Origin of the sequence: Paraburkholderia sp. 31.1, from assembly GCF_014397645.1 — a bacterium.
Taxonomy (GTDB): Bacteria; Pseudomonadota; Gammaproteobacteria; order Burkholderiales; family Burkholderiaceae; genus Paraburkholderia; species Paraburkholderia tuberum.
The window spans coordinates 1-43,258 of sequence record NZ_VZQN01000053.1 but is presented as its reverse complement, the minus strand read 5'-3'; the positions used below and the strand labels follow the sequence as shown (position 1 = coordinate 43,258).

Annotated in this window: 44 protein-coding genes, 1 tRNA gene and 4 pseudogenes; 23 read left to right on the top strand and 26 right to left on the bottom strand. The window is 62.7% G+C overall.

All coding sequences use genetic code 11. From position 1 onward, the window contains the following. Positions 1 to 105: 105 nt before the first annotated feature. A pseudogene (locus F6X37_RS30870) lies at positions 106 to 531 on the bottom strand (ATP-binding protein); the annotation flags it as partial. After that, on the bottom strand, positions 528 to 1,544 hold the full coding sequence (gene istA / locus F6X37_RS30865) for an IS21 family transposase (protein WP_187613928.1): 1,017 nt from the start codon (positions 1,542 to 1,544) through the stop codon (positions 528 to 530). The pseudogene F6X37_RS30870 and the gene istA, both read right to left, overlap by 4 nt. 29 nt (positions 1,545 to 1,573) lie before the next feature. Between istA and tnpB the strand changes: the two genes are divergently transcribed. Genes tnpB through F6X37_RS30850 form a run of 3 tightly spaced genes read left to right on the top strand, consistent with a single transcriptional unit; the run spans position 1,574 to position 4,133 of the window. Beyond that, on the top strand, positions 1,574 to 1,954 hold the full coding sequence (tnpB, locus tag F6X37_RS30860; protein ID WP_410451442.1) for an IS66 family insertion sequence element accessory protein TnpB: 381 nt from the start codon (positions 1,574 to 1,576) through the stop codon (positions 1,952 to 1,954). A 41-nt stretch (positions 1,955 to 1,995) separates the two neighbouring features. Next, complete coding sequence (gene tnpC, locus F6X37_RS30855) at positions 1,996 to 3,537, top strand: IS66 family transposase (RefSeq protein ID WP_187613927.1); 1,542 nt, start codon at positions 1,996 to 1,998, stop codon at positions 3,535 to 3,537. 2 nt (positions 3,538 to 3,539) lie between these two features. Next, complete coding sequence (locus tag F6X37_RS30850) at positions 3,540 to 4,133, top strand: plasmid pRiA4b ORF-3 family protein (RefSeq protein WP_187613930.1); 594 nt, start codon at positions 3,540 to 3,542, stop codon at positions 4,131 to 4,133. A 115-nt stretch (positions 4,134 to 4,248) separates the two neighbouring features. Here F6X37_RS30850 and F6X37_RS30845 read toward each other — a convergent pair. The 3 genes and pseudogenes from F6X37_RS30845 to F6X37_RS30835 form a co-directional block, all read right to left on the bottom strand. Next, positions 4,249 to 4,407 (bottom strand): annotated as a pseudogene (locus F6X37_RS30845) (IS3 family transposase); the annotation flags it as partial. 75 nt (positions 4,408 to 4,482) lie between these two features. Continuing rightward, positions 4,483 to 4,836: pseudogene (locus F6X37_RS30840) on the bottom strand (transposase); the annotation flags it as partial. An 18-nt stretch (positions 4,837 to 4,854) separates the two neighbouring features. Beyond that, positions 4,855 to 5,157, bottom strand: a complete 303-nt coding sequence (locus F6X37_RS30835) for a hypothetical protein (protein ID WP_410451441.1) — start codon at positions 5,155 to 5,157, stop codon at positions 4,855 to 4,857. Between the two features lie 340 nt (positions 5,158 to 5,497). Between F6X37_RS30835 and F6X37_RS30830 the strand changes: the two genes are divergently transcribed. Together F6X37_RS30830 and F6X37_RS30825 are read left to right on the top strand one after the other, a co-directional pair. Beyond that, entirely contained in the window at positions 5,498 to 6,769 is a 1,272-nt protein-coding gene (locus tag F6X37_RS30830; protein WP_187613926.1) for an IS110 family transposase, read from the top strand. 39 nt (positions 6,770 to 6,808) lie between these two features. After that, positions 6,809 to 7,000: pseudogene (locus F6X37_RS30825) on the top strand (transposase domain-containing protein); the annotation flags it as partial. 59 nt (positions 7,001 to 7,059) lie between these two features. Here F6X37_RS30825 and F6X37_RS30820 read toward each other — a convergent pair. Both F6X37_RS30820 and F6X37_RS30815 read right to left on the bottom strand, forming a co-directional pair. Continuing rightward, positions 7,060 to 7,983 carry a dTDP-4-dehydrorhamnose reductase family protein gene (locus F6X37_RS30820; protein ID WP_187613925.1) on the bottom strand — a complete coding sequence of 308 codons (924 nt, stop codon included), beginning with the start codon at positions 7,981 to 7,983 and terminating at the stop codon, positions 7,060 to 7,062. Between the two features lie 11 nt (positions 7,984 to 7,994). After that, entirely contained in the window at positions 7,995 to 8,198 is a 204-nt protein-coding gene (locus F6X37_RS30815) for a heavy-metal-associated domain-containing protein (protein WP_090803824.1), read from the bottom strand. Between the two features lie 134 nt (positions 8,199 to 8,332). On the opposite strand from F6X37_RS30815, the gene cueR reads away from it, so the two are divergent. The 4 genes from cueR to F6X37_RS30795 all read left to right on the top strand — a co-directional run bounded on the left by cueR (position 8,333) and on the right by F6X37_RS30795 (position 11,059). Continuing rightward, positions 8,333 to 8,755 carry a Cu(I)-responsive transcriptional regulator gene (cueR, locus tag F6X37_RS30810; protein WP_187613929.1) on the top strand — a complete coding sequence of 141 codons (423 nt, stop codon included), beginning with the start codon at positions 8,333 to 8,335 and terminating at the stop codon, positions 8,753 to 8,755. Positions 8,756 to 9,050: 295 nt separating this feature from the next. Continuing rightward, positions 9,051 to 9,197, top strand: coding sequence for a DUF3563 family protein (locus F6X37_RS30805; RefSeq protein WP_018418650.1), 147 nt, complete (start codon positions 9,051 to 9,053; stop codon positions 9,195 to 9,197). Positions 9,198 to 9,484: 287 nt separating this feature from the next. Then, positions 9,485 to 9,793, top strand: coding sequence for a hypothetical protein (locus tag F6X37_RS30800; protein WP_184062161.1), 309 nt, complete (start codon positions 9,485 to 9,487; stop codon positions 9,791 to 9,793). Between the two features lie 225 nt (positions 9,794 to 10,018). Next, positions 10,019 to 11,059 (top strand): ABC transporter substrate-binding protein, encoded by a 1,041-nt coding sequence (locus F6X37_RS30795; protein WP_187613924.1) that lies wholly within the window; start codon positions 10,019 to 10,021, stop codon positions 11,057 to 11,059. Between the two features lie 77 nt (positions 11,060 to 11,136). Here F6X37_RS30795 and F6X37_RS30790 read toward each other — a convergent pair whose 3' ends face one another. Further along, a complete protein-coding gene (locus tag F6X37_RS30790) occupies positions 11,137 to 11,982 on the bottom strand; it encodes a 23S rRNA (adenine(2030)-N(6))-methyltransferase RlmJ (protein ID WP_184032566.1) in 846 nt (281 codons plus the stop codon). Between the two features lie 119 nt (positions 11,983 to 12,101). Continuing rightward, positions 12,102 to 13,073: a potassium channel beta subunit family protein gene (locus tag F6X37_RS30785; protein ID WP_184062158.1), complete on the bottom strand. Its 972-nt coding sequence runs from the start codon at positions 13,071 to 13,073 to the stop codon at positions 12,102 to 12,104. 235 nt (positions 13,074 to 13,308) lie between these two features. Between F6X37_RS30785 and F6X37_RS30780 the strand changes: the two genes are divergently transcribed. After that, complete coding sequence (locus F6X37_RS30780; RefSeq protein ID WP_187613923.1) at positions 13,309 to 14,106, top strand: 3-hydroxybutyrate dehydrogenase; 798 nt, start codon at positions 13,309 to 13,311, stop codon at positions 14,104 to 14,106. Positions 14,107 to 14,116: 10 nt separating this feature from the next. After that, positions 14,117 to 15,349: a DUF3734 domain-containing protein gene (locus F6X37_RS30775; RefSeq protein ID WP_187613922.1), complete on the top strand. Its 1,233-nt coding sequence runs from the start codon at positions 14,117 to 14,119 to the stop codon at positions 15,347 to 15,349. 155 nt (positions 15,350 to 15,504) lie between these two features. Here the strand turns inward: F6X37_RS30775 and F6X37_RS30770 are convergent, their stop codons facing one another. Continuing rightward, on the bottom strand, positions 15,505 to 16,704 hold the full coding sequence (locus tag F6X37_RS30770) for an amino acid aminotransferase (protein ID WP_187613921.1): 1,200 nt from the start codon (positions 16,702 to 16,704) through the stop codon (positions 15,505 to 15,507). Between the two features lie 510 nt (positions 16,705 to 17,214). Here F6X37_RS30770 and uvrB point away from each other — a divergent pair. The 5 genes from uvrB (at position 17,215) to F6X37_RS30745 (ending at position 23,005) form a co-directional block, all read left to right on the top strand. Further along, positions 17,215 to 19,308: an excinuclease ABC subunit UvrB gene (gene uvrB, locus F6X37_RS30765; protein ID WP_187613920.1), complete on the top strand. Its 2,094-nt coding sequence runs from the start codon at positions 17,215 to 17,217 to the stop codon at positions 19,306 to 19,308. A gap of 343 nt (positions 19,309 to 19,651) precedes the next feature. After that, positions 19,652 to 20,200, top strand: a complete 549-nt coding sequence (locus F6X37_RS30760) for an iron transporter (RefSeq protein ID WP_090803840.1) — start codon at positions 19,652 to 19,654, stop codon at positions 20,198 to 20,200. 112 nt (positions 20,201 to 20,312) lie between these two features. Then, a complete protein-coding gene (locus tag F6X37_RS30755) occupies positions 20,313 to 20,645 on the top strand; it encodes a cupredoxin domain-containing protein (protein WP_018418640.1) in 333 nt (110 codons plus the stop codon). Positions 20,646 to 20,753: 108 nt separating this feature from the next. After that, positions 20,754 to 21,599 (top strand): FTR1 family protein, encoded by an 846-nt coding sequence (locus F6X37_RS30750; RefSeq protein ID WP_187613919.1) that lies wholly within the window; start codon positions 20,754 to 20,756, stop codon positions 21,597 to 21,599. Continuing rightward, a complete protein-coding gene (locus F6X37_RS30745) occupies positions 21,596 to 23,005 on the top strand; it encodes a 4Fe-4S binding protein (protein ID WP_187613918.1) in 1,410 nt (469 codons plus the stop codon). The genes F6X37_RS30750 and F6X37_RS30745 overlap by 4 nt, the downstream gene beginning before the upstream one ends. A gap of 278 nt (positions 23,006 to 23,283) precedes the next feature. On the opposite strand, the gene hemP is transcribed toward F6X37_RS30745, so the two are convergent. The 4 genes from hemP to F6X37_RS30725 form a co-directional block, all read right to left on the bottom strand. Then, positions 23,284 to 23,544: a hemin uptake protein HemP gene (gene hemP / locus F6X37_RS30740; protein ID WP_090803846.1), complete on the bottom strand. Its 261-nt coding sequence runs from the start codon at positions 23,542 to 23,544 to the stop codon at positions 23,284 to 23,286. A gap of 184 nt (positions 23,545 to 23,728) precedes the next feature. Further along, positions 23,729 to 24,211, bottom strand: coding sequence for an SRPBCC family protein (locus tag F6X37_RS30735; RefSeq protein WP_090803848.1), 483 nt, complete (start codon positions 24,209 to 24,211; stop codon positions 23,729 to 23,731). A gap of 85 nt (positions 24,212 to 24,296) precedes the next feature. Continuing rightward, on the bottom strand, positions 24,297 to 24,695 hold the full coding sequence (locus F6X37_RS30730) for an OsmC family protein (RefSeq protein ID WP_187613917.1): 399 nt from the start codon (positions 24,693 to 24,695) through the stop codon (positions 24,297 to 24,299). Positions 24,696 to 24,901: 206 nt separating this feature from the next. Beyond that, positions 24,902 to 25,780, bottom strand: coding sequence for a pirin family protein (locus tag F6X37_RS30725; protein WP_187613916.1), 879 nt, complete (start codon positions 25,778 to 25,780; stop codon positions 24,902 to 24,904). A 122-nt stretch (positions 25,781 to 25,902) separates the two neighbouring features. Between F6X37_RS30725 and F6X37_RS30720 the strand changes: the two genes are divergently transcribed. Further along, a complete protein-coding gene (locus tag F6X37_RS30720; protein ID WP_187613915.1) occupies positions 25,903 to 26,913 on the top strand; it encodes a LysR family transcriptional regulator in 1,011 nt (336 codons plus the stop codon). Between the two features lie 435 nt (positions 26,914 to 27,348). On the opposite strand, the gene F6X37_RS30715 is transcribed toward F6X37_RS30720, so the two are convergent. From F6X37_RS30715 to F6X37_RS30675, 9 genes are all read right to left on the bottom strand, one after another. Next, positions 27,349 to 27,768 carry an ExbD/TolR family protein gene (locus F6X37_RS30715; protein WP_187613914.1) on the bottom strand — a complete coding sequence of 140 codons (420 nt, stop codon included), beginning with the start codon at positions 27,766 to 27,768 and terminating at the stop codon, positions 27,349 to 27,351. A gap of 16 nt (positions 27,769 to 27,784) precedes the next feature. Next, positions 27,785 to 28,516, bottom strand: coding sequence for a MotA/TolQ/ExbB proton channel family protein (locus F6X37_RS30710; RefSeq protein WP_018418631.1), 732 nt, complete (start codon positions 28,514 to 28,516; stop codon positions 27,785 to 27,787). A 28-nt stretch (positions 28,517 to 28,544) separates the two neighbouring features. Next, complete coding sequence (locus F6X37_RS30705) at positions 28,545 to 29,282, bottom strand: energy transducer TonB (protein ID WP_187613913.1); 738 nt, start codon at positions 29,280 to 29,282, stop codon at positions 28,545 to 28,547. Positions 29,283 to 29,612: 330 nt separating this feature from the next. Beyond that, a complete protein-coding gene (locus F6X37_RS30700; protein ID WP_090803857.1) occupies positions 29,613 to 29,867 on the bottom strand; it encodes a bacterioferritin-associated ferredoxin in 255 nt (84 codons plus the stop codon). A gap of 148 nt (positions 29,868 to 30,015) precedes the next feature. Beyond that, positions 30,016 to 30,903, bottom strand: coding sequence for a glutamate racemase (gene murI / locus F6X37_RS30695; protein WP_187613912.1), 888 nt, complete (start codon positions 30,901 to 30,903; stop codon positions 30,016 to 30,018). Positions 30,904 to 31,067: 164 nt separating this feature from the next. Further along, entirely contained in the window at positions 31,068 to 31,547 is a 480-nt protein-coding gene (gene bfr / locus F6X37_RS30690) for a bacterioferritin (protein ID WP_018418627.1), read from the bottom strand. A gap of 202 nt (positions 31,548 to 31,749) precedes the next feature. Further along, positions 31,750 to 33,273, bottom strand: a complete 1,524-nt coding sequence (locus F6X37_RS30685) for a fumarate hydratase (protein ID WP_013089003.1) — start codon at positions 33,271 to 33,273, stop codon at positions 31,750 to 31,752. Positions 33,274 to 33,324: 51 nt separating this feature from the next. Then, a complete protein-coding gene (locus tag F6X37_RS30680) occupies positions 33,325 to 33,675 on the bottom strand; it encodes a YqhA family protein (protein WP_187613911.1) in 351 nt (116 codons plus the stop codon). A gap of 206 nt (positions 33,676 to 33,881) precedes the next feature. Further along, positions 33,882 to 34,784, bottom strand: a complete 903-nt coding sequence (locus F6X37_RS30675; protein ID WP_187613910.1) for a DMT family transporter — start codon at positions 34,782 to 34,784, stop codon at positions 33,882 to 33,884. Between the two features lie 471 nt (positions 34,785 to 35,255). On the opposite strand from F6X37_RS30675, the gene acs reads away from it, so the two are divergent. The 4 genes from acs to F6X37_RS30655 all read left to right on the top strand — a co-directional run bounded on the left by acs (position 35,256) and on the right by F6X37_RS30655 (position 40,008). Next, positions 35,256 to 37,238 carry an acetate--CoA ligase gene (gene acs, locus F6X37_RS30670; RefSeq protein ID WP_187613909.1) on the top strand — a complete coding sequence of 661 codons (1,983 nt, stop codon included), beginning with the start codon at positions 35,256 to 35,258 and terminating at the stop codon, positions 37,236 to 37,238. Between the two features lie 157 nt (positions 37,239 to 37,395). Then, positions 37,396 to 37,824 (top strand): DUF4212 domain-containing protein, encoded by a 429-nt coding sequence (locus tag F6X37_RS30665; RefSeq protein WP_187613908.1) that lies wholly within the window; start codon positions 37,396 to 37,398, stop codon positions 37,822 to 37,824. Positions 37,825 to 37,828: 4 nt separating this feature from the next. After that, the gene (locus F6X37_RS30660; protein ID WP_187613907.1) at positions 37,829 to 39,847 is read left to right on the top strand and encodes a sodium:solute symporter family protein; all 2,019 of its coding nucleotides are present in this window, start codon (positions 37,829 to 37,831) and stop codon (positions 39,845 to 39,847) included. 70 nt (positions 39,848 to 39,917) lie between these two features. Beyond that, positions 39,918 to 40,008, top strand: a tRNA-Ser gene (locus tag F6X37_RS30655). Positions 40,009 to 40,482: 474 nt separating this feature from the next. Here F6X37_RS30655 and F6X37_RS30650 read toward each other — a convergent pair. Further along, entirely contained in the window at positions 40,483 to 40,779 is a 297-nt protein-coding gene (locus F6X37_RS30650; RefSeq protein WP_187613906.1) for a hypothetical protein, read from the bottom strand. Here F6X37_RS30650 and F6X37_RS30645 point away from each other — a divergent pair. Both F6X37_RS30645 and F6X37_RS30640 read left to right on the top strand, forming a co-directional pair. Next, on the top strand, positions 40,736 to 41,215 hold the full coding sequence (locus F6X37_RS30645) for a multiprotein-bridging factor 1 family protein (RefSeq protein WP_262420090.1): 480 nt from the start codon (positions 40,736 to 40,738) through the stop codon (positions 41,213 to 41,215). The genes F6X37_RS30650 and F6X37_RS30645 overlap by 44 nt on opposite strands. Further along, positions 41,212 to 41,526: a hypothetical protein gene (locus F6X37_RS30640; protein WP_187613904.1), complete on the top strand. Its 315-nt coding sequence runs from the start codon at positions 41,212 to 41,214 to the stop codon at positions 41,524 to 41,526. Before F6X37_RS30645 ends, F6X37_RS30640 begins: the two co-directional genes overlap by 4 nt. An 88-nt stretch (positions 41,527 to 41,614) precedes the next feature. Here F6X37_RS30640 and F6X37_RS30635 read toward each other — a convergent pair whose 3' ends face one another. Together F6X37_RS30635 and F6X37_RS30630 are read right to left on the bottom strand one after the other, a co-directional pair. Further along, complete coding sequence (locus F6X37_RS30635) at positions 41,615 to 42,667, bottom strand: tyrosine-type recombinase/integrase (protein ID WP_187613903.1); 1,053 nt, start codon at positions 42,665 to 42,667, stop codon at positions 41,615 to 41,617. After that, positions 42,667 to 42,888 (bottom strand): DUF4224 domain-containing protein, encoded by a 222-nt coding sequence (locus tag F6X37_RS30630; RefSeq protein ID WP_187613902.1) that lies wholly within the window; start codon positions 42,886 to 42,888, stop codon positions 42,667 to 42,669. The genes F6X37_RS30635 and F6X37_RS30630 overlap by 1 nt, the downstream gene beginning before the upstream one ends. Positions 42,889 to 43,258: the final 370 nt, after the last annotated feature.

Genomic DNA, 43,258 nt, shown 5'->3' with positions numbered 1-43,258 from the left:
TCCGGCGGCAGCAACCGCGCCACCGCTCTGTCCTTGAATGTCTTTCCGTAACGCGCCAACTTGTTCTCTCTTTATCGCCCCCAGATTCCAATTTTATCCAGGCGACAACCATTGTGACGCGGGGGGGATGAACCGCGTCTTGATGCCCGCCTGCGCCGCGCGGTACGCAAGCGAGGTCGCAATGTGTGTCTTGCCGACCCCGGATGGCCCGAGCAGCACGACATTCTCGGCCCGCTCAATGAACGCCAGACTCGCCAGCTCCTGAATCTGAGCACGCGGTGCGCCGCTGGCGAAGCTGAAGTCGTACTGCTCCAGCGTCTTGATGCCGGGCAGCGCCGCCAGCTTCGTTAGCACCTGACGCTTGCGCTGCTCGCGCGCACCGAGCTCCGCTTGCAGAAGCTGTTCAAGGAAATCGGCCATACTCGAATCGGTCGTCGCAGTGCGTTGTGCGAGCGGCGCCCAGTCGGTGGCGATGCAGTCCAGCTTCAGCTGTGCACACAGTCCGGCAATCCGTTCATGTTGCAGATTCATGCTGCGACCTCCAGCAACGCGTCGTATACCGCCAGCGGATGCTGCAGGCTCTCACGCGGCAGCACGCGACGGTTGTCCGGCACAGCAAGCGCAGGTGCCTGCACCGGCAACGGCAACGGCAGAAGCGCCGCCTGCTCGGCAGCAAGCCTCACTGCCGGACGCTCGCCCGTCGTCGCATGACGGCGCGTGTTGGCAACCTCCGCCAGCCATCGACCGATATGCGCGTTGGCGGCCTCTACATCCAGCCTCAAGCCCGATGACCTGAGCGTCGCGGCAAGCGGCACAACGAAGCTCTCCTTCAGATAGCGGTTGAACCGTTCGACCTTGCCCTTGGTCTTGGCGCGATACGGACGACACACCTTCGGCGTGAAGCCGTAGGTCTCAGCCAGCGCAAGCAGCTGTGGGTTCCAGCGATGCTCGCCTTCGCCGAATGCATCGCGCTCGATGACCACCGACTTCGCGTTGTCGAACAGCACATGCTCCGGCGTGCCGCCGAAGTAGACGAGCGCCTCACGCAGGCATTCGCACAGTGTCGCGGCATCCTCACGCGCGGTGAACCGCACGAAGCTCGCGCGGCTGTATCCCATCGTCGCGACCAGCGCGAGCAATGGCTCGCGTCCTCGCGGGATAACCGTGAAATCGGCTTGCATCTGCTTGCCGGGCGCGGTCTCAAAGCGCACCACTGGCTCGGCCTCAGAACGCTTGTGGGGCACCAGAAACGCCTTGAGCTGACTGATGCCACCTTCGTATCCCGCCTCCTGCAATTCGCGTAGCAGAACCGTTGCCGCAATCCAGTGCGGCCGCGCGGCGGCGACGCGCTCCAGCAGATAGTCCTTGAACGGGTCGAGCTTCGTTGCTCGCGGCTCACGCTGGCTGTAACGGCTTGCCTGCTCGTTCCTCAGATAGCGTCGCACGGTGTTGCGCGATAAACCTGTCTGCCTCGCTATCTCACGCACCGCCGTCCCGCGCCGGGCCAATACCTTGATTTCCACTGCTTGCTCCTGAGTCAGCATCGGCGGCAAAAGCCGCCATCGTCTCCCAGGTGGGTCAGGTTTACTTCGGCGCCAGGGTCATTTTTACATCGGCGCTAACAGGCACCCGCATCTGGCTCGCCGCAGGCGTCACCGACATGCGCCGTGGCATGGATGGTCTGGCTGCACTGGCGCAGGTGGCCCTTGAGCAAGACCCGTTCTCGGGCCACGTGTTTGCCTTCCGGGGCCGGCGCGGCGATCTTGTGAAACTGCTGTGGTGGAGTGGCGATGGAATGAACCTGTACGTCAAGCGCCTGGAGCGAGGCCGTTTTATCTGGCCGCAGGCCGACGCGGGATGCATCCATCTGTCGGCGGCACAACTGTCGATGCTGCTCGAAGGCATCGACTGGCGACGCCCCGAACGGACGTGGAAGCCCACATGCGCCGCGTAAATTTGCTCCCACTTCTGAACGTGCCTGGTAAACTCCCAGACATGCCAGTCAACCGACTCCCCGACGACATCGACACACTCAAGCGCATGCTTGTTTCGCGCGAAGAAACCATCGCGCGCCTGCTCGCCGAGATCTCGCGTCTGAAGCGCTGGCAGTACGGGCGCTCGTCGGAACGCATGGCAGAACTGACGGGACAATTGCAGCTCGCACTGGGTGACGGGACACTGCCGCAACAGGGTGCCGTGCCGGCATCGGCGCCAGAAGCGGCGTCGGATGAACCCGCAGACACGACAGCGCCGGTGGTTCCACTGCGCCGCCGCTCGCGCGAATTCCCTGCGCACCTGCCACGCGAGGTGGTGGAGCACAGGCCACAGGGCTGCGACTGCCCCGAATGCGGTGGCCGACTGCGCAAGCTGGGTGAAGACGCCTCCGAGATGCTGGACTACGTGCCGGGGTACTTCCGGGTGATTCGCCATGTGCGCCCCCGGCTGAGCTGCAGCCGTTGTGCGAAGGTCGTCCAGGAGGCGGCGCCGTCGCGCCCGATCGCACGCGGCATGGCCGCAGCCGGCCTGCTGGCACAGGTGATGGTCGCCAGGTACGCTGACCATATGCCGTTATACCGGCAGGCAGGAATCTATCGCCGTGCCGGCATTGAACTCGACCGTGCCACGCTGGCCTCGTGGGTTCGCGAGTGCGCCGCACTGCTGCAGCCGCTGGCGGATGCCGTTGGCCGGTATGTGCGTGAGGCGCAGAAAATCCATACGGATGACACGCCCGTCCCGGTGTTGGAACCCGGACGCGGCAAGACACGTACGGCACGCCTGTGGACGTATGTACGCGACGACCGGCCGGGGGGCAGCCGGGCACCCCCGGCGGTCTGGTACCAGTACTCGCCCGACCGCAAGGGAGAGCGACCCCGTACGCATCTGCAGGGATGGTCAGGCATCCTGCAGGCGGATGCCTATAGTGGCTACGATGCGCTGTACCGCGATGGCACGATCATCGAGGCAGCGTGCTGGGCGCATGTGCGGCGCAAGTTCTACGACCTGTACGAACTGGAGCGTTCGCCAGTGGCGCAGGAGGCACTCAGCCGCATCGCAGCCCTGTATGCCATCGAGCGCGAGGTGCGCGGCCGCAAGCCGGAGGTCCGGCAGTCCGTGCGCATGGCGCGGGCATTGCCGCTCGCAGGCACACTGAAGGACTGGCTGGAACATACGTTCGCGCAGGTCTCGGCGAAGTCGGGCCTTGGCAAGGCCATCCGGTATGCGCTGGGGAACTGGCACGCGCTGGTGCGCTACTGTGAAGACGGGCGCATCGAGATAGATAACAACACCGCGGAGCGATCGATCAGGCCGCTGGTTCTCGGCAGGCGCAACTATCTGTTCGCAGGTTCTGATGGCGGTGGACAGAGTGCGGCGGTCATCTACAGCCTGATCGGCACGGCACGCCTGAATGGCATCGAACCGTATGCGTATCTGCGTATGGTGTTCGAGCGCATCGCCGATCATCCCATCAACCGGATCGACGCGTTGCTGCCGTGGCATTTGATGCCGGTGGAGCAGCCATTCCAGCAGGCCGCATGACGATGGCATCGACTCGCAAACCCGCGTTACGCGCGGTCAATTCACAGGTACCGGTCTACCAGTTGCACATCGAGCTGAAGTATCTGAAGCCAGCGGTCTGGAGACGGGTACTGGCCCCCGCCTCGATCAGGCTGCCGAAGCTGCACGTCGTGCTGCTGTGGGCGATGGGCTGGGATGGCGGCCACCTGCACGAATTCGTGTTCGGCGACACCAACTACGGGGTGCCCGATCCGGACTTCCCGAGTGACCCGCCGATGCTCAACGAAGCGCGGGTGAACCTGGGCCGTGCGCTCGGTGCGCTGAAGTCATTCACCTACATCTACGATTACGGTGACAACTGGCAGCATCGTGTGAAGGTCGAGAAGGTCCTGCCGCCTGATCCTGAGTTGCGCTCGCCCATCTGCCTGGACGGCCGCAATGCCTGTCCACCGGAAGATGTTGGCGGCGTACCCGGCTACATCGAGTTCCTCGACGCGATCATCGATCCCGCTCATGAGGAACACCAGCTGTTGCTCGACTGGTGCGGCGGTAGCTTCGATCCTGCTGCCTTTGACCTCCAGGACGTCAACCAACGCCTCTTCGAGATCAAATTCTGATCGTCAAGACGGCCGCCAAACGTCGCTTACGTCTTATGCGTATCAGTAAGCCAAATCATTACGTGGAAAGGGCGGTTTCAAGGTCGAAGCGCAATGGCGGGTTTAATTGTAGTGGTCAAGTTATTTCGGACAGGCTGATAGGTTCTTTTATTGTCGGTTTTGCCTCGTAGGCAACGGGCGACAGATAGCCCAAAGTCGAATGCAAGCGTACTGCGTTGTAAAAACCGACGATGTACTGGTTGATGTCGCGCCGTGCTTCATCGTGGTTGGCGTACTGACCGGTGAAAGACGATCAACCGGTTCAGCAGAAACTCGCCGCCTGAAGTCCCTGCTCATCAAGTTGCCTATACACCGATTGCTGCTCGATGCTCTTGACCGGCACGAAACGCATGTTCGGCCGCGCGACTGCCTCGCAGATTGCCTCAGCATCCGCCGCGTCATTCTTGTTCGTCTTGACGTACGGTTTGACAAACTGCGGTGCAATCAGTCGGACCATATGGCCCATGGCCTGCAGCTTGCGAGCCCAATCGTGCGCGCTGGCGCACGCTTCCATCCCGATCACGCAGGCGGGGAGGTTGGCGAAGAAGCCCGCAACGTGATTTCGCTTGAGCACTTTCTTCAGCACCGTTCGACCATGCTCATTTACACCATGGACGGCAAAAACGTTCTTCGCCAGATCGATGGCAACTGTCGTAATCTTCATGATGGGCGCTCCCCTCGGTCAGGTGGTTGCTTCGACACATCCACTTTTGCACATTGATGCCGCTTCGGGTGGGGGCGTCCATCCCATTAGTCTTGACGCTAGCTCGTTCGACGGCAGCGACCACTTCTGCTTGTGCTGCGCGATGAGTTCGAGAACGGCCTGCAGTCGCAAGTTCGCCTGTGGCGCGCTGACCGTGTGGACCGCCGGCTTCTCCCTGAATCCGTCGTGAAGCGCGACCTTCCACTGGGCGGCAGACAGTTCAAGCGACACTGCCAGGATGACGCCCTCAGCATGTGGTCCGGTAACGTGATTTGCGTCCATGATGCCCTCCGTTGAGCAAACCTTGGCACGGTCAATCTTACGACTCGGGCCTTGACGACTCTCACGCTACATAGCTTCCGAAGGCCGCCAATCGTCCCCGGTGTTCCGGAAGAAACGATGATGGGCTATAACACAGGCGGCAGCGCGGTGATGACCGGAAGATCACTGGTGCGCGCATGCGACGTCCCCGGACGCCGTGTGGCGAGCCCGGTACATAGCATGGTCCGGGAATCGTCGGTGACATTGGTGAGCGGCGCGAGCTGCATCCCGTTTGAGAGATCGAGTCGATTCAGACGCTTCCCCCTGGTGCTGCCCTGAACCAACCAGCCAGGAGCAGGCCATGGCCATGCGCAAGCGGGAAGACGATGAGGTGTATCCGAACGCCGCCGGGATCGATGTGGGCGCGTCCAGCCACTGGGTGGCAGTCCCCCGGACGGCCGACCACCAGCCGGTGCGCGAGTTCGGCACGATGACCGGTGACCTGCACGCGATGGCCGACTGGCTGCTCGCGTGCGGCGTCGATACCGTGGCACTGGAATCCACCGGCGTCTACTGGATCCCGGTGTATGAGGTGCTCGAGCAGCGCGGGCTGACAGTCTGGCTCGTCGATGCGCGGCAGATGAAGTACGTGCCGGGGCGCAAGAGCGACGTACAGGACTGCCAGTGGCTGCAGAAGCTCATGAGTCTCGGACTGCTGCGTGCGGCCTGGTGCCCCGCTGGCGAGGTCTGCGTGGTGCGCGCGGTGGTGCGGCAGCGCGAGCTGCTGCTCACCGAACAAGGTAGCTGGGTGCAGCGCATGCAGAAGGCACTGCTGCAGATGATCATCCGCGCGATCGTGGCCGGCGAACGCGACCCGAAGGTGCTCGCGCGTTTCCGCCACAGTCTCGTCGAGGCCAGTACCGAAGACATCATCAGGGCGCTGACCGGCAACTGGCGCGAGGAGCACCTGTTCGTGCTCGCGCAGGCGCTCGCAATGTTCGACAGTCTCGCCGAGCGCATCCTCGAGTGCGATGCGAAGACCGAGGCGCTGCTGGTCCCCCTGGGGCGTCACGACGTCCAACTGGCCGGGCCGGACAAGAAACGCCAGAAGAACGCCCCCCGGTTCGACGCGCGTACCGCGCTCGCGCGCTGGACGGGCGTGGACCTGACGCGCATCAACGGCCTGTCCGTGGCCACCGTGATGACGATCCTCTCCGAGATCGGCCCGGATCTGAGCCGCTTTGCCAGCGTCAAGCACTTCTGTTCGTGGCTGCGCCTGTGCCCCGCCACGAAGATCAGTGGCGGCAAGACGCTGTCTTCCGGCACACGACCCTCCGCCAACCGCGCCCGGCAGGCGCTGAAAATGGCAGCCATGAGCCTGTCGCGCAGCGACTCGGCGCTCGGCGCGTTCTACCGCCGGCTGTGCTCACGCATGGACAAGCCGCGCGCCAATACCGCGGTCGCCCACAAGCTTGCCCGCATGGTGTACTTCATGCTCACGCGCGGCGAAGCCTTCGTCGACCAGGGGCAGCAGCGCTATCAGGAACAGCAGCGCCAGCGCAGCATCGCAGCCCTCAGGCGACGTGCCTCCGCCCTCGGATTCCAGCTCCAGCCAAACGCGCCGACTCCATGAAAACCAACCTTTTCCATTGGGTTTTTTGAGAGGATCTGATTGTTCGCCGGGTCGCTGCGCGCTGGCCAACGTGCGGCCGCAATCATGAGCCTCATCCGCTCAGCGCAACTCAACGGTCACGAACCCCACGCATATCTGAAAGACATCGGGACACGGCCGCCCACCCACAGGGCAAGCGACATCGCCGCATTGCTGCCACATAACTGGCAACCTCTTACCGCTGTCGCCTGATTCACCGTTCGTCAACGTGGGTTCGCCAGCCGCTTACCGCACGCACGCAAGGCGCCGGATCATACGGAAGTTGCCTGTCCCTGCCACGGAAACGCGGCCAGCACCTCCCGGATCGCCATATCGAAAGGCGTGCGTCGGCCGATTCCGAGTACCTCTAAACGGCTCGATGCCAGATGACAGTTGTGCGGGCGCGGCGTCGCGTCGGTGGGTGTGCGCTGGGGCGTCAGACGCGCGTCGAGTTGCAACGCTTCTGCCAGGCGCACGGCGATCTCGTACTTGTTCATCGGTTCGTCGCCCGACCATTGCACGATGCCAGAGACCGTTTCGCCGCGCGCGTGCCGCTCGAGCATCTGTCGGATCACGAAAGCGACATCGGGCGTGAACGTAGGATAGCGGATCGCCCAAGCGTCCATCCTGGCAGCCTGGGCCCCCGGCGCCGCCGCCGCTGCGATCGGCGGCACGAGGCTAGTCACGGCCGATTCCGACCAACTGACGATCGGACCATAAAGCAGCGGCAGACGCAGCACGCATCCGCCCTCGGCCGTGTCGGTCAGCGCTCGCTCGCCTTCGAGCTTGCTCTGTCCGTACGCGTTCAGTGGCGCAGGTGTGCTGTCGTGACGATAGGGCGGGTGCGTGCCGTCGAACACGTAGTCGGTCGAGATCGACAGTGTCCACGCGCCGTGTCGGTTCGCCGCCCCGGCGATCATTCGCACGGCATCGACGTTCAGCGCGCGAGCAAGCGCCGGATCGCGCTCGCATACATCGGGACGGCGCTCCGCCGCGGCAATCACGACGGCATCCGGCGCTACGCGGTCGATGAAACGCTCGACCGCAACGCTATCGCGAACATCCAACGCGACCATTCGCGGAGACGTTCGGCTATATGCGGTGGAGACGGTCTGCCAGCCGGTCTGGCGCGCGAGTTCGTCGTTGAGCGCGCGGCCGAGCAATCCGGAACCACCTATTACGGCAACCTTGAACATGCGCGGCACCCTCAGCGCACAGACGTGACCGTGTATCCGGCCTCGTCAATCGCGGCCTTCAGCGCATCGACGGGTTGCGCCGACTCCACGAGCACGCGGCCGGTCGCGAGATCCACCTGAACCTGCGCGGCGGCGTCGTGCTCGCGAATCGCGCTCGTGACAGCGGCAACGCAGTGCTGGCAGCTCATGCCTTCTACATGGAGTTCGATTGTCATTGCAAAGACCTCGGCGGAATCAGATTGCGGATAGTCGAATTATGCCTGCCGTACCTTGTTTGGGTAGCTGACCTTCCCAGCATGGGAAGGTGTAGGATCGATTGGAGTTCAGCCGCAACCTTGGGGAAACAGTCATGAACATAGGCGAAGCGGCCCGCGTGTCGGGCGTTACGGCAAAAATGATCCGCTACTACGAAAGTGTCGGCCTATTGACTGCGAAGGCGCGCACGAGTGCCGGTTATCGCGTGTATGGCCCGCAGGAAGTGCATTCCTTGCGCTTTATTCGCCAGGCTCGCCGGCTCGGATTTCTGGTCGAGGATATCCGGCGGCTGCTTGCTCTATGGCACGACCGCTCGCGTGCAAGTGCCGAAGTAAAGCGGATCGCGCTCGAACATGTCGCCGAACTCGATCGACGCATCGCCGAACTGACGGACATGCGCGACACTCTCGCGCATCTGGCCGATCATTGCCATGGTGATGACCGGCCAGATTGTCCGATTATCGAGCGACTGGCGGACACCGATCTTTTATCGGGACAAGGTTGCCGTCCGCTTTAGCGGCTAATCGAAGTGCAACCCGGCCTGCCGATTCTTAAGGTCGAGCGATTCATGCACCGAAAGTGCGCATAAAACTTGCGAAAATGACGTCCACTTAAAGAACGCCTGGATGAATCCCAATAAAATCAGGAACTGCATCGCACCTTTACAGTGCACTATTCCAAAACGGAATGCACACCATGCGGGCATTTCACTGTTCAGGTTGCACCTTAGGGCTATAATGCGGGTTAACCCTTTTACGGGAAATCCCCGATGTCAAATCACCGGGGATTCGATCTGATCCTTGGAGAACATCATGTTTGCATTCATTCTTGAGAAGCTCAGCACCTGGTTCGAAACCGCGGAACGTAGCCGTCGTGAGGCATATCTCGCCTCGTCGTCGGATATCGTTCAGCTCGAACAGCGCATCCGTTCGCTCGAAACCAACGGCTATTCGCTGTAAGTTTCCGCTTTGAGTTTGACCTGGCGGCGCCTGCTTTTGCGCGGCCGTGCAGTACCAATGTCGAGCCCCGTCAAAGCGGGGCTTTGTCATATCTGGACATCGAAATCCGCGTGTGCCTTCGACGTTTTTTCGAGTGAACGGCGCAAGAAAGCTGCTGATGGCGAATATCGACTAGCTTCGTAACGCGGCCCGCGGTAATGTATGGCGTTTTTCGCGCAAGACGGCATTCATAACCCATCGGGCTGTCCATGTCCTCCGTCCGTTCGCAGCAAACTTTCCGAGCCGTGATGGCCGTGGCCGCCATGGCGACGCTCGCCGCCCTCTGCGCCGCGTCGGACGCATTCGCGGTGTCCGATAACGGGCGTCCCCCCGTGATCCTCGATACGCTTGGCGGCGTCAATAATGGCCAGAGCGGTACCGTACTGCTGAGCTCGCCGCCTGCACCGGAGCCGATCGTCGCCGCGCCGCCGATCGCGGCACCGGTCGAGCTGCCTCCGGAATCGTCGCCGCCGTTCGTGGTCGCGCCGTATATCCAATTGCCGGCGGGTGGTGGCGTGCCGCGGCCGGTGCCTCGAGCGGTGCCCCTTCCGCAATAGGCACCGACGGCGCGAGAGATCGTCGTCGGTGCTTCTGCGCGGTCCCGTTTCTCCCCCATACGCCAGCTTGCCTCGCACCCGACAATCTCATTCGGGTTTGGGCGCATGGCGTCCGTGAAACCGTCCGACGACAATCGTTGCGCGCCTCGCCGCCGTGAGCTTCGATCTCGGCATGTGCGCCTGCGTCACTGCTTCGAACGGAAAACACAACAAGGAGACGTCACCATGCTCAATCAATGGATGCAGCGTGCGACGCGCGCCTGCGTGATGCTGCTCGCACTGGCTGCGTTGCCCGGCGCTGGGTTCGCGAAGGACACGCCGGAAATGCCGTCACTGACGATGGCCGTCGGCGGCTTACCTGGCCTGTACTATCTGCCGGTCCTCGCCGCACAGCAGCTCGGCTACTTCAAGGACGAAGGCCTGAACGTCACGCTCGAAGATTTCGCGGGCGGCTCGAAAGCGCTCGAAGCGGTGGTGGGCGGCAGCGCCGAAGTCGGCGCGGGCGCCTTCGAGCACACGTTGTTCATGCAGGCGAAGGGTCAGCACTATCGCGCGTTCGTGTTGATGGGCCGCGCACCGCAGATCGTGATCGGCGTGGTGAAGTCGAAGGCCGATCAGATCAAGTCGCTCGCGGACTTCAAAGGCGCGAAGGTCGGTGTGAGCGCACCGGGTTCGTCGACGGATCTGGTGCTCACCGTTGCGTTGCGCAAGGCCGGCGTGCAGCGCAGCGACATTTCGGCGATCGGTGTCGGCAGCGGCGCGACGGTGCTGGCCGCGGTGGGCAGTGGGCAGATCGACGCGCTGTCCAATGTCGATCCAATGATGACCAAGCTCACGCGTAGCGGCGCCATCAAGGTGCTTGTCGATACGCGCACGGTGAAAGGTACGCAGGAGGTGTTCGGCGGCATGATGCCCGCGGCGACGCTTTACGCGGCCGAAAGCTTCATCCAGAAAAATCCGAAGACAACGCAGGCGCTGACCAACGCGATCGTGCGTGCGAATCATTGGCTGCAGACTGCGAGCGACGCGGATCTGCTGAAGATGGTGCCGCAAGCCTATCTGTTGGGTGACCCGACGCTCTATCTCGACGCCTTTCACAACGTGCGCGACGCGTATTCGCCGGACGGACTGATGCCCGCTGATGGCCCGACGACGTCGCTGCGCGCGTTGTCGTCGTTCGATAGCCGGCTCGATCCGAAGAAGATCGATCTGAGTGCTACCTATACGAACCAGTTCGCGAGCAAGGCGGCGGCGCAGTTCAAGTGAGCGTATGCGGAGATCGGGTTGCGCAAGACAGGTGACGGGGAACCGCGCGCGGCACGCTCACGCGCCGCTCATCACGTTCAATTGCCGCGATATTCGACCTTGAACGTCGCAGCCTTGTCCTCGCCGAGCGTTTTGACGAGCCATGGCATCTGATCCTTCAGCGTCTTGGCGAGCGTATACGGCGGATTCAGGATGAACATGCCGCTACCGAACAGCCCATAGCCGTCTTCCGGCGGATTGCTGACGGTCAGGCTGACGTGCAGCCAGTTGTCCTTCTGCAACTGCTTCAGTTGATCGGGAAAGCGCTGCGACTCAGGGCGCTTGACCTGCGGATACCAGACCGCATACGTGCCGGTCGGAAACCGCTTCAGACTTTCCTCGACACAGCGCAGCGTGCGCCCGTAATCGCGCTTGTCTTCATACGACGGGTCGAGCAGGATCAGCGCGCGGCGCGGCGCGGGCGGCAACAGCGTGAGAATCCCGTCGAAGCCGTCGCCCGCATACAGCATTGCTCGTCGGCCCGCGTCGCGAAAATTGTGGCGCAGCACGTCGATTTCGGTGCTGTGCAATTCGAAGAGCCGCATACGATCCTGCGCGCGCAGTTGTCGCCACGCAAGATACGGCGAGCCCGGATAAAAATGCAACTGGCCATCGGCATTGAGCGCGCTGACTTCATCGACGTATTCGGCGAACAGCGGCGGGAGATCGTTGCGGCCCCACAGTTTCGCAATACCCGTCTCGAACTCGCCGGTCTTCGTCGCGTAGCCTTCCTTCAGCGAGTAAACGCCGGCGCCCGCGTGCGTGTCGATATACCAGTAGGCCTTGTCCTTCTGGCCAAGGTAGCGCAGGAGCTGCAACACGACGGCGTGTTTCAGAACGTCGGCGTGATTGCCGGCATGAAAGGCGTGGCGGTAGCTGAGCATGATGAGAGGACGCTGAGAGAGCGCAGGCTGGCCCGAAGGAGCCGGCGACGCGCGGTCGCGTATTGTACGCGACCGCGCGTGCCCGGTTAGCCACCCGGTGCGTGGCGCTGCGCGCGCGATTACTCGTGCGCGTCGCCGATGATCTCCTCGATCCGCTGCTTTATCTCCGGTGTGATGCGCTTGGCCACCTCGGCGGACTGCATGTTTTCGCCGATCTGTTCGACCCGCGAGGCGCCGGTGATCACCGTGCTGACATTCGGATTCTTCAGAATCCACGCGATCGCGAGCTGACCGACCGTGCAGCCGAGCTCGTCGGCGACCGCGCCGAGCTGGCCGACCACGTTGTTCCGGGTCGGGTCCGTGAGCTGCTGGCGCAGCCAGTCATAGCCCTGCAACTGCGCGCGACTGTCGGCTGGCACGCCGTCACGATATTTGCCGGTGAGCAGACCCGATGCGAGTGGGCTCCACGTGGTCAGGCCGAGGCCGATGTCCTCGTAGAGCCGTTTGTATTCCTGCTCGACGCGTTTGCGGTGAAACAGGTTGTATTGCGGCTGCTCCATGACCGGCTTGTGCAGATGATGCCGCTCGGCGATTTCATAGGCGGCGCGAATCTCGTCGGCGCTCCATTCCGAGGTGCCCCAGTACAGCGCCTTGCCGCGCGCGATCATGTCGCTCATTGCCCACACCGTTTCCTCGACCGGCGTGTTCGGGTCCGGACGATGACAGAACACGAGATCCACATAGTCGAGTTGCAGGCGCTTCAGCGACGCGTCGATCGCGTTCATCAGGTACTTGCGGTTCAGCGTGTGGTACTGGTTCGGCGCTTCGTTGAGTCCCCAGAAGAATTTCGTCGACACGACGTAGCTCACGCGCGGCCACGCGAGCTCCTTCAACGCATGGCCCATGATCTCCTCGGATTTGCCGCCCGCGTAGACTTCGGCGTTGTCGAAGAAATTGACGCCCGCGTCGCGCGCCGCGGCAAGCGATTCGCGCGCGGCGCGGTGATCCACCTGGTTGCCGTACGTGACCCATGAGCCAATGGACAACTCGCTCACTTGCAGGCCCGAGCGGCCCAGACGTCGATAATTCATGCATGTCTCCTGGTTGGTGATGCCACGGGAATGGAGCCCGGATTCAGCCCGAAAGCGTCCAGTTTAAAGAGATACGGTTCGATGTGCGTTTTACCTATGTCGTTCACAGGGTTCATGCACAATAGCAAAGTCGGCCGCCGCGCTGCATCCGCCGAACGGTCTATGCCGTTTGGCCGACTTCTCGCCGCGCGCGGTCTCGTGGTCTCATTGCTCATCAACTGCATGGAGGTTCTGGATGTCGTCTCTGAACTCGAATCTGAACGGCAAAGTTGCCGTCGTCACTGGTGCCGCGAGCGGCATTGGCAAACAGATCGCGTTGACTCTGTCGGCCGCGGGTGCTGCGGTCGCGATCGCCGACCTGAACCAGGACGGCGCGAAAGCCGTGGCTGAAGAAATCAGAAAGGGCGGCGGTAAGGCAATCGGCGTGGCAATGGACGTGACGAACGAAGATGCCGTCAACCAGGGGATCGACAAGGTCGCCGAGGAATTCGGTTCGATCGACATTCTCGTTTCCAACGCCGGCATCCAGATCGTCAATCCGATCGAAAACTATTCGTTCTCGGACTGGAAGAAGATGCAGGCCATTCACGTGGACGGCGCGTTCCTGACCACCAAGGCCGCGCTCAAGCACATGTACAAGGACAATCGCGGCGGCGTCGTGATTTACATGGGCTCGGTCCACTCGCATCTCGCCTCGCCGCTGAAGTCGGCGTACGTGACCGCGAAGCACGCTCTGCTGGGCCTGTCGCGCGTGCTTGCCAAGGAGGGCGCTGCGCATAACGTGCGTTCGCACGTCGTGTGTCCGGGCTTCGTGCGCACGCCGCTCGTCGACAAGCAGATTCCCGAGCAGGCGAAAGAATTCGGCATCAGCGAAGAGGAAGTGATCAAGCGCGTGATGCTGGGCGGTACCGTCGACGGTATCTTCACGACGGTCGAAGACGTCGCGCAGACCGTGCTGTTCCTGTCGACATTCCCGAGCGCGGCGCTGACCGGCCAGTCGTTCGTCGTGAGCCACGGCTGGTACATGCACTAAGGGGCGGCCCATGGCGCAACGCAATCTGAAGCGGGCGCGGGTGGGCGTGCCGGGCGACGGGGAGGGAGCGGGTCCGTCGGTCGCCGCCCGCCCGCGCCGGCATCTCCGGTTGCCCAACTACGAAACCGTCGCGCTGATGCTGCAAGGCGGCGGCGCGCTCGGCGCCTATCAGGCCGGCGTCTTTCAGGGACTTTACGAAGCCGGCATCGAACCGAACTGGATCGCGGGCATCTCGATCGGTGCACTGAATACGGCGATCATTGCGGGCAATCCACCGGAACGACGCGTCGAGCGTCTGCTGCAATTCTGGGAGACGATCTGCCAGCCGGCGTTCGGGGCGCCCTTGCCGGCTCCGATCGAACACCTGCTGTTCAATTCGAGCGAAGCGGTGCGCAAGGCATTTACGGCAGCGCAGGCAATGAGCGCGATCGTCGAAGGGCAAAAGGGCTTTTTCGTGCCGCGTTTCCCACCGCCGTTGCCCACGGTGTCCGGTCCGCCGCAATTGGCGAGCTACTACGACACCACGCCGCTGAAGGCCACGCTCGAGTCGCTGTGTGATTTCGACCGGATTAATTCCGGCGAAATACGCGTGTCGGTGGGCGCGGTGAATTGCGGCACGGGCAATTTCGCGTACTTCGACAATACCCGCACCACGCTCAGGCCCGAGCATTTCATAGCGTCTGGCGCGTTGCCGCCGGGCTTCGCGGCCGTCGAGATCGACGGTCAGTTCTACTGGGACGGCGGCCTGATGTCGAATACGCCGCTCTACGAGATGCTCCAGTCCACGCCGCGTCGCGACACGCTCGCGTTTCAGGTCGACCTATGGAGCGCGATCGGGCCGGTGCCGGACAACCTCACCGACGTGCAGGGCCGCATGAAAGACATCCAGTATTCGAGCCGTACGCGTCTCGTGACCGACATGCTGCAGCGCTCGCAGCGTTTCCGCCACGTACTGCGCGAGGTGCTGGACCGTGTGCCAGAAGACCAACGCGACGATCCGTGGTGCAAGCTGGCCGAAGATCTGTCGTGTTCAAAGCGCTACAACGTGATTCACCTGATCTACCGGCACAAGGAATACGAAGGACACTACAAGGACTTTCAATTCGGTCTGTCGACGATGCGCGAGCATTGGCGAAGCGGTCTCGAAGATATTCTCCGTTCTCTCGAGCAGCCCGACTGGCTCGATATGCCGGAAAACGATGCCGGGTTCGTCACGCACGATATTCATCGGGATTCGCGCTGATTCCTCGCGGAGAGCCCCGACGCTGCGCCAACCAAGGCCGAACCGTCAGAAAATAAAAAAACGGCGCCCTTTCAGAAAAGGGCGCCGTTTTTACAGGCGGTGACAGCAGCGAACCTGCTGGACTTGCACGGCAAACCTCCGCGCTGTGAATCGCCTTACTTCAGCACGTGAGCAATCGCGGTGGCGACGACGTTGAGGTTGCGCGTATTGAGCGCAGCCACGCAGATGCGGCCCGTGCTGACCGCATAGATACCGAACTCTTCGCGCAGACGGTCCACTTGCGGTGCCGTCAGACCCGAGTACGAGAACATGCCGCGCTGTGCGTTCACGAAGCTGAAGTCACGATCAACGCCGCTTGCCTTCAGACGCTCGACGAGACCATTGCGCATCGCGCGGATGCGCTCGCGCATTTCGCCCAGTTCGCTTTCCCACGTCGCGCGCAGTTCCGGCGATGCGAGCACGGCCGCGACCACCGAGCCGCCGTGCGTCGGCGGGTTCGAGTAGTTGGTGCGGATCACGCGTTTCAGTTGCGACAGCACGCGCGCCGCTTCTTCCTTGTTCGCGGTGATGATCGACAATGCGCCGACGCGCTCGCCGTACAGCGAGAACGACTTCGAGAACGACGAAGACACGAACACGTTCAGTTCCTGCGCCGCGAACAGACGCACGGCTGCCGCGTCCGCTTCGATGTTGTCGCCGAAGCCCTGGTAGGCGATATCGAGGAACGGCACGAGGTTGCGCGCCTTGACGACCTCGACGACCTGCTTCCACTGCTCGACGCTCAGGTCGACGCCGGTCGGGTTATGGCAGCACGCGTGCAGCACGACGATCGTGCCCGCCTCATAGCTGTTCAGCGCGCTCAACATGCCGTCGAAGTTCACGCCGTGCGTCTGCGCGTCATAGTACGGATACGATTCGACGACGAAGCCCGCGCCTTCAAACAGTGCGCGGTGATTTTCCCAGCTCGGATCGCTGATCGCGACCTTGCTATTCGGATTCACGCGCTTCAGGAAGTCCGCGCCGATCTTCAGCGCGCCCGTGCCGCCCAGCGCCTGCGCCGTGACGACGCGGCCGGCCGCGATCAGCGGCGAGTCGTTGCCGAGCAGCAGCTTTTGCACGGCGGCATCGTAAGCGGCGATACCTTCGATCGGCAGATAGCCACGCGGCAGCGCGGCTTCGACGCGGGCCTTTTCCGCCTCGCGCACGGCGCGCAGCAGCGGAATTTTGCCTTCTTCATTGAAGTACACGCCAACGCCGAGGTTGACCTTGGTGGCGCGCATATCGGCGTTGAAAGCTTCGTTCAGGCCCAGAATCGGGTCGCGGGGAGCAAGTTCGACGGCGGAGAACAGAGACATGATGGGTGGGCAGCAGTAGTGAAAAGAGGGCGGCTTCGCGCGCGAGCGGCTCGATCTGGGGCGTCGGCGGCGTTCCGCGGGTGGGCGTGAGTTCGACGAAACGCGAAAAGCGGGGACGGCCTATGGACAGCGGCGAGCGAGCGCAACTTCGCATTGTAACGAATCCGGGCGCTTTTTTCGGACGACCAGACGGGCAAAAGGCGATTATTTGCTTGAAAAACAGGCACTGGAGAGCCATGTGGCAGTAAGGAATTCGAGCGGGCGTGGCGATGTCGACGGCGCGAACAGGCCGAGGTGCGCTGTCCATTGGCGCTGACTGCGCCACGATGACGCCTGGCGTGGAGGACAGAGCCCGGCATGGGAGTTCGCGGTAAACCCCGTCAGGGCGCGCAAGTCCGCAAAGGGCCATAACACACCGGCGCCCAGGGCCGCCCTACGTAAGCTCGCTCGATCTTCGCTTTCCGCAACCCGTTAGAATGATTCTTTGCCCAAGGCCCGGTGCCGCCCCTCATGTCCGAACACCATCTGACTGAAGCCGACGATACGCTCGACGAATCAAAATTCATCGCGTTCGAAGGTTCACCGTTCAAGCTCTACCAGCCGTATCCGCCCGCCGGCGACCAGCCCACGGCGATCGACACGCTCGTCGAAGGCGTCGGCGACGGTCTCGCGTTCCAGACGCTGCTCGGCGTGACCGGCTCCGGCAAGACTTTCACGATGGCCAACACGATCGCGCGGCTCGGCCGCCCGGCGATCGTGTTCGCGCCGAACAAGACGCTCGCCGCGCAGCTGTATTCGGAGTTCCGTGAGTTCTTTCCGCGCAACGCGGTCGAGTACTTCGTTTCGTACTACGACTACTACCAGCCGGAAGCGTATGTGCCGCAGCGCGATCTGTTCATCGAGAAAGACTCGTCGATCAACGAGCATATCGAGCAGATGCGGCTGTCGGCGACCAAGAGCCTGATGGAGCGGCGCGACGTGGTGATCGTCGCGACGGTGTCGGCGATTTACGGTATCGGCAATCCGTCCGAATACCACAGGATGATCCTGACGCTGCGCACCGGCGATCGGCTCGGCCAGCGCGACGTCATCGCGCGGCTGATCGCGATGCAGTACAGCCGCAACGAAGCCGATTTCCAGCGCGGCTCGTTCCGCGTGCGCGGCGACACGATCGATATCTTCCCGGCCGAGCACGCCGAGATGGCGGTGCGCGTCGAGCTGTTCGACGACGAAATCGAAACACTGCAGCTATTCGATCCGCTCACCGGCCGCGTGCGACAGAAAATTCCGCGCTTTACCGTGTATCCGTCGTCGCACTACGTGACGCCGCGCGATACCGTGCTGCGCGCCGTCGAAACGATCAAGGCCGAGCTGCGCGAGCGCCTCGAATTCTTCTATAGCCAAGGCAAGCTCGTCGAGGCGCAGCGCCTCGAGCAGCGCACCCGCTTTGACCTCGAAATGCTGCAGGAGCTCGGTTTCTGCAAGGGCATCGAGAACTATTCGCGGCACTTCTCGGGCGCGGCGCCGGGCGAGCCGCCGCCGACGCTCGTCGATTACCTGCCGCCCGACGCGATCATGATGCTCGACGAATCGCACGTGCTGATTGGCCAGCTGAACGGCATGTACAACGGCGACCGCGCGCGCAAGGAAAACCTCGTCGACTACGGCTTCCGGCTGCCGTCGGCGCTCGACAACCGGCCGCTCAAGTTCAACGAGTTCGAGCGCAAGATGCGCCAGGTGGTGTTCGTGTCGGCGACGCCCGCCGATTACGAGAAGAGGACCGCGGGGCAGGTCGCCGAACAGCTTGTGCGTCCGACCGGCCTCGTCGACCCTGAAATCGAGGTGCGGCCGGCGCGCAGCCAGGTCGACGACGTGCTTGGCGAGATCAACGAGCGCATCAAGGCCGGCGACCGCGTGCTGGTCACGACGCTGACCAAGCGGATGGCCGAGCAGCTCACCGAGTTCCTGGCCGACCACGGCATCAAGGTGCGCTATCTGCACAGCGACATCGACACGGTCGAGCGCGTCGAGATCATCCGCGATCTGCGTCTCGGCGCGTTCGACGTGCTGGTCGGGATCAACCTGCTGCGCGAGGGGCTCGATATTCCCGAGGTGTCGCTCGTCGCGATTCTCGACGCGGACAAGGAAGGCTTCCTGCGCGCCGAGCGTTCGCTGATCCAGACCATCGGCCGGGCGGCGCGTAACGTGAACGGCAAGGCGATTCTGTACGGAGACAACATCACGGACTCGATGCGTCGCGCGATCGACGAAACCGAGCGGCGCCGTACGAAGCAGATCGCGTTCAACGCCGCGCACGGCATTACGCCGCGCGGCGTCGTGAAACGGATTCGCGACATCATCGATGGCGTGTACAACATCGACGAAGCGCGTGCCGAGTTGAAGGAGCAGCAGACTCGCGCGAAGTTCGAGGACATGTCCGAGAAGCAACTCGCCAAGGAGCTCAAGCGCCTCGAAAAGCAGATGATGGAGCACGCGAAGAATCTCGAATTCGAGAAGGCCGCGCAGACCCGCGACCAGCTAGCGCTGCTGCGTCAGCGCGTGTTCGGCGCGAACGTCGGCGACCACGTGTCGGGCGTCGAATAGCTGGCGTCCCTCCACCGCTTTTGTCCACCACGAAAGGGCGCGGCCATTCGCCGCGCCTGTTCACATCAGTCAGCGCTCAAGCTGCCGCTGCAGCCGTTGACGCGGAACGCCTTGGCTGTGACTAATTCTGTTTCCGTTTCCTCCCCCGCACGAAGGTTTTCTTAAGCGGACCTTAAGACCCTGCTGTCATAAGGCAGAGCTTGCTGACAGGTTTGTTCTCGTCAACGATCGATGATAAACTCGCCCCAATATTGAGAATGGTTCGCATTTAAATTTACATCTGACTTGCGGCCGCAGCGTTTCAATGAAATCGATTCCAGTCTGATAGAAACAAGGAGCTTCAATGCGGATTTCTTCGTTTGTGCGCGGTGGCGCGGCAGCGGTAGCTGCTGTCGCGGCGCTGTCGGTCTCGGCCGCCGAATATCCGATTGGCAAGCAGCAGATCCAGGGCGGCATGGAAATCGGCGCGGTCTACCTGCAGCCGGTCACGATGGAACCTGAAGGCATGATGCGCAAGGCGTCGGATTCGGACATCCACCTCGAGTCCGACATCCACGCGGTCAAGAACAATCCGACCGGTTTCGCCGAAGGGGACTGGATGCCGTATCTGCAGGTGCACTACGAACTGACGAAGGCCGGCTCGAACCAGCCGTTGAAGGGCGACCTGATGCCGATGGTCGCGAACGATGGTCCGCACTACGGCGACAACGTCAAGCTGCAAGGCCCGGGCAAGTATCACCTGAAGCTGATCGTCGAACCGCCGATGCAAATGGGCCACATGGCGTTCGGCCGTCACGTCGACAAGGAAACCGGCGTGGGTCCGTGGTTCAAGCCAATCACGCTCGAATACGACTTCACCTTCGCTGGCATCGGCAAGAAGGGCGGTTACTGATCGGCGCGCGGTGCCAACGCGGTCGCTCAACGTATCAGTGAATGCAGCAGACGGCGCGCGGACAGTCGGAGTCATATCTGGCATTGGCGCGTCGCGTTTTCCGGAAAGGGCAATGAGAATCAACCGAAAGATCGCGATGCTTGCCGCCACGTTTTGCCTGGCGGCCACGGCTCATGCAGCCGACCTGCCGACCTTCAAGCTCGAAATGAACGACGGCAAACTGAACCCGGCCCGCATCGAAGTGCCGGCAGGCCAGCGTATCAAGATCGAAGTACGCAACACCGGCAAGGGCGCGGCCGAATTCGAAAGTGTGCAGTTGCGTAAAGAGAAGGTTCTGGCGCCGGGCGCCGATTCGTTCGTCGTGATCGCTCCGCTGGAGCCGGGCGAATACAAGTTTTTCGACGACTTTCACCAGCAGGCGCAGGGCGTGATCGTCGCGAAGTAAGCAGTGGTCTCGATCGAATGCGAACGCGAACTCGCCACGGCAAGCGGGCGCTGTCGGTCGCGCGAGGCAACGGAAGCGGGCAGTAGAAGGATCGAAGGGAGAGCTTGAATGGGTCAGATTCTGTTCGTCGTGTGGCGGGAGAGCGTCGAGGCGCTGCTGGTCGTCGGCATCCTGTACGCGTGGTTGAAAAATGGCGACGACGACGCCCGCCGCGGCTTGCCGTACCTGTGGGGCGGCGTGGCGGCCGGCGTGATCGCGGCGGTGGCGCTCGGCGCGGCGCTGGTCGGCTTCACCGAGGTGCTCTCCGGTGACGCGCAGGATTACTTCCAGACCGCGATGGTGCTCATCGCCTGCGTGCTGATCGTGCAGATGGTGCTGTGGATGAAGCAGCACGGCCGCACGCTGAAGCGCGACATGGAACAGTCGCTGCAAAAGAGCCAGCGCGATTCGAACTGGTGGGGCGTGGCGCTGCTGGTCGCACTGGCGATCGCGCGCGAAGGCAGCGAAACCGTGATCTTCCTGTACGGCCTCGGCTTTGGCCAGTCGGGTCATGTCGACGGCAGTCAGATGCTCGCTGTCGTGATCGGTCTCGCGCTTGCGTTCCTGACCTTCTACGTGTTGCAGCTCGGCGGCAAGGTCATCTCGTGGCGGCTCTTTTTTCGCGTCACCGAAATCATGCTGCTGTTCCTCGGCGCGGGGCTGTTCCAGACCGGCGTCGACAAGCTGATCGACAAGGAAATCCTGCCGACGCTCGTCGACCAGCTGTGGAATTCGTCGGCGATTCTCGATGACTCGAGCACCGTCGGTTCGCTCGTCGCGACGCTGACCGGCTACCGCGCGCATCCGGCGCTGATGAATCTGCTCGCCTATGCCGTGTATTGGGCGGTCGTTTATCTGCTCGTGCGCCGCGCCAGTCGCAAGCCCGCGCAGCAGACGGTAGGGCGCGCGGCATGAGCGCCGTGATGGCTTCCCGGCCGGGCCGCCTCGCGGCGGCCGGCCAGTGGATGCAGCGCCACGGCGCGGTGATTCGCGGCATCCAGTGGGTCGTGGTCGCGGTGTATGTGTTCCTGATCGTCGTGCCCGCGCTGATGCCGCTGCCGGACGACACCGCGCATCTGTGGAACAACCTGACGCTCGCCGCGCAGTTCGTGTTCTGGGGCATCTGGTGGCCGTTCGTGTTGCTGTCGATGGTGATGCTCGGCCGCGTCTGGTGCGGCGTGCTGTGTCCGGAGGGTGCGCTCGCCGAATTCGCGAGCAAATTCGGCCGCGGCCGCGCGATTCCGCATTGGATGCGCTGGGGCGGCTGGCCGTTCGTCGCGTTCGGCATCACGACGATCTACGGGCAGATGGTGAGCGTCTACCAGTATCCGAAAGCGGTGTTGCTGGTGCTGGGCGGCTCGACTTTCGCGGCAATCGTGATCGGTCTGCTATACGGACGCGAGAAGCGCGTCTGGTGCAAATACCTGTGCCCGGTCAACGGGGTTTTTTCGCTTCTGTCACGGCTCGCGCCGTTTCACTACAAGGTCGATGAAGACGCGTGGCGCCGCTCGTACACGAACGGCGAGCATGGGCATCGCGTGATTCCGATCAACTGCGCGCCGCTCGTGCCGTTGCGCAACATGAAGGGCGCGGCGGACTGCCATATGTGCGGCCGCTGCAGCGGACACCGCGATGCGATCGCGCTGACGTGGCGCAAGCCGTCGACCGAAGTCGTGCGGTTGGGCGACAAGAACGCGAACCCGTGGGACACCGCGCTGATCCTGTACGGCCTGCTCGGCATCGCGATCGGCGCGTTCCACTGGACCGCGTCGCGCTGGTTCATCGACCTGAAGATGTTCGCCGCGACGTGGCTCGTCGATCGCGACATCACGTGGCCGCTCGACACCAACGCGCCGTGGTTCCTGTTCACGCATTACCCCGACCAGAACGACGTGTTCTCGTGGCTCGACGGCTCGCTGCTGATCGGCTACATCCTGTCGACGGCGCTTGTCTACGGCACCGTGCTGCTGCTGTTGCTGACGGGCGCGACGCGCATGCTCGGGCGCTTCGACGCAACGCGTCTGCATCACTTGACGCAGGGGCTGATTCCGATCGCGGGCGCGGGCGTATTCCTTGGTTTGTCGGCGACGACGCTGTCGCTGCTGCGCGCCGAGCACGTGTCGCTGTGGTGGGCGTCGGATCTGCGCATCGCAATTCTCGTGATTGCGAGCGCGTGGAGCGCATGGCTCGCGTGGCTCGTCACGCGCCGCTACAGCGAGCGCTTCGTGCAACGCGCGCTGGCGATGCTGTGGTTCGTCGCGGCGCTGGCGGTCGTCAATAGCGCGTGGTGGCTGATGTTCTGGGGCTGGGCCTCGAAGTAAGTCTTCAGCCTGTGTCCGGTGCGAACGCAGGCGCAAGCGCAAACGAAAAGCCGTGGGATGGTGACATCCCACGGCTTTATCATTTTCAGCGATGTACGCCGTTGCGCGCATCGGCTTTCGAGCGAGAACCAAAAAAGCGGCCTGGCTTGCTGCGACGGCTGGCTTGGTGTCTGCACGAAGGGGTCTAGTTCTCGCGTGCAAACCGTCGTGGCTGGCTAATGCCTAACACCTCTCTGGGAGGTGGTCCCCACAATACCCGGTACTTACCTCGTGTCTTGCTACTTCGTCAGGATCAGCTTGCCGAGGCGCGTTGCACGCAGTTGATACGTGTCGCCGTTGTGCACGATGCTGATGTGACTATGGCCTTGCAGCAGCGCGTCGCTGCGCACGACCCGTTCCGACGTTTCGCTCTGGCCGGCGGTGCGTTGCGCGCCGGGTTTCGCCGCGGGCGCGGCCGTCGTCGACGATTTCGGGCGGCTGGTTAGCGCGGCCGCCGAGCGGCGCAGGCTGAGCGTGGAGGAGCGAGTCATATCGGTCATTCGTTTTAGCTTGTTCGTCGATTTGATGTGATTATTCTAAATGATAACCATTCCTATTTACAAGATCGAGAAATTGATCGGATCCGACTTTTGATAGCTGAATGAAAGTGCGTCTAGATGGCGATTCTGGAAGCCATTCTGACATGGCCCCGCGAAAGCGCGGGCAGGGCGCCCGCGCGGTATGTCAGTGCAACGGTCCCGGTTCCTGCCCGGCCGCGACGTACTGGCGGATCAGCCGCACCGTATCGATATCGTTCTCGCGATACGCGGACTTGACGATCTCCTGCGTCTGCACGGCGTCCTGGTCGGTCGAGACGGGCAGCGTGGTCGCGTACTCGAAGCGTAGGAACAACTGCAGCTCATCGGGCTGCTCGATCGTCATCGTCAGGGAGCCGCCGACGTGCTCGGCGGTCGGCAGGATGTCGTAGCGCACGCTTTCGCTTTCCTGCAGCGTGACGCGATCGCGCACGGTGGCCTGGCCGTAGTGCAACTCACGCTCGAGCACATTGCCGTCGCGCGACAGGATCGTGCAGCTGTCGAGACCAATCACGAACAGTTGCGGCTGCTCGGCGCGCAGCACGAGCCCTTCCCACAGCTGCTCGCGGGTCATCGATTCGACGAAGGGATTCAACGGATCGTTGATCTGAATAAGGTGTTCGAAATTCAAGACGACTGCGTCCTATGAAAATATTGCAATACCCGTGACCCGAACGGACGGCGTCCGACCGTCCTATGCGCGTTTGCTGCGACTGTTAAGCGACCGCGAGCGCGGAGCGGATCGAGATCGTGTGCGTGAGGATCTTGTGCACCGGGCACGCATTGGCAATTTGCAAAAGCCGTTCCCGCTGCTCGCCGGAGAGTTCGCCATCGAGCATGATCTGACGGTCGATCGTCGAGCCTGCGTCGCCGGTTTCCATCGACAGTTTGACGCGTACACCCGCGAGCGGCCAGCCTTTGCGCTGCGCGTACATCTTTAGCGTGATCGACGTACAAGCGCCGAGGCTCGACAGCAGCAGCGAGACCGGCGTCGGGCCGCGGTCGCCGCCGCCTAGCGATTCGGGTTCGTCGGCAAGCCAGGTGTGCTTGCCGTCGTCGAACACGACCTGGAAATTCGTCGAACCAATTTGGGCGGTGATGGTGGGCTCTGCCATGCGCGGCTCCTCTGCTAGGGATCTAATAGCGTCGCGCGCCGCGGACTGTCGAAATCAACGCGGGCCGCGCGACATGAGCCGATATTGTGAACGAATTTAGCGGCGTTCGCGCCCCGAGGCGGGTGATTTGGCGGCGCGCGCGTGGCTGGTGGCAAGCTTCGCCTCGCGCCGACAGGCGTGACAAACGCGCGGCACGCGCTCGTCTGTCAGTGCGTGATCGCGCCCATCCGCCCGGCCTGATAGTCGATCACCGCCTGACGGATCTCGTCTTCGGTATTCATCACGAACGGGCCATAGCGCACCACCGGCTCCTTCAGCGGCACGCCGCCGAGCAGCAGTACTTCGAGTGGTTCGTCGCCGGCCGTGATGGTCACCGCGTCGCCGTCGTTGGCGAACACCACCATCGTGCGCGCGTCGATGTCCGCGCGCGCGTCGCCTTCGCCATACACGCCCTTGCCGGACAGCCCATACGCGAACACGCGATAGTCGGCCGGTACCGGCTGGCGGATCGTCGCGCCCGGCTGCAACGAGAAATGCTGATACAGGATCGGCGTGCGCGTTTCGATCGCGGCCTTGACGCCGAGCGCTTCGCCCGCGATGACCTTCACGCGCACCTGACCGTCTTCGGACGTCGCGACCGGAATGCGTGCCGACTGGATTTCCTGATAGCGCGGCGCGATCATCTTGTCGCGACGCGGCAGGTTCACCCATAGCTGCAGGCCGTGCACGCGACCGCCGGTGCGCGTGAATTCCGGGTCCGGCATTTCGCTATGCACGACGCCGGCGCCCGCGGTCATCCATTGCACGTCACCGGCGTGCAGCGTGCCGGAATGGCCCGCCGAATCCTTGTGGCCGAACTGGCCCTCGAGCACATAGGTGACCGTCTCGAAGCCGCGATGCGGATGATCGGGCGCGCCGATGGCCTCGCCTGGCGCATAGTCGACCGGCCCCATTTCGTCGAGCAGCAGGAACGGATCGAAGTCCATCAGCAGACGCGTCGGAAACGGTCGATGAACGATGAATCCGCCGCCCTCCACTGTGCGAACCGACGGGAACGTACGTTCGATCGTGCGTGACGTAGTCATCAATATCACCTCGAAAAATGGGGAATAGCGCGATTTCTGAAACATGGGGCTATTATAGGGACCGTTTTTGGCGGTGCCAGCCGTCCCTCAGCAATGGATTGTTCTATTCATGGAACGATGAGATGAAGATCGATTCACACAATCTGAACGACCTCATGTACTTTTCGCAGGTCGTCGAACATGGCGGATTTTCTGCCGCCGAGCGGGTGCTGGGCATCTCGAAGTCGCGCCTGTCGCGTCGGCTCACGGAGCTGGAAGCGTCGCTCGGCGTGCGCCTGTTGCAGCGTTCCACTCGCAAGCTCGCACTGACCGAAGCGGGGCAGCTGTTCTACCAGCACTGTCAGGCGATGCTCAGCGAAGCGCAGGCGGCGGTCAATGTCGTGCAGCAATTGCGCTCGTCGCCGCGCGGCACGGTGCGCGTCAGCGTGCCGGTTACGATCTCGCAGACGATTCTGTCGACGATCCTGCCGGAATTCATGCACCGCTTTCCGGAGGTGCGCGTCGTGATGCGCGTGACGAATCGCGTGGTCGATCTGTTCGAGGATTCGATCGACGTCGCACTGCGCGTGCGTTCGGATCCGCCGGAAAACGCGAACATCGTCGTGCGGCCGCTGTGGCGCACCGAGCAGATGCTGGTCGGCGCGCCGAGCCTGCTGCAGCAGAATGCGCCGCCGCTGACGCCGGGCGACCTGAACCGCTTCGAAACACTCGACGTGCCGACGAGCGACGGCCGCCACGTGTACAACCTGATCTCGCCCGACGGCACGCGCCATGCTCACGAACACGAGCCGCGCCTCGTGACCGCCGATCTGATGACGATTCGCGAGGCGGTGCTCGCCGGCGTCGGCATCGCCGCATTGCCGGAGATGATGTATGGAGCCGCGTTGAGAGCGGGGCAACTGTCGCCCGTGATGCCGGGCTGGAGTTTTCCGACGCCGCAGTTGTACGCGGTGTTCGTGTCGCGTCAGGGGATGGTGCCGGCCGTGCGCGCGTTTGTCGATTATCTGGTCGAGATGCTCGATCCGGATGAGGGCAAGCACATCATCGGCGAGTGTCCTGAGCGCGCCGAAAAAGCGGCGGCGCAGGGATCGGTGGCGAGGGCTTCCTCCGCTGTGTCGGCGGCGGTTTCATAAGGCTCTGTGGCAACTTAAGGGGGCACGGTGCGCCGCGGGCCGCTAGCGCGCTTCGCAAATCGTTTTTAGCATTTAAGCGCGGCCTGTCATGATTACTTTCAATGGTCGTTTGCTTGAATGCGCGCGCACGCAGGCATATAGTGAAATCCCTTTCGCTAAGGAGTGTCCTATGCGAAAACTCATGGCCGCTATCATAGCGGGCCTGATAGGGCTGACCGCGTTGTCCGTGTCGACCACGGCCCTCGCATGCGGTGATAAAAGCTATCAGTCTTCGGCCGATGGCAAATGATCCCGCCGCCCGAAGGCGCCGAGTGCGCACAAAAAAAGGCCTTCATCCGACGATGAAGGCCTTTTACTTTTTGGCCCTGTTTAAAAGGGGTGTTCCCGTGGACGAGCGCGCTGCTCCGCTTGCCGCTTAGCGTGCCACGTTACCGTTTACTTCGCTTTGGGCTGTGTGACGAAACCGATCTTCGTCAGTCCGCCAGCCTGCGCGGCGGACATCACCTGCGCGACCTTCTCGTACGGCACCTTGCGGTCCGCATCGAGATGCAACTCCGGCTGCGGGCTCGCCTGCGCGGCCGCGGCGATCTTCGCGGCGAGCGCCGCATCGTCGACCTTGGTGCTGTCCCACAGCACGTTGCCGTCCGCGTCGATCGACACCATCACCTGCGCGGGCTTCGTGTCTTCCCTCTGACTGCTCGCGTGCGGCAGATCGATCTTGACCGCGTGACGGATCACCGGAATCGTCACCATGAAGACGATCAGCAGAACCAGCATCACGTCGACGAGCGGCGTCATGTTGATCTCGTTCATCAGGCCGTCGTCATCGTCTCCGGCGAAAGGGCTCATTGCCATTGGGATGCCTCGTCGATCAGTTGGCGCGGGTTGCGAGACGCAGGCCGTCGCCGCGCCTGGTCGACGACAGACGGGCACCGGTCACGAAGAACGCATGCAGGCCGTGAGCGAAGCGGCTCAGCTTCGCGACGATCGCCTTGTTGGCGCGCGTCAGCGCGTTGTAGCCGAGCACGGCCGGAATCGCGACGAACAGACCAAACGCGGTCATGATCAGCGCTTCGCCGACCGGGCCGGCGACCTGGTCGATCGACGACTGGCCGCTCGCGCCGATCGCGAGCAGCGCGTGATAGATGCCCCAGACCGTGCCGAACAGGCCGACGAACGGCGCGGTGCTGCCGATCGACGCAAGAATCGCGAGACCGCTCTGCATGCGCGCGACGCTTTCGTCCATCGTGTCTTTCAGGCAGCGCGTGATCCAGTCCGACACGTCCATGCGGTCGTGCAGATGCGGCTGCGTCTGGTGATGATGGTCGGCCGCTTCCTGGCCCGACAGAGCGAGCGCGAGGAACGGGTTGTCATGCGGCGTCGAGGCGCCGCCGCCGAGCTTCTTCACGCCGTCGGCGAGGTCGTCCGAATGCCAGAACGCCTGCTCGGCGTTCTTCGTCAGGCGCTTCAGGCGCATCACGTTCCAGCCTTTGACGACGATCACGCTCCACGACATCACCGACATGATCAATAGCGCGAGCGCGATACCGCGCGTCACGAAATCCCCTTGCGCCCACACGTGTGCCAATCCGTAGTTTTGCATTGCAATCCCTTGTTTTTGAAAGCTTGCTTCAGTCGGTCAGATTGAAGTTGAAAGGCTGGGTGTACACGGCCCTGACGGGCTCGCCGTTCTCGAGATACGGTTTGCAGGCGCTCGCGCGTATGGCGGCCAAGGCCGCGTCGTCGAGACGGCTAAAGCCGCTGCTTTTCTTCAACTCGATGTTCTCGAGCTTGCCGTTCAGACCGACGACGAAGTGCACGTACGCAGTGCCGGATTCGCCGCGGCGCCGCGATAGAGCCGGGTATTCGGGCTGGCTGATATTGCAATCGAGGTGCGACACGTTTTTCGGCGCGCTGATTTCCATCGTCGGCTTGCCGATCGCGGGCGCTGCCGCGGTGGGCGGTGTCGCCGGCGCGGCGGGCGCGGGCGGCGTCGGATCGGGCGCCGCGACCGGCGTCGGCGATGGCGCAGCGGCCTGTGGCAACGGAGTTGGCGTCGGCTTGGGCGTTGGAGTCGGCTTCGGCTGGGCTTTCGGTCTTGTATGGACGGGCGGCGTCGGCCGGGGCGGCGGCGGAGCGATCGATTGCAGCGCGACCGGCGCGGCGAGCGGCGCGGGCGGCAGCAGTTCGGCGGTCATCACGTGCGATTCGAGCGCGACCGGTACAGGCTCGTGACGCAGCGTCATGATCACGGCGAGCAGAGCGACGTGAACCGCGGCGACTATGGCAGTGGCCGTCAGCGCGCGGGAATTCGGTCGGGTGGACGACGCCAGCGTGGCGCCGGCGGAAACGGGATGCGGAGCCTGCATGGTCAGTGTGGCAGCGCGCCGTGCGGGCGGCGCGTCAAACAGGGCATCGTCATGTTCGGAAAATCAGCAGCGAAATGAACAAAGTAGTCACGAAACCAATCAGCAATTCCATCTCGAACTCCTTTCGAAGGGGGAGCGGGGTAGCTGGCTGGTACGAGTACTGGCTTGCTGACGGCAGTGGGATAACGCAGTACGGCGGACAGTACTGCGGTTGTGTTGCAGACGTGCGGCACATTCAACGTCGCATCGGAGCGCTACATAAAGCGTGCGTGAAGCAGAGGGGCTTTTAGACGCACCGACACGGCCTAGACCGGGCCCTGCTAATTGAACTCAGGCTGCCTTGCGCTCGTAGAACGCGACTTGCACGACCTCGGCGACGCTCTGCACCTGCCGATGCTCGACCACGCCGCAACGGCTCGCGCACACGCCGCTTTGCAGCATCACGTCACGCACGGATTCCTCGCATTTGCCGCAGCACGAGGCGACGCCGAGTTCAAACTGCAACTCGTCGAACGAGTCGATGCCGTCCGCAATCGAGGAGCGGATTGTGCGGTCGGATACGGATTTGCAGACACAGACGATCATGGCAGGCGTCATAGCTAACGTTAATGCGAATTATTATCATTTTGTTTGGTTCGTTTGGCAAGCGTCCCGTGCGATTTTTTGTAACAAAACCAGACTCTTAGAATGGATTTCGTCGGCAGGAAGGGCGGGCGCGCGCCGGTTGCCGGTGCTAGGCGGCGCGAGAATCCGATGCGGCCGTGCGGCCAGACGGTATCGATACCTGCTCGACCGCGGCCTCGATCCGCAGCAGCGTGGCGGCGAGTTGCTGCTGATGGATGCCGTCGTCGGTGGAATAGAAGCGCGGCAGCGGCGTGCCCCCGGCCGACGCGGCGGCGCGCAGGCCGTGCTGCTCGAGCACGCGTTCGAGCTGACGCGCGATCGCCACGCTCGTGTCGATCAGCGCGAGCCGCTCGCCGACGATGTCGCGGATCGCCGCGTCGAGAAAGGGGTAATGGGTGCAGCCAAGCACCAGCGTGTCGGCGCCCGCGTCGAGCATCGGTTCCAGGTAGCTGCGCAGCAGTGCCTGCAGCTCGGCCGAGCCGACGTCGCAACGCTCGACCGCCTGCACGAGCCCGTGGCCGGGCTGGCACAGAAAGCGGCAGTCGGCGGCGTAGCGTTCGAGCAGCCCCTGGAAGCGGGCGCTGCGCAGTGTCGCCTGGGTCGCGAGCACGCCGGCGACGCGGCTTTTCGATTGCAGCGCGGCGGGCTTGACACCCGGCTCGACGCCGACGAGCGGAATCGGCAGCTTTTCGCGCACCAGCGCGATCGACTGCGCGGTCGCCGTATTGCATGCGACCACGAGCGCCTTCGCGCCTTGTGCGGCGAGCCATTCGCCGATGGCCAGCGTGCGGTCGGTGATGAAGTCGTCGTCGCGCTCGCCGTAGGGCGCGTACAGCGAATCGGCGACATACAGCAACGCCTCGTCAGGCAGTTGCGCGCGCACCGCGCGCAGCACGGACAGGCCGCCGAGCCCCGAATCGAAAATGCCGATCGGCGCCTGCGACACGGCGCCAGCGGCAACACTGCGGACCGTCGGGGACGGCGAAGGGGCGGGCATAGGCGAAAAAAACGAGCGTGAAGTGGCGGTCGGCGAAAAGGGTGAAACCACGGTGAGGCGCGAACAAACGCGCAAGTATATCGCCCGTGCGGTACGGTCCGGCGCGAATGCCTGCTGGGCAGGCGTCGTGCCGCTACCGCGCGGGATGCTTCAGCGTGCTTCGATCAGGACTCGACCGAGCCCATCGCGCTTTGCTGGTAGTTCTGGATACCGACCTTGTCGATCAGATCGAGCTGGGTTTCGAGCCAGTCGATGTGCTCTTCGGTGTCGTCGAGAATCTTCGTGAAGATTTCGCGCGAGATGAAATCGCGCACCGATTCGCAGTAGGCAATCGCCTCCTTGCAGGTGCCTTGCGAAATCTGTTCGAGCTTCAGATCGCATTCGAGGATCTCTTTGGTTTCCTCACCGATCAGCAGCTTGTGCAGGTCCTGCAGATTCGGCAGACCGTCGAGCATGAAGATCCGTTCGATCAGCATGTCGGCATGCTTCATTTCGCCGATCGACTCGTCGTACTCGTGCTTGCCGAGCTTGTCGAGGCCCCAGTGGCCGTACATTCGGGCATGCAGGAAATATTGATTGATCGCGGTCAGTTCGTTCTTCAACTGCGCGTTCAGATATTCGATGACCTTCTTGTCGCCTTGCATGTTATTTCCTTTTTCGGGAACCTTGAATTTCCAACAACAATAAACGCCATGTCCAAAAAAGCCAAGAGATCCGATACAACTGTTGGCGGCGTTGGCGGCCTCGTGCGTGCGGCGCCTTGCGCGTGCATGACGCACGGAAAGAAAAAGCCGGGATCGCGGCCCCGGCTTTTCGACTGACCTGAGTAGCGTTAATCGCGACTCATCAAGCCGTGGCGACCGGAATCTTGCCGATCTTGGCTTGCCATTCCTTCGGGCCGGTCTGGTGCACGGAGGTGCCGTTCGAATCGACGGCGACCGTGACCGGCATGTCCTGCACGTCGAACTCGTAGATCGCTTCCATGCCGAGGTCTTCGAACGCGAGCACCTTCGCGCTGCGGATCGCCTTCGACACGAGGTACGCCGCACCGCCGACGGCCATCAGATACGCGGCCTTGTGCTTCTTGATCGCCTCGATCGCGACCGGGCCGCGCTCGGCCTTGCCGATCATCGAAATGAGGCCCGTTTGCGCGAGCATCGTCTCGGTGAACTTGTCCATCCGCGTCGCAGTGGTAGGGCCCGCCGGGCCGACCGCTTCGTCGCGCACCGGATCGACCGGGCCGACGTAGTAGATCACGCGGTTCGTGAAATCGACCGGCAGCTTCTCGCCCTTCGCGAGCATGTCGGCGATGCGCTTGTGCGCGGCGTCGCGGCCCGTCAACATCTTGCCCGACAGCAGCAGCGTCTGGCCCGGCTTCCAGCCCGCCACTTCTTCCGGCGTTAGCGTGTTGAGGTCGACGCGCTTGCTGGTTTCCGTGTTCGGTTCCCAGTGCACCTTCGGCCATGCGTCGAGCGACGGCGCTTCGAGCTTGGCGACGCCCGAACCGTCGAGCGTGAAGTGCGCGTGGCGGGTCGCCGCGCAGTTCGGGATGATCGCGATCGGCTTGGATGCGGCGTGCGTCGGCGCGGCCATGATCTTCACGTCGAGAACAGTGGACAGACCGCCGAGGCCCTGCGCGCCGATACCGAGTGCGTTGACCTTCTCGTGCAACTCGACGCGCAGCTCTTCGATCCAGTCCTTCGGGCCGCGCGCGATCACGTCCTGAATGTCGATCGGGTCCATCAGCGATTCCTTCGCCATCACCATCGCTTTCTCAGCGGTGCCGCCGATGCCGATGCCGAGCATGCCCGGCGGGCACCAGCCCGCGCCCATCGTCGGCACGGTCTTCAGGATCCAGTCGACGATCGAGTCCGACGGGTTCAGCATCGCGAACTTCGACTTGTTCTCCGAGCCGCCGCCCTTGGCCGCGACCTGCACGTCGACGGTGTTACCCGGCACGATCTCGTAGTGGATCACGGCCGGCGTGTTGTCCTTGGTGTTCTTGCGCGCGCCTTCGGGCGGGCTCACGATCGATGCGCGCAGCACGTTGTCCGGATTCAGATAACCGCGGCGCACGCCTTCGTTGATCATGTCGGTGACGCTCATCGTCGCGCCGTCCCAGCGCACGTCCATACCGACCTTCACGAACACCGTGACGATGCCGGTGTCCTGGCAGATCGGGCGCTTGCCTTCGGCGCACATGCGGCTGTTGGTCAGGATCTGCGCGATCGCGTCCTTCGCTGCGGGGCTCTGTTCGAGCTCGTACGCGCGGCCGAGCGCTTCGATGTAGTCGAGCGGATGGTAGTAGCTGATGTACTGCAGCGAATCAGCGATGCTCTGAATCAGGTCTTCCTGTTTGATGACGGTCATGGCTAGCTCAGTGGGGAGTGGCGCTTGTTGTCGGATCGCAGCACGGTGCGGTCAGTCTTGCGCCTTCATGGGAGTGGAAACCTTGATGCCGCCCACGGCGTGCAATGCCGCGGGCCCTTCGAAATGTTTGGGGTGCGTGTGCGTGGTGTTCTGGTCGGGGCTGATGAAGGTCTTCAGCAGATGGATCGACGAGATGCTGATCAGCGCCATCGACAGCTTCACTTTCAGCACGCCGGCGTTCACGTGATCGAGCCATTCCGGTTCGTCCGGATGACCGTCGAGGCCGAGGCGCGATACGAACGTTTCATAGCCGCCGATGATCACCATGATCAGCATCAGCCCGAGGTACAGCGGCACCTGCAGCCAGCGGCTCATGAAAACGAGGTGGGGCAGCGCGCGCATGGGGCGGCGCGGACGGGCGGAGGCGGGTCGCGAAGCGGACATAGGCAACGGTCAGATGAAGCGCGGGTGACGGAACAGGGGGCCAGGCGCCGACGGCGGTGCGGGGCGCGGCCACCGAAGGGGCGCGAGACTCGCGTCAGGCGCGCCATTGTACAGCGTCGGTCGAATCTGCTGCTTTGCGGCGGGCAGCGCCCGCCACACCGGAATTACGATGCGATCGGCGGCACGCTGCGCGCCTTCAGGCTCGCGAGGCCGATATCGGCGACCACGCAGGCAAGCGCGATGCCGTGCGCGAGCGTGGGCCGCTCGCCGAGGAACTCGATGCCGTAGAGCGCCGCGGCGACCGGCAGCACCGCGCTGAACACGCCGGCAAGACTGCCTGGCACGTGACGGATGCCTTTCATCCACAGCCAGAACGAGAAGATGCTGGCCGACAGCCCGTACCACAACACCAGCATCCAGACGCTCGACGGCACCGCGCGATAGTCGAAATGCGCGAGCGCGCCGGCGCCGAGCGGCAGCATCAGCAGCAGGCCGAACAGATGCGTGTACGCGCAAATATCGATCGGCGCGAGCGTCTGCGTGAGGCGGCGGGACAGAATGATGTACAGCGATTCGCAGCACACGGCACCGAGCACCATGAAGTTGCCCGCGAGCGAGCCGGTGCCGGCCGTCGCATCCGCGCCCGCCTGGACGTGCGCGACATTGATGACGACGACGCCGACGATCGCCAGCGCGATCGACGCGAGCGCGCGGCCATCGGGCCGCTCCTTCAGGATCAGCCACGACAGCAGCGCGACGACCGCCGGAATCGTGCTCGTGATCACGCCGGCCGCGACCGCGCTGGTACGCGCGACGCCGTTGAGCATCAGCAGCGTGAAGCCGAAGGTGCCGAATAGCGCCTGCAAAAACAGGTTGATCCATTCATCGCGTTTGACGCGGCGCAGTTTGGTCGCGCGCAGCAGCGGCCAAAGCACGGCCATCGCGATTACGAAACGCAGCAGCGCAAACAGCGGGACGGGGACGAAGGCGACGATCGATTTACCGATTCCGACATTGCTGCCGACCAGCAGCATCGAGGTAATGAGAAGCAGGGCGTAGCGATTCAAGCTGGAATCCGGACGGCTAGTTCAGTTAGCATTGTAAAAGGCCGTGCGAGAGAGCATAAGGGTGCGAAAGCGGGCGCGCTGGCGGTGCGTCGAGTTCGCATCACCGGTATGCAATGTGCTGCGAGTGAGCGTAGAAGGCTCTGTAGAACGGGCGATCTTTTTCGCGCGCATCTCGTCTGATCAACGCGTAACTGCATCGATGGCTGGCGCGATCTAAGGGTTTTCGCTTGCAGATCAACACGATGCGCGTAAGTGGCCGGTAAGTTGCAGCGCTTATGGTTAAGCCTTGACGCGGAATAGGATCGCGCAGGGCGCCCGCATGCACGGATGTTGCGATGCCGCACGCACGCGCGTTTGACGGTATCGCGAGGTGGGAGACAGCGCCGCTCGTGGCGGCTCGAACAGGATAAGGCCCGCGCGCGCCGCGCGTTGGTACAGGTTTTACGTTTCATCTTCACCAAGGGGTTGTCGATGTCTGCGATTGAATCGGTTCTTCAGGAACGCCGCGTTTTTCCGCCCTCCGCTGACACTGCGAAGGGGGCCACGATCTCCGGCATGGACGCGTACCGGGCGCTCGCCGCCGAAGCGGAGCGCGACTACGAAGGCTTCTGGGGGCGTCTCGCGAAGGAGACGCTGAGTTGGCACAAGCCGTTTACGAAGGTGCTCGACGAATCGAAGGCGCCGTTCTACACGTGGTTCGAAGACGGCCAGCTGAACGCGTCGTATAACAGCATCGACCGTCACGTCGAGGCCGGCAACGGCGAGCGCGTCGCGATCGTGTTCGAAGCCGACGACGGTAGCGTCACCAACGTCACCTATCAGGATCTGCTGCAACGCGTATCGCGCTTCGCGAATGCGCTGAAAAAACGCGGCGTGAAGAAAGGCGACCCGGTCGTCATCTATATGCCGATGTCGATCGAGGGCATCGTCGCGATGCAGGCGTGCGCGCGGATCGGCGCGACGCACTCGGTCGTGTTCGGCGGCTTCTCGTCGAAGTCGCTCAACGAGCGGCTCGTCGACGTCGGCGCGGTCGCGCTGATCACGTCCGACGAACAGATGCGCGGCGGCAAGGCTTTGCCGCTGAAGAACATCGCCGACGAAGCGCTCGCGCTCGGCGGCTGCGAGAAGGTCAGGAGCGTGATCGTGTACCAGCGCACCGGCGGCAAGGTCGCGTGGGACGCAGGGCGGGACCTGTGGATGCACGAACTCGCACAGGCCGAGTCGGACCAGTGCGCGCCCGAATGGGTCGGCGCCGAGCATCCGCTCTTCATCCTCTATACGTCGGGCTCGACCGGCAAGCCGAAGGGCGTGCAGCACAGCACCGGCGGCTATCTGCTGTGGGCCGCGCAAACGCTGAAATGGACCTTCGACTGGCGCCCCTCCGACGTGTTCTGGTGTACCGCCGACATCGGCTGGATCACCGGCCATAGCTATATTACGTACGGGCCGCTCACGCTTGGCGGCACCCAGGTCGTGTTCGAGGGCGTGCCGACCTATCCGGACGCCGGGCGCTTCTGGCAGATGATCGCGAAGCACGGGGTCACGCTGTTCTATACGGCTCCTACTGCGATCCGCTCGCTGATCAAGGCCTCCGAGGCCGACGCTAAAGTGCATCCGAAGAGCTACGACCTGTCGACGTTGCGCATCATCGGCACGGTCGGCGAACCGATCAATCCGGAAGCGTGGGTGTGGTACTACGAGAACGTCGGCGGCGGCCGTTGTCCGATTGTCGATACGTGGTGGCAGACCGAGACCGGCGGCCACATGATCGCGCCGATGCCGGGCGCGACGCCGCTCGTGCCGGGTTCGTGCACGCTGCCGCTGCCGGGCATCATGGCTGCGGTCGTCGACGAAACCGGGCAGGACGTGCCGAACGGGCAGGGCGGCATTCTGGTGGTCAAGCGTCCGTGGCCGGCGATGCTGCGCAACGTGTGGGGCGATCCGGACCGCTACAAGAAGAGCTACTTCCCCGACGAGCTCGGCGGCAGGCTCTACCTCGCCGGCGACGGCGCGGTGCGCGACAAGGAGACCGGCTACTTCACGATCATGGGCCGCATCGACGACGTGCTGAACGTGTCGGGCCATCGTCTCGGCACCATGGAGATCGAGTCGGCACTGGTGGCCAATCCGCTCGTCGCGGAAGCCGCCGTGGTGGGCCGCCCCGATGCGACGACCGGCGAGGCGGTGTGCGCGTTCGTGGTGCTCAAGCGTGCGCGTCCGCAAGGCGAAGAGGCCGTGAAGCTCGCGAACGACCTGCGCAACTGGGTCGGCAAGGAGATCGGTCCGATCGCGAAGCCGAAGGACATCCGCTTCGGCGAGAACCTGCCGAAGACGCGTTCGGGCAAGATCATGCGTCGTCTGTTGCGTTCGCTCGCGAAGGGCGAGGAAATCACCCAGGACGTGTCGACGCTGGAAAACCCGGCGATTCTCGATCAGCTCGGCGAGTCGATTTAAAGCGTTGTAAGCGGGTCCGCGCGGACGGCGGCGGCGTGTCGATCGATACGCTTGCGGGCACGCCGCGCAGACCCGTTATTCGAGCGGACGGCTTGCGTCACGGCGTTGCGCGGACAATCCCGATTGCCTCGCCGATGCCTTTTTGATACATAGGCGCATGGCCGCGCCGCACCTATCCTCCCACGCCACGTTGAACCCCCCGCCCGAACCGCCACCGGTCTCGGCGGCGATGGCGCTCGCGCATCGCAAGTACTGGCGTTTCAACCTCGCGCTGATCGCGGTGCTGATGACGCTTGGCTTCTTCGTCTCCTTCGTCGTGCCATTGCTGGCGCCCGCGCTCGCGCGGGTGCACGCAGGCGGCTTCAGGCTGCCGTTCTACTTTGGCGCACAAGGCGCGATCCTGATCTACCTCGCGTTGATCGTCGTCTATATCGTGCTGATGCAGCGCGCCGATCGTCAGTTGCAGCACGCGTTCGAAGCGGATTCGCAGCGCGATGCGGCAAGCGGTCCCGCCGCGGATTCCACCGGCGGCGCGAACGATGACGTCGCGATCGGCAAGGCCGCGCCGGCCGCGCGCGGGCGCTGAGCCGATGAAGCTCACGCATCGGCTGATCCGCTCGTACGCGCTCTATACGCTCGGCTTTCTGCTGTTCGTTTACGTGATGTGGCGCATCGAGCGCAGCACCGGTCCCGGGGTGTGGATCGGCTATGTGTTCCTGTTCGTGCCGATCGCGGTGTATGCGGTGATCGGCGTGCTGTCGCGCACGTCCGACCTGGTCGAATACTACGTAGCGGGGCGGCGCGTGCCGTCGGCGTTCAACGGCATGGCGACCGCGGCCGACTGGTTGTCGGCCGCGTCGTTCATCGGTCTGGCCGGCTCGATCTACGCGACCGGCTACGACGGCCTCGCGTACATGATGGGCTGGACCGGCGGCTATTGCCTCGTCGCGTTCCTGCTCGCGCCGTATGTGCGCAAGCTCGCGCGCTACACGATTCCCGATTTTCTCGGCACGCGCTATTCGAGCAACGCGGTGCGCGGCCTCGCGGCGCTCGCCGCGATCCTGTGCTCGTTCGTTTATCTGGTCGCGCAGATCCAGGGCGTCGGGCTGATCGCGACGCGCTTTATCGGCGTCGATTTCGCGGTCGGCATTTTCTGCGGGCTCGCGGGCATTCTGGTGTGCTCGTTTCTGGGCGGCATGCGTGCCGTCACGTGGACCCAGGTCGCGCAGTACATCATCCTGATCCTCGCGATGCTGATACCGGTATCGATGATCGCGCACAAGGACGGCCTCGGCTGGGTGCCGCAATTCAGCTATGGGCGCCTGATGGAGCGCATGGAAGGGCTCGAGAAACAGGTGCGCGACGCGCCGCTCGAGGAGCGCGTGCGCGACGACTATCGACGCCGCGCCGCGCTGATGCAACTGCGGCTCGATACGCTGCCGCAATCGTTCATCGAGGAAAAGCAGCGGCTCACGCAGGAGGTCGGCGATCTGCGCCGCCATAACGGTCCGTTGCGCGAGATCAAGGAGCGCGAGCGCGCGCTCGAACAGTTTCCGCGCGATGCCGCCGCCGCGCAGATCGTCTGGAGTCAGAAGCGCGACGACATGCTGATGCGGGCGAGCGCGCCGGTGCCGATGCAGGAACCGTTTCCTGCTGTCGGTGAGGAAGACCGGAGCACGCACGCGCGTAACTTTCTATCGCTGCTGCTGTGTCTGTCGCTTGGCACGGCGAGCCTGCCGCATATCCTGACGCGCTACAACACGACGACTTCGGTGGCGTCGGCGCGGCGCTCGGTCGGCTGGACGCTCTTTTTCGTCGCGCTGTTCTATCTGACCGTGCCGGTGCTGGCGGTGCTGATCAAGTACGAGATCCTGTCGAATCTGGTCGGCCATCATTTCGCCGATCTGCCGCAGTGGCTGATGCAATGGCGCAAGGTCGAACCGAGCCTGATCAGCCTCGCCGATACGAACGGCGACGGTATCGTGCGCTGGAGCGAGATCCAGATGCAGCCTGATATGGTCGTGCTCGCGGCGCCCGAGATCGCGGGGCTGCCGTATGTGATGTCGGGCTTGATCGCGGCGGGGGCGCTCGCGGCGGCGCTATCGACCGCGGATGGTCTGCTGCTGACGATCGCGAACGCGCTATCGCACGACGTGTACTACCACATGGTCGATCCGAACGCGTCGAGCCAGCGGCGCGTGACGATCTCGAAGATTCTGCTGCTGGGTGTCGCATTGTTCGCGTCGTACGTGGCGTCGCTGAATACGGGGAATATTCTGTTTCTGGTCGGGGCGGCGTTTTCGCTGGCGGCGTCGAGTCTGTTTCCGGCGCTCGTGCTCGGCGTGTTCTGGAAACGCACGACGCGGCTCGGCGCGGTGGCGGGGATGGTCGCGGGGCTCGTCGTGTGCATCTACTACATCGTGTCGACGTATCCGTTCTTCACGCAGATGACGGGATTCACAGGTGCGCGCTGGTTTGGCATCGAGCCGATCAGTTCGGGCGTGTTCGGTGTGCCGGCGGGTTTTCTCGTGGCGATCGGGGTGAGTTTGCTCGATCGAAAGGCGGACGCTTATACGATCGCGCTGGTCGACTATATCCGGCATCCGTAGGCGGTTTGCGCGGGGCTTTGGCCAGGGTGTGGCGCAGGGCGCGAAGTTTGCTATAATTCGGCTCCCCGCCGGAGAGATGGATGAGCGGTTTAAGTCGCACGCCTGGAAAGCGTGTATAGGTTAACAGCCTATCCGGGGTTCGAATCCCCGTCTCTCCGCCACCCTTCCCGTAAGGCTTCCCGGCTGATTGTTTGCACACCGCTGTGCCATTCAGAGGGGCTGTGCCATTGTTTGATCATTCCCTAGGCGTTTCAAGTAGCATTCGTCTACGATGCGAAAGTCGCCACGGTAACCGCTCCGTCCACGTCGAGGGCCTTCCCCTCGCAAAGGGCAAAGTGTGAGCGCCTCGTGTTCGGTCGAACAAACTTATCCACTTACGTCTTATGATTGCTGCGTCGGGAACGCTGGGTGCCGCTTTTCGGCCTTCCTGTATCACAAATTTGTGCTAAAGTTTTCCAAAGAACGTGCGATATAAGATCAAGGAGTGGATCGACCCTCGGACGGGACATGGGGCGTTTTCCCGTATCTACGAGTACCTCGGGGCGAAGGGCCAGGCAGCGTGCGACGAACGCCTGCGATATTTGCGCGATCAGCCGCCGTCGATGTGGCACGATCCGCACGCCCGAATGCTAGCCTCAAAACACGATGCCGATTGCAAGAACATTTATGAAATCCGATTCAAAGCCAATGGCGTTCAGCAGCGACCACTGGGTTACTTCGGTCCTCGGGATGACGAGTTCACTATCGTCCTTTGGGCAACCCATAAGGGAGATCAGTGGGACCCATCCAACTTCTGTGAGCTTGCAAAGCGAAGATGGGACCTCGTCACCGCCGGTGGTGAGGCCTGTGAGATTGAGATCGACTAAGCCGAGTAAGCGTCTGGCAAAGATGAGGTCGAAGGCATATCGCGCTGCTGCATCGGAGGCGAACATATCTAATCGCATCGCGACGCAAGTGCGATTGATCCGCGAGGCGGCCGGTCTTACCCAGTCGCAACTGGCTAGAAAGCTCGGCACAGGGCAGAGTGCTATAGCGCGGTTGGAAGACGCCGAGTACGGAAAACACTCGATTGGGCTGCTCAATCGCCTCGCAGACGCATTCGATGTGGCGCTGTGGATGGAATTCGTCTCTTTCTCGACGTTGATAAAGCGAACGTCACACACTGGTCCCGCCGAGCTAACGCCTCTTCCCTATGAGAAAGAATTCGACAGCGACACCGGCGAGCCATTCTACGACATGCCATTGTCCATGGATGGCAGCACTCTGGACTCACGCCATTACGTGACGGCAGTTTCCGGCAATACGGTTCTCGGCTGGTCGGCAGGTTCGACGGTCGACAGCATAGTCATTAAAGGGCAACGCAAATGAGTACGAGCATAACGAAGGTCGAAAACGGCGTCCAAATCACTACTGTATTTCCGGACGGGATCGTCGATCTTGCGGCCGACGGGTTCGGGCCGTCGCTGATTGGTTTCCCGGTGATGAAATTAAGTTTTTTTCAAACCAAGTTCAGTGCAGACGAAGGCCCCACCCAAAAAAGAGAGGTCGTCTCCACAGTCCAAATTCCTACAGCGGCGTTTTTGGAATTTGCGGAGATTGTTCGAAACACCTTAGCTGCGAACAAAGAGGCTGTGCGAGATGCGGTCACAAATTCGTTTGGGCATATCGAAAGGCTTTAACGTATCACGCGAATGGCTTCTGGTCGTTTGCTAGAAACCCGCTCCGGCGGGTTTTTTGTGCGAACGAGATACTAGTCCTTGGCCACATTCATCGCAGCGGTCTAACTCGCTCCGGCTTCCGACGGTAGATCCGCTCGGTCACTTTCCCGTCAGCATGGGCAAGAAGGGCCTGCGCGTGCTCGAGTGTCTCGGCGTCGCTGGCGCATTTTGCACGCAGATCATGCTCCGTGAAGTGGTCCTTCACCTTCGTCTCGCCGAGCACGCGCTCCATAAAGTTGCGCCACATCGTGTCCCATCCGCCGGCGCGCCCGGTCGCTTCATTGAAGTAGCATTCGCCCCTGCGGTTGCAAAATAACCACGGCGCGATCGACACTGGGCGCGCGGATTTAGCGAGCGACACCGCCTCGCGGAGTTCGTCGGTCCACTCATAGAGCAGGCGCTTGCCTGTCGTATTCTCGGTCTTGCCAGGTGTGACGTGGATCCCGTCATCTTTCAGATCGGACATCGTGAGGCGTAGTAGATCGCCGCGACGCAGCCCGCTCAGCAGCTTGATTCGCATGTACGCCTGGATGGCGAGGACGCTGCCCGACTTTCGGCGCGGTTCCAATGACAGGCACTCGACAATCTCCCAATCTTCGATATATCGCGTTCGTGGCTTTTGGCCTTCGAGTCGCACTTCGCGCTTGAAAGGGTGCCGGTCGAGATAGCCCCATTCCACGGCCTTGGTGTACGCGTGCGAAAGCACTTCGATTTCGCGCTTTGCCGCAGTCTTTGCTGAGCGCTTGTCGATGTACTGATAGACGTGGCGCGGCTTGATCGCTATTAGCGGCATGGCGCCGAGCACGGCACGCAGTCGTTTCATCGCGACGGCGTTGTGCGTCCGCGTCGTGACCTCTTTTTCCGGGACAACCTCGAGCGCGTAGCGGTCGAGCAGCTGCCCCACAGTCTTTGCATCGTCGAGCGTCGCGAGACGGTCCGCCCATGCCTTGTATGCCTCGGGGAGCGTCTTGCCGAGCCTGAACTGCTTCTTTCCGTCCCATGCTGCTTCGAGACCTTCGGGGACGCGGTAGTAGTATGCCCCGTGAATCTGACGCCAGCGGGCCGGAAGGCCTTTGTTCTCTTTGTTTCTGGCCTTCGGCATTACGCAGCGCTCCAGTCCGGCATGATTTCGTTTTGGGTGCTGCTGTCGCTAGCGGCGCCCAGTTGTTGCTCGACGTGGCGCCGCGAGACGACCAGGCGGCCGTCGGCGCGCACCTTGTGCTCGATGCCCATAGCGCGGAGCGCTGACTCTTGCGATGCGCGCTGGCGGCGGCCGGTCAGTTCGATCAGTTCATCGGCTGAGAGAAACATCGATCCGATCATCAGATCCTCCAGTGTTTCCGCATAATTTCTAAAATTCACTGTGCATGCTTCATGCATACTTACTGTCCTGCTTCTATTTGAGGGTGGCTGTGATGAGCACGATCGCGTTCTCGCATACTCGTAGCAAGGGCAAGAAGTTGACCTATGAAATCGAAGCGACCCTTTTCGACAAATCAAATGGGTACTACGGTTACGCCTGTTCGATCAAAAACCTCGGGCGCCATATGGGTTCGGGGCTGACGGGTCGGCGCGCGTCAAGCAAGTTGTCGCCTCACTCATGCAGCCAGAGGCTGTTTATTTGCGCTGATCGACGCCATCTCGACGACTGAGTCGCGTTCGGGGTTAAGCGTCACGGCACCAACCGGTGTCC

Bases quoted from the DNA above. Each gene is read 5' to 3' on its own strand.
- tnpC (WP_187613927.1), top strand. From the start codon at position 1,996: ATGCCAGTCAACCGACTCCCCGACGACATCGACACACTCAAGCGCATG.
- F6X37_RS30745 (WP_187613918.1), top strand. From the start codon at position 21,596: ATGAGCGCCGTGATGGCTTCCCGGCCGGGCCGCCTCGCGGCGGCCGGC.
- uvrB (WP_187613920.1), top strand. From the start codon at position 17,215: ATGTCCGAACACCATCTGACTGAAGCCGACGATACGCTCGACGAATCA.
- F6X37_RS30795 (WP_187613924.1), top strand. From the start codon at position 10,019: ATGCTCAATCAATGGATGCAGCGTGCGACGCGCGCCTGCGTGATGCTG.
- F6X37_RS30715 (WP_187613914.1), bottom strand. From the start codon at position 27,768: ATGGCAATGAGCCCTTTCGCCGGAGACGATGACGACGGCCTGATGAAC.
- F6X37_RS30780 (WP_187613923.1), top strand. From the start codon at position 13,309: ATGTCGTCTCTGAACTCGAATCTGAACGGCAAAGTTGCCGTCGTCACT.
- F6X37_RS30700 (WP_090803857.1), bottom strand. From the start codon at position 29,867: ATGATCGTCTGTGTCTGCAAATCCGTATCCGACCGCACAATCCGCTCC.
- F6X37_RS30790 (WP_184032566.1), bottom strand. From the start codon at position 11,982: ATGCTCAGCTACCGCCACGCCTTTCATGCCGGCAATCACGCCGACGTT.
- F6X37_RS30685 (WP_013089003.1), bottom strand. From the start codon at position 33,273: ATGACCGTCATCAAACAGGAAGACCTGATTCAGAGCATCGCTGATTCG.
- F6X37_RS30785 (WP_184062158.1), bottom strand. From the start codon at position 13,073: ATGAATTATCGACGTCTGGGCCGCTCGGGCCTGCAAGTGAGCGAGTTG.
- F6X37_RS30830 (WP_187613926.1), top strand. From the start codon at position 5,498: ATGGCCATGCGCAAGCGGGAAGACGATGAGGTGTATCCGAACGCCGCC.
- F6X37_RS30820 (WP_187613925.1), bottom strand. From the start codon at position 7,983: ATGTTCAAGGTTGCCGTAATAGGTGGTTCCGGATTGCTCGGCCGCGCG.
- F6X37_RS30680 (WP_187613911.1), bottom strand. From the start codon at position 33,675: ATGCGCGCGCTGCCCCACCTCGTTTTCATGAGCCGCTGGCTGCAGGTG.
- F6X37_RS30710 (WP_018418631.1), bottom strand. From the start codon at position 28,516: ATGCAAAACTACGGATTGGCACACGTGTGGGCGCAAGGGGATTTCGTG.
- bfr (WP_018418627.1), bottom strand. From the start codon at position 31,547: ATGCAAGGCGACAAGAAGGTCATCGAATATCTGAACGCGCAGTTGAAG.
- F6X37_RS30725 (WP_187613916.1), bottom strand. From the start codon at position 25,780: ATGACTACGTCACGCACGATCGAACGTACGTTCCCGTCGGTTCGCACA.
- F6X37_RS30635 (WP_187613903.1), bottom strand. From the start codon at position 42,667: ATGCCGAAGGCCAGAAACAAAGAGAACAAAGGCCTTCCGGCCCGCTGG.
- F6X37_RS30805 (WP_018418650.1), top strand. From the start codon at position 9,051: ATGTTTGCATTCATTCTTGAGAAGCTCAGCACCTGGTTCGAAACCGCG.
- istA (WP_187613928.1), bottom strand. From the start codon at position 1,544: ATGCTGACTCAGGAGCAAGCAGTGGAAATCAAGGTATTGGCCCGGCGC.
- F6X37_RS30815 (WP_090803824.1), bottom strand. From the start codon at position 8,198: ATGACAATCGAACTCCATGTAGAAGGCATGAGCTGCCAGCACTGCGTT.
- F6X37_RS30630 (WP_187613902.1), bottom strand. From the start codon at position 42,888: ATGATCGGATCGATGTTTCTCTCAGCCGATGAACTGATCGAACTGACC.
- F6X37_RS30640 (WP_187613904.1), top strand. From the start codon at position 41,212: ATGAGTACGAGCATAACGAAGGTCGAAAACGGCGTCCAAATCACTACT.
- F6X37_RS30850 (WP_187613930.1), top strand. From the start codon at position 3,540: ATGGCATCGACTCGCAAACCCGCGTTACGCGCGGTCAATTCACAGGTA.
- F6X37_RS30730 (WP_187613917.1), bottom strand. From the start codon at position 24,695: ATGGCAGAGCCCACCATCACCGCCCAAATTGGTTCGACGAATTTCCAG.
- F6X37_RS30750 (WP_187613919.1), top strand. From the start codon at position 20,754: ATGGGTCAGATTCTGTTCGTCGTGTGGCGGGAGAGCGTCGAGGCGCTG.
- F6X37_RS30800 (WP_184062161.1), top strand. From the start codon at position 9,485: ATGGCCGTGGCCGCCATGGCGACGCTCGCCGCCCTCTGCGCCGCGTCG.
- F6X37_RS30645 (WP_262420090.1), top strand. From the start codon at position 40,736: ATGAGGTCGAAGGCATATCGCGCTGCTGCATCGGAGGCGAACATATCT.
- F6X37_RS30720 (WP_187613915.1), top strand. From the start codon at position 25,903: ATGAAGATCGATTCACACAATCTGAACGACCTCATGTACTTTTCGCAG.
- F6X37_RS30770 (WP_187613921.1), bottom strand. From the start codon at position 16,704: ATGTCTCTGTTCTCCGCCGTCGAACTTGCTCCCCGCGACCCGATTCTG.
- F6X37_RS30650 (WP_187613906.1), bottom strand. From the start codon at position 40,779: ATGTTCGCCTCCGATGCAGCAGCGCGATATGCCTTCGACCTCATCTTT.
- F6X37_RS30760 (WP_090803840.1), top strand. From the start codon at position 19,652: ATGCGGATTTCTTCGTTTGTGCGCGGTGGCGCGGCAGCGGTAGCTGCT.
- F6X37_RS30705 (WP_187613913.1), bottom strand. From the start codon at position 29,282: ATGCAGGCTCCGCATCCCGTTTCCGCCGGCGCCACGCTGGCGTCGTCC.
- F6X37_RS30755 (WP_018418640.1), top strand. From the start codon at position 20,313: ATGAGAATCAACCGAAAGATCGCGATGCTTGCCGCCACGTTTTGCCTG.
- acs (WP_187613909.1), top strand. From the start codon at position 35,256: ATGTCTGCGATTGAATCGGTTCTTCAGGAACGCCGCGTTTTTCCGCCC.
- F6X37_RS30775 (WP_187613922.1), top strand. From the start codon at position 14,117: ATGGCGCAACGCAATCTGAAGCGGGCGCGGGTGGGCGTGCCGGGCGAC.
- F6X37_RS30665 (WP_187613908.1), top strand. From the start codon at position 37,396: ATGGCCGCGCCGCACCTATCCTCCCACGCCACGTTGAACCCCCCGCCC.
- hemP (WP_090803846.1), bottom strand. From the start codon at position 23,544: ATGACCGATATGACTCGCTCCTCCACGCTCAGCCTGCGCCGCTCGGCG.
- F6X37_RS30660 (WP_187613907.1), top strand. From the start codon at position 37,829: ATGAAGCTCACGCATCGGCTGATCCGCTCGTACGCGCTCTATACGCTC.
- murI (WP_187613912.1), bottom strand. From the start codon at position 30,903: ATGCCCGCCCCTTCGCCGTCCCCGACGGTCCGCAGTGTTGCCGCTGGC.
- cueR (WP_187613929.1), top strand. From the start codon at position 8,333: ATGAACATAGGCGAAGCGGCCCGCGTGTCGGGCGTTACGGCAAAAATG.
- F6X37_RS30835 (WP_410451441.1), bottom strand. From the start codon at position 5,157: ATGGACGCAAATCACGTTACCGGACCACATGCTGAGGGCGTCATCCTG.